Source organism: Gilliamella sp. B2772 (assembly GCF_026536985.1).
Lineage (GTDB): Bacteria > Pseudomonadota > Gammaproteobacteria > Enterobacterales > Orbaceae > Gilliamella > Gilliamella apicola_E.
In genome coordinates, this window is record NZ_JAFNNB010000004.1 from 57,672 (window position 1) to 115,342 (window position 57,671).

Sequence of the window (57,671 nt, forward strand, 5' to 3'; positions counted from 1 at the left end):
CCTATTCCTGGTGGTGGCGATGATGTCAGTAAAAGTTTGGGCGAAGAGCAACAGAGCATAATAAATGAACAACCAATAGATCCCAATGTAGTTGAAAGAAATCAATTGATCGAAACTGCTCGTAAAATTTATGAGGCGTTTGAACTTGATCCTCGACTGCAAAAATTAGCTGCTAATCTTATTGTTGAGCTAACTGAAATGGGGTTAAGAATTCAGATTTTAGCAACTGATGATAAACCAATGTTTGATGTTGGTAGTGCAGTTATTCATCCTAATATGCAAGAAATTCTTCACGCTCTAGCACCAATAATAAACGATTTACCCAATAAGATGACCTTATCTGGGCATACTGATGAGCGCCAGTATATAACAGGTGATAGAGGTTATAGTAACTGGGAATTATCTGCTGATAGAGCAAATTCATCAAGACGAGAACTTATCGCTGCTGGATTAGATTCAAGCAAAATTATTCGAATTATTGGTTTAGCTGATACGGTAGGTTTAAACAATCCTAATTATAGTAAAGATGCTAATCGCCGTATTAGTATTTTAATTTTGAATAAGTCAGCTCAAAAATATATTGAAGATGAAAATACAATGACGGGAATAGATTTTTTAAAACAAGCAACTAAATCTGAAAAATAGCATTGGAATTACACAGGTTAAGCCTGTTAAAAAATTAAATTTCAATTATTTTCTAAAAATAACTAAAGTTTTATCTTTTTTATCCGATATAAGAATAACCCTTTAAGTTAATAATTTGATTATTGACTAAATATATTTAGGAGCTTTTATGTCAAATTCATTGATGAATACCGGTATTAGTGGATTAAATGCTGCGCAAAATATGCTTAATGTTATAAGCAATAATATCAGTAATGCGCATACCGTTGGTTACAATCGTCAACAACAAATTTTGCAACAAGCAAATGGCACTAAATATAATTATGGTTTTGTTGGTAACGGTGTATCTGTATCATCAGTTAATCGGGCATATAATAGTTTTGTGGTTGGTCAATTACGTCAATCTCAATCACAAAATGGCTCTATAAAGGCTTATTACAATGAGTTGTCAAAAGTCGATAATTTATTAGCGGAGAATGATAATAGTATTTCCTCGCAACTAAATAGTCTGTTTGCAAGTTTAAATAAACTTTCTTCAAATGCGGGTGATGCTGCTTCCAAGCAAACAGTCATAAATGATCTTAGCTCGTTAGTCAGCCAGTTTAATAAAACGGAATTGAATTTAAAAAATCAGATTGCCAATATCAATACTGAAATTGTTAATAATGTTGATACTATTAACTCTTATACCCAACAAATTGCTGATCTTAACCAAAAAATAGCAAGATTACAGGCAGTAAGTGGTGGGCATGAGCCGAATGCATTGCTTGATGAGCGCGATCAACTGGTTAATGAATTAAGCGAGATGATAGGCATCACTGTTACTGAGCAAAATGGACAATACAATATTTCACTACCTAATGGTTTAAGTTTAGTGCAAGGGTCATCGGCAACTCAGTTATCTGTACAGCCTTCTAAAGATGATCCTGCTTTAAATACAATTATTTACACCCATAATTCTGGTGCGACTCAAGAACTATCAAGTCAAAATATCGCATCAGGCCGATTAAATGGATTATTAGCTTTTCGTGATGGACCACTCCTAGAAGCTCGCAATCAATTAGGTTTGATTGCGTTAAATCTAGCGGAACGATTTAATGAAGTACATATGTCAGGGGTTGATATTAATGGCGATCCAGGTCAGAAATTATTTGATTATCATAGCCCAACTAGTATTGCTAACGCCCAAAATCAAGGTAATGCCACTGCTAAAATTAACTATAACTCAGTGACAGACGTCAAAGCATCTGATTATAAAATTGAGTTTAATGGTAACGATTGGGTCGTAACCAGATTATCTGATAACAAGCAAATTACCCCTCAAGTTGAAGATGGTAAGTTGTTGTTTGATGGGTTATCTATTGAAATAAATGGTGATCCAGTAGCGGGTGATAGTATCTTACTTAAACCTGTTGCAGATGTAGCATCATCACTCCAGCTACTAGTTAAGGATGTCAACAAACTAGCAACAGGTATTAATGATGATGAAAATGGTAATGGCGATAATCGTAATGTAGCTAAATTGCTTGATATACAAAATGAAAAATTAATTAATGGCACTAAAACGTTAAATAGTGCTTATAACGCCTTAGTTAGTTATGTGGGAAGTGAAACACAGACAGCTAAAATTTCAGCGCAATCTAGTCATAATATTACTCAAGAAATTTATGAGCAAAATCAATCAATATCAGGCGTTAATATTGAAGAAGAATATATCTCTATGCAGGTTTATATGCAGTATTACCAAGCTAATGCAAAGATTATTGATGCGGCAACCACAATATTCGATACCATTTTAGGTTTAGCTAAATAATAGAAGGGTTTAAATATGCGTGTTAGTACTAATGCAATGTATCAAAAAAATTTAACGAGTATTTTAAATACCAACAGTAAATGGCAAAAATCAGGATTGCATTTAGCAACCGGTAAAAAAATCTTATCACCTTCTGATGATCCTATGGGGTCATCGCAAGCATTAATTTTAAAACAGGCTCAATCAAGAAATACTCAGTATCAATCAGCTCGTGAAAGTGTTAATAACTCGTTAAGTCGCCAAGATACAGTACTAAAAGAAGCTAATACTGTCATCCAATCAATTCAAGAGACACTAGTTTATGCGGGTAATGAGACGTTAAACGATGAAAATAGACGTGACTTAGCCAATAAATTACAAGGACTAAAAGATCAATTAATTTCGTTAGCTAATGCTAAAGACACTAATGGCAATTATATCTTTGCTGGAAATAAAAATGATACACCTCCTTTTGTTGTGGATGAATCAGGTAAAGTTAATTATGTCGGTGGTTCTACAACGATTAATATTTTTATTGATGATACGCGTGAAGTGTCATTAAGTTTTACTGGTGATCAGATTTTTATGTCAGGCGCCAATAGTTCTGTGGAAAGTGATGTTTTTGCTAGCATTGACTATGCATTAGAAGTACTGCAAATCGGTTTAGATGATAATGACCCTGATGCGATTACGCAATTCAGAGAAGGTTTATCGAAAGCTAGTCAAGGCGTTGATAATTCGTTTGAAAATATCTCAACAGTTAGGGCTGCAGGTGGTAATGTGTTGGCGGAAGTTGAACGATTAACTGCACTAGGTAAAACCTTGGACATTGATTTTCAAACACAAATTAGTCAAATCGAAGATGTTGATTGGTATGAAGCCATTGCAGATTATGTGATGTTACAGGCGAATTTACAAGCAGCTCAATATACTTTTATGAATATGCAAAATATGTCCTTATTTCAAATGAAATAACTTTCTGTCATCACTTAGTTAAATCGTTAATAAACAGGAGGCTTATGCCTCCTATTTATTAACTTCATTAAAATTTAGTTAATTTATTTAGTTATTATTTAAAGGCAATTTGTCTAAAACCTGATATTGATTTTTGCGGTGTATTTCTAGCAATTTCTTCAATTCGACTAATAATTTGAATTAACTTTTCGCTATAGTTAGGATCGGTTGCATAGTGTGCATCTTGCAGTGCTTTGGCTGCGGTTCTTGCATCAGGTGCGTTAACAACGGCACGATAACGTGGGCTTTTGGTAAGTAAATCAAGATAATCTGTTAATGCATGTTGTTTACTTTTATAAACTCTAAATTCATCTTGAATCTTAACCATATTGTTATTTAAAAATTCTCGTGTTGTTAACCGAGTTGAATTGCCTTTCCATGATGATGTCGCTTTTATGCCAAAATAGTTATGACTTGGTTGATTGTCGGCTGTTTTTATCTGCTTTTTACCCCAACCTGTTTCTAAGGCCGCTTGTGCAATGATAACCTCATAAGGAATACCTGACATTTTGGATGCCTTTTTAGCTGGTTCAAACCACTCGACTATAAATTGCGTGATATGGTCTTTATCAGAATCATTAACTGCTGGCGGTAATGGTTTGACGTTAGTATTCGTTAATTTATTCGTTTGCTGGTAAAGCATTTGACCTAATGCCGCAGGCGATGAATTTGAATCACTAAATAAAGATTGTGCTAATTCTATATTATTAGCCTGAGATTGTGGGGTAATAGATCTATTTGGCTGATTATTTAATTGTTTGGCAATAATATTGGCAAGACCTAATCCTTTACCGGCGGTCTGTTGAGCAATTTGCTGATCAAACATTGAGGTAAATAACTGCATTGCAGATTGATTAAATAATCCACCATTAGGAACGGCTTTTCGCATAGATTGCATCATCATATTGACGAATAGTGTTTCAAACTGATCGGCAACTTGCTTGACACTTTCACTTGATCCACTAACAGCGTTACGCCTTAATTGGCGAATGCTCGAAAAATCATAAGCAAAGCGATTAATAGACTGATTAACTAGGTTTTTCATAATAATTATGCTTTAAATCGTTTCTAATGCAGCGTGCAAACAACCTGCGGTTTTTAATGCCTCAAGTATCGACATTAATTCTGTTGGATTTGCGCCTAATAAATTAAGTGAGCTAATTACTCGGTTTAAATCAGCGCCAGAAGCTAAATTATGTAATGCTCCGCCATCTTGTTCGATGCTGACCTCATCATCAGGAACAACTACGGTTTGTCCTCCGGCTAACGGAGTGTTAGGCTGGCTAACTTTTAATTTGTTATTGACCACCACAGACAAATTACCATGAGCAACGGCACAATTGTCTAATTGAACTTTTTGATTCATCACCACCACGCCAGTGCGTGTATTAATGACTACTTTTGCTGAAATTGGTGAAGCACTAATTTGTAGGTTTTGAATCTTCGATAATAATTTAACTCTTGCCTGACTATCTTGTGGCATGTTCAATTTAACCGTCATACCATCTAAAGCAACTGCGATATTTTTTTGTAGCTTGTTAATTGCTTCAGCGATTTTTGATGCCATGGTAAAGTCAAAATGGTTAAGGTGTAAGTGAATGGAACTTTTTTCATCTAAGCGGGTTGTTAATTCCCTCTCAATTGTCGCTCCACTCGGGATAGTTGCACCAGCCATTTGATTAACTGTTACACTACTGCCTTTGCTGCTTGCGCCCATACCACCAACAAAAAGATTACCTTGAGCAATGGCATAAACTTGATTGTCGGCACCTTTCAATGGCGTCATAATCAATGTGCCACCGCGAAGGCTTTTGGCATTACCTAATGAAGAGACAACCACATCAATTTGTTGCCCAACTCGTGCATAAGATGGTAATTTAGCAGTAACCATTACCGCAGCAACATTCTTTAATTGCATGTTACTACCTGATGGTACGGTAATACCTAATTGCGAAAGCATGTTGGTTATACTTTGAATGGTAAATGGTGTTTGTGAAGTTTGGTCTCCAGTACCATCTAGCCCAACAACAATTCCATAGCCTACTAAGGCGTTTTCACGCACGCCTTGAATAGTTACTAAATCCCTTATTTGTTCGGCATAACTATAGGGCGTGCCCACTATCATTATTAAAATAATAAAAGTTCGTAATATATTAAGCATAATCAGATTCATTAAAATGGTGAAAGATTAAAAAACAGGCGTTGTAACCAACCCATAGTTTGAGCTTCATCAATGTAGCCATTACCTACATATTCAATGCGAGCATCGGCAACTTGAGTTGAAATAACGGTATTGTTACCACTTATTGTCCTTGGGTTAACAACGCCTGAAAATCGAATAAATTCTGTTCCCTGATTTATTGCAATTTGTTTTTCACCAATTACTTTTAAATTGCCATTAATCATGACATCTTGAACGGTGACGGTGATGGTTCCACTAAATGTATTTTTTGCATTAGCGCCACCAGAACCTTTAAAATCGTTACTGCCTGAGATATCAGTATCTACTTTGCCTCGACCAACTAATCCATCTAAAAAGTGAGGAACAGTTTTTACACCTAAATTTACCCCACCATTACGACCAGCATTAATAGATGAACTTTTACTCGCACTCACATTTTCTTGTAATACAATAGTTAATACATCACCAATATTGCGAGGTCTACGATCTTCAAACATTGGTTGATAGCCAAAACTACTTGGTTGTGATGCTTGATATATTGAGCCGCTTGAATTAACAATTTCTGGCATTTGAGGAACAATACTGGTTTGCCCTTCAACTAATGCCTTTTTAGGTAATTGGCTACAACCGACTAATAACATCATTACTAAAATATAAAGATATCTCATTATCATAGTTTTATAACTGATTTAAACGTTGCAACATTTGGTCAGACGCTGATATTGCTTTACTGTTAATTTCGTAAGCACGTTGTACTTGAATCATATTAACTAACTCTTCTGCAACATTTACGTTAGAGGTTTCGATATAACCTTGATACAGCAATCCAGCACCATTTAATCCCGGTGTATTTTCAGTTGGAGCACCGGAGCTTTCGGTTTCTAAATAGAGATTTTCACCAACACTTTCTAATCCAGTATCATTAATAAAAGTATGTAATGTTAATTGACCAACTTGCACTTGAGTTGATTGATTGGCTAAAGTCACACTAACAATACCATCCCGTGCCACGGTCATTTTTATCGCATTTGATGGAATGTTGATGGTTGGTTGAATTTCGTAACCAGCAGCAGTAACTAATTGACCATTTTGGTTAACTTGAAAAGCGCCACTTCGAGTATAAGCTAGCGTTCCATCAGGCATCAGAACTTGGAAAAAACCTTGTCCATTAATAGCGATATCACTGCTATTATCAGTTAATTCTAAATTTCCTTGGCTATGGATTCGTTCGGTAGCTACAGGCCTAACACCGGTACCAATTTGTAATCCAGAGGGTAGTGTTGTTTGTTCAGATGATTGAGCACCAGGTTGACGAATAGTTTGATATAACAGATCTTCAAAAACAGCACGTTGGCGTTTAAAGCCACCAGTACTAACGTTGGCTAAATTATTGGAAATTATATCCATATTCATTTGTTGTGCAGTTAGCCCAGTTTTTGCAATCCATAATGATTTAATCATTGCTTTTTCCTATTTTAATTATGTTAACGATAATATTTGATTGGCTCTTTGTGCATTTTCATCGGCAGTAGTAATTTGCTTCATCTGCATTTCAAATTGACGAGAATGGCTAATCAAATTCACCATTGCAGTAACAGGATTAACATTACTGCCTTCTAATACTCCAGACATTAGTTTTGCGTTAGGATTATCTTGTAATACTGCACCACGATTGTTAACAGTTGTTGCATGAAAAAAACCGTCATCGCCACGTACCAACTCATTAGGTTCAAGGTGAACTTTCTTTATTTTTCCAACTTGAGCAATGGTTGTGCGTTTATCACCTGCACCTAACGCTGATAAAGTTCCGTCGGCACTGATACTAACCTGTGAACGCTGAGGAACTGTTAATACGCCATTATCACCAAGCAATGGATGACCTTGGATATTAAGTGTGCCATTTTCATCAATTTGAATCGCACCGTTACGAGTATATGCTTCACTACCATCAGCTAACTGTACAGCTAGCCAATCATCTTCTGATAAAGCAACGTCTAAATCTCGCCCAGTGTAATTAAATGCACCCATTGTTGAATCATAGGTAGGCGTGGTTGCTGCAACCATGGTCCTTGTTGGCATACTATTACCCACAATAGGAACGGCTTTCATTGCCGCTAATTGAGCACGAAAGCCTACTGTTGATACATTAGCTAAGTTATGACTGGTTATGGATTGTTGATTTAATGTTTGGCTTGCACCAGACATGGCAGTATAAATAACGCGATCCATAAATATTCCTTAAATTATCTTAAATTAACTAATGTATTAAGAATTTGATCTTGTGTCTTAATGGTTTGAGAATTAGATTGATAATTACGTTGAGCAACAATCATATTGACTAATTCTTGGCTCATATCGACATTAGATGATTCAACGGCACCACTGGCTAATGATCCAAAAGTACCTGTATTGGCTGAGCCTAATACTTCACCACCAGAATTAAGTGTTGAACGCCAGTTATTATTCCCTGCTGACTCTAATCCATTAACATTGGCAAAATCAGCCATGGCAATTTGACCTAATAACATGGTTTGTTGGTTGGAATAAACACCATAAATAGTGCCATCATTGTTAATACTATAACCAACTAAATCACCTGCTGCATAACCATCTACGATAGGCGTTTTTATGCTACCGACTTCTTTACCCATATTTTGTTGCGTACTGTTTGCAAGTGATAATGTAAAGCTATTATCTTCTGATCCATTTATGCCATTAATATTGATAGTCATTTCTGGATCACTGATTAATTTGCCTGATGAATCAAATTCCATTTTTCCTAATGCTTGTAGAGTTGCATTAGGATCGCTACTATCAAGGTAATGAACATCCCATTGGTTATCTGCTGTTTTTACATAAAAAAGCTGAACATTACGTTGATTACCTAATGAATCATAAGTGGTGATAGTGGTTGAATAATTGAATGTGTCAGCATCTGTTGCATTAATGGGTTGTTTTTCAGGAACTTTACTATTTGAATTTAGATTTGTTTGCAAAGCAGCTTTATTGGTTGCTGATGCATTTAACATTTCTTGTGAAATTTTTAATGGGCCTGGTGCTGAACCTTGTTGAATTTGTGGTGGAGTACCTGTCGCAAGATAACCAGTCAAGTTGAAACCGTCAGCAGATACGATATTACGTTCAGCATCTAATTGAAACTGACCATTACGGGTATAGTAGATTTGTCCACTACTATCAACTAATCTGAAAAATCCATTACCTGAAATCGCTACATCTAAACTGTTGTTGGTTGAGGTTGTTGTGCCGTCATTAAAATTTTGCATAACAGCAGCAACTTTAACACCCATCCCTACTTTTGAACCGGCATAGATATCAGCAAATGAAATACTAGCACTTTTAAAGCCAACTGTTGCAGAATTGGCAATATTATTACCAATAACATCTAATTGTTTAGAAGCGGCATTCATACCACTGATTGCTTGAGAAAATCCCATATAAACTTATTCCCCTTTAAAGAATTTGACGCACTTCGTCAATACTAATTGAACCAAGTATCCCTAAATCAAGTAATACTTTATTATTAACTTTGCTATTAATTACTCCGTAAACAACAGAGTAAGCTAATGGTATTGATGTGACTTTTTGCCCTTCGTAAGTAGCATTCACTGAAAACGTGTAGCTACCATCTGGAGCTAAAGTTCCATCGTTAAGTTCTCCATCCCAAGTAAAAGAGCTAACACCAGCAGGGATGGAACCAAGATCAACTTCACGTACAACATTACCATTTTCATCTTTTATGGTGATGACCACCGAATCAGCATCACGCATAAGTTCAAAACCAAATGGTGTAGTAATGGTTTCTTTTTCACTTTCTGAACCTTCTACTTCTGATGTTGCGACTAATATTTTATTACCAGGAACCATAACGCCTTTACCAATCATATTGCTCGCATTGACTGATAAACTATCGTCAATCTGGCCTGAAACCATACCTAACGTTGTATTAAGTCGTTCAATGCCTGCTAATGTATTAATTTGCGCCAATTGCGAGGTTAACTGACTATTATCCATTGGATTAGTTGGATCTTGATTCTTCATTTGGGCAATAAGTAATGTTAAAAAGTTATCTTGTAATTCCTGACTAGAATTACCATCAGATGAACCTTTCCTCACTGCTTGTGGACTAGCCATATTTGACGATTCTGAAACTGGTACATTCGAAATACCCATGAATTAAGCCCCTTTATTGCCCTAAGGTAAGTGTTTTAAGCATTAAGCTTTTTACGGTATTAATGACTTCCACATTTGCTTGGTAGCTACGAGATGCTGAAATGGTATTGACCATCTCTGCCACTACATCTACATTAGGTTTTTGAATGTAACCTTTCTCATCAGCTAAAGGGTGCTTAGGGTCATAGACTAAATTCATTGGTGATGGGTCTTCGATGACCTCAGATACTTTTACTCCAGCTACGCTATTGGGATAATTATTATCATCGACTTGGAAAATAACTTGTTTAGCTCGATAAGCTTGACCTGAAGTACTTGTAACACTATCAGCATTTGCTAAATTACTCGCACTAACATTCATTCGTTGAGTTTGTGCCATTAAGGCAGAACCAGAGATAGAAAAAATAGAGAAGCTCATAATGGTTATCCTTGCTGTAATACGGATATTACATTTTTAAATTGTTCACCTAAAAATGTTAAATTACTTTGATAATGGATACTGTTATCCATAAAAGCTGTTCTTTCTTGATCCATTTCAACAGTATTACCATCAGCAGATGATTGATAAGGAATGCGATACAGAAGTTGATAATCTGCTGAGCCGATGGTTTGGATATGCTTTGCTGATGTTATATTAAGCTTTATATTATTAAGCGTATGTTGATTATTGATAGCTTTTTTTAATTCAATATTAAAATCAATATCTCTAGCTTGATAATTAGGTGTATCACTATTGGCAATATTGGTCGCAAGTATATTTTGTCGTTTTTCACGAACATTTAATGCTTGTTGATGAAAGTTAACAAAAGTATCTAATTTATTTAGCATAAAATCATCTCATCTTTTTTTATGTAGAGAATTTTAAGCAAATCAAAAAAAAATCATCGTATAAATAACGATAAAAATTGCCCTTATTTCAACATTCAATAAATAAGCTGATAAAGTAAAATTTAGTTATCAATAATGTTGTGAACAAATATGTCTCAGTTTATAAAATATCTAAGCCTTTTAGGTGTGTTGTGTAGCTCAAAAATAGCTTTGGCTAACTCAATGGAAAAACAGATTAGTGATCTAATCTATCAACAAATTAGCGAAGCTAATATTGATAATATTGCTATTGATTACCTCACTTTGAAACCTCAGTTAAATTGTGATTCACCAACATTTGCGATTTTAAATAAAAATAAGCATTGGGGTAATTTAACTATTACTGCTAAATGTGAAAACATTACTAAATATATTCAAGTTTATGTTGCTGTTACTGGGAGTTATGTTATGGCGAATCAGCCGATAAGTGCAGGAACATTAATGACAGAGCAGCAAGTGAAAATGCAATCTGGGCGGTTAGATAAATTACCACCTGCTGTAATTTTGAATAAATCAGAGGTTATCAATCATATTGCTTTAAGAAATATTAATAATGGTGAGCCTATTAAAAATTCAATGTTACAAAAAAATTGGCATGTTAAAGCAGGTCAAACAGTAAAAGTAATTGTTAATGGTGAGGGGTATTCAATTGCTGCTAATGGCAAAACACTAAGCAATGGTGCCTTGGGTGAATTAATAAATATCAAACTTAATACAGGTAATATTGTTCAGGGTGTTGTTACAGAAAAAGGTATCACAATTTTAAACAAATAAAATTAATGATTTTCTGATTTTTGCCGATAATTAGATTAAACCTCCCCTATAAACCTCAACGTTAATTGAAGGAATTTTATGAGTATAGATGCAACAAAAATGGTTACCGCCGTATCAGGGGTACTTAATCGTATAAATGAGCAAAATAAAAAAACTAATGCATCTGTGCAAAACTCAAGTAACTTAACGTTGAATGTTAAGTTAAGCCAAAATACTATAGCATTGTTGCATTCAACTGAAAATGATATCGATATTAGTAAAATTGAAAAGATAAAACAGGCCATTACTGAAGGTAAATTAGTGATCAATCCAAATAAAATTGCCGATGAAATTATTAAGCAAACTTTCGAAAATATTGAAATCTAATTGATTTTGAAGGAATGTCGTCATGTTAGAATTAGATAACATTTTTAATAATGTAACAGTTATGTTACAAGCCCTGTCAGATATTTTAGAAGCTGAACAACAAATATTATTTAAAAATAATTCAGTAAATCAATTGAGTGAAATTATAAACCAAAAAAGCCAATTACTTATTGAGTTAAAATTACTTGATGAAAAAAGACTAAAAGTTAGTCAGCAATGCAATATTCAATCACCTTATAGTGAAAAACAAGAGTTAGCATTAAAATGGCAAGCTATCACAAAAATGACTCAGCGATTAGCTCAAATCAATCGGGAAAACGGAGTGCTTATTCAAAATCGAATGAACGTAACGCAACATTCAATAGATTATTTGAAAAGCATGAATAATCCTGCTGTTTATACCCATAATGGTTATCAACAACCAGAAACTATTTCATCTAAACGCGCTAAAGTTTAATCATTTTGAAGTTGTTTTACGGTAAACGAGATAAATAACTATTAAATTAGGGTCTTATTAAGCCAATAACTTTATCAAGTTGCGTTCATACTGTGCTGTAAACGGTAATTAGGCAATAAAATTGATTTAATTAAGATATGGCTGATGATAGTGATCTAGATAAAAGCGAACAACCCACCGACAGCAAATTAAAAAAGGCCAAGGAAAAGGGACAAATCCCACGATCTCGCGAGTTAACATCGTTAATTATTTTGTTGGTTAGTATCCTATTATTTTGGATGATGGGCAGTCATTTTGTTGCTAATTTAAAAACAATTATTCAACACGCTATGTTGGTTGCATACCGAACAGATGATGATAAACAAATTATTTTCAATTTAATTAATTTATTAACCGCTGGATTTTGGTCGATTTTACCTATTTTTTTCGGATTAGTCATTATTGCCATCATTGCACCTATGGGAGTTGGTGGTTTACTTTTTAGTTTGCAATCAATTAAACCAAATTTTGGTAAATTGAATCCGATTAGCGGATTTAAAAGAATGTTTAGTATTCGAATTTTTTCAGAGTTATTTAAAAGCCTGCTTAAAGTTGTTTTAATCGGTTTTGCCGTTACATTGTTTCTAATCAATCAATTTCCAAATATGCTTTCGCTGCCAAATATGTATTTAAATAGTGCATTATCTAACGTTATGCAACTGCTTATTTATTCAGGAATATTAACTATTTTAGCTTTAATTCCTATGGTTGGATTTGATATTTTTTATCAAATCTGGAGTAATTTAAAAAAATTAAGAATGTCTAAACAAGAGATTAAAGACGAGTTCAAGGAGCAAGAAGGTAATCCACAAATTAAAGGCCGCATTCGCCAGATGCAACAAGCAATAGCAAGACGTCGAATGATGAAAGATGTACCAAAAGCCAATGTTATTATCACTAACCCAACTCATTATGCGGTTGCACTACAATATGATGATAAAACTATGTCTGCCCCTAAACTGATAGCTAAAGGTACCGACAATATCGCTATCAAAATTAAAGAAATTGCCCAAGAGCATCGCATTCCACAATTAGAGGCTCCTCCTCTCGCTCGGGCTTTATATCGCTATGGTGAAATAGGACAAACCATTCCAGCCGAACTCTATGCTGCCGTTGCGCAAATTTTAGCCTGGGTTTATCAATTAAAACGTTGGCATAAACATGGTGGTGATAAGCCTCAAAAACCAACGAATATACCGATCCCTGAATCTTTATCCGTGAATGAGTAAAAGTAAATCTCTATGATGAAATCAAAATTAGCTAATTTATTATCAGTAAATCTATCAAAAAGTGGTCATTATCGAATTTTAACAGGGCCAATGCTTATTTTATTGATTCTTTCAATGATGGTATTACCTTTACCTGCATTTATATTGGATCTGTTTTTTACTTTTAATATTGCATTATCAATTATAATTTTGATTGTTGCCTTGTTTACTAAGCGGGTTTTAGATTTTGCAGCGTTTCCTACCGTTCTGCTTTTTGCAACGTTATTACGACTATCTCTAAATGTTGCTTCAACTCGGGTTGTACTGTTAAAAGGTCATACTGGTAGTGATGCAGCAGGTAGAGTTATTGAGGCTTTTGGACATTTTTTAGTGGGCGGTAATTTCGCTATTGGCATTGTTGTCTTTATTATTTTAGTGATTATCAACTTCATGGTAATCACTAAAGGTGCTGGTAGGATAGCTGAAGTTGGTGCTCGCTTCGCATTGGATGGTATGCCGGGTAAGCAAATGGCAATTGATGCTGATCTCAATGCTGGATTAATTGGTGAAGATGAAGCCAAAGCACGGCGCGCGGAAGTTACTCAGGAAGCCGATTTTTATGGCTCAATGGATGGTGCGAGTAAGTTTGTACGTGGTGACGCCATCGCTGGATTACTAATTATGGCCATAACCATTGTTGGTGGATTATTAGTTGGGGTAATGCAGCATGGTATGACATTTTCTGATGCGAGTAAAACCTATGTATTATTGACTATTGGTGATGGTCTAGTTGCACAAATCCCTTCACTGATTATTTCTACCGCTGCGGGTGTAATTGTGACTCGGGTTACCTCACAAGAAAACATTAGCGATCAAATGCTCAAACAGTTATTTAATAATCCTCAAGTATTAATATTAACTGCGGTTGTTATTGGTTTGCTTGGACTTATTCCAGGGATGCCAAATTTAGTATTTTTAATGTTTACTGCGGTATTATCAGTAATTTCTTGGTGGTTAACCAAACAAAAGAAAGTTGAGAAATCAGTTGCCGCTCCACCCAAAAGTGTTGCAGCGCCAACAAATATTGACGCTTCATGGTCTGATGTCAATATTGAAGATATCTTAGCGATGGAAGTTGGATACGGGCTCATTCCTATGGTTGATCAAAACCAAAATGGTGAATTACTTGGTCGAATTCGTAGTTTGCGTAAAAAGTTTGCGCAAACATTAGGCTTTCTACCGCCTCAAGTTCATATTCGCGATAATCTCTCGTTATCACCTTATCAATATAAAATTTTTATAAAAGGTGGTGAAATTGGTCAAGGCCAAATTATGAATAATAAATGGTTAGCGATCAACCCCGGCACAGTAACCGAAACTATCGAAGGCATTGAAACTATTGAGCCGGCTTTTGGTTTACCTGCTGTTTGGATAGATGAAAATGACAAAGAAAATGCACAAATATTGGGTTACACTGTTGTTGATACTAGTACCATGATTGCCACCCATTTCAATCATTTGTTACATCAATTTGCCAGTGATTTATTGGGACGATTAGAGACACAAGAATTATTGGATCGAATAAAGCAGGATATTCCTAAATTAGTCGAAGATTTTATTCCTGACGTAGTGCCTTTAACTACTTTTCATAAAATTCTACAAAACTTACTTTCTGAAAAAGTGTCGATTCGTGATATGCGCACAATTATTGAGACGATTTGCGAACAGGCACCAAATCAAAATGATGCCTATCATTTACTCAGTATTGTTAGAATAGCGCTAGGGCGTGTGATTACCCAACAATGGTTTCCTGGGACGGAACCGATAAGAGTAATTGGATTAAATATTGATTTAGAAAGAATATTACTGCAAGCTTTGCAAAATACTAGTAATGTTGAACCGGGACTAGCAGAACATATTCTTCAACAACTCAAACAAGCATTAAATCAGCAAGATGCAATGGGAGCGCCGCCTGTTTTATTGGTTAATCACACATTAAGAGCTATGCTCTCTCAGTTTTTAAGACCTAATTTTCCTCAATTAGCCGTGTTATCTAATTTAGAAATACCTGATAACCGAAAGATCCAAGTGACATATCAAATTGGCAGTGAATTATGATAAATTTACTGCACAATATTGATCGTCATTTAATCTATTTTTTTTCAAATATTGTCCCTTTTTTGAAAGGTGAGTTTTTAAATGAGAATTTGGTGAGCAATATATAACTTATACCACCAACAACAAAGCCGACAATCCATGTTAAGCTCACTTCATAAAATGCAGCTGCTGATCCAATAAGCATCGCTAGAATAGCAGCGGGGTTAAATCCAGCAAATTGACCGTTGTTATCATATAGTGTATTTACATCAATTTTTTGGCGACGTAACAGATAGTATTCCACCAACAAAATTGCCACAATTGGTCCCAAAAATGCGGAGTAAATTAGAATAAACAAACCTAATCCTTTTGCTGAGGTATCCTGAACAAGAACCCAAGGAAAAGAAGCGATAGCTAATAATCCTGTAATGGTTACTGCTACTTTATATTTAGCTTTTGTTAATAACGTAATTACGTAAGCTGGTGGGATGATATTAGCAACGATATTTACAGCAATGGTGCCTAATACAATAAAGGATGATACCACGATGGTGATATATGGATTATTTACTACAATCGCAAATGCTTTAACTGGATTAGAGTTACCTGTGACTGAAGCTAACATCACACCAATAGTAATAATAAAACCGTAAGCAACAAAAATTGGTAGAAAATAGAGGAGCCCCCTTTTTTTATCGCTAAAACCAGCTTTTAGTTCTCGTGAGTAATCAGCTGCACTAAGAAAAATTGCAGCGTAATTACCTAAGAACATCATAATGAAGCCGCAGAATGGTAATCCCCAAGTCCCTTCGGTATTTACCCATTTGTCTATAATAATCTCTTGATGATTATTGAGTAATATAATAAAGACATAAATTAACGCACAAAGAATAACAATTGAAATTAACGTTTCTACCCATTTTATTGCATGGAATCCATAAAGCGACAAAGCGATTTGGAAAAATTGTAAAATAAGAAAGCAGATAAATATATTATTAAAATCACCATTAGATAATATTCTAATAATTTCATTGAGCGCAGTTGCACCTATCCAACTTTGAAATCCGTACCAAACAATAGCAGGAATACCGCGAAGTAATGAAGAAATAATAGCGCCTTTTATACCAAATGACATGCGAAGTTGTACCACATAAGGAATACCTGTGCGATATCCTAAGCGATCATTAAAAACAAAAATCGTCGTAATAATCAATATTGCAATTAACGTTGCGGCAAAAGTTTGGAAAATATTCATGGTGGCAACACCAGCTACAACTAAGCTTGCACCTAAGGTCATATTACCCAAATTCATGCCATCGCCAATCCACATAAAAGAATAGGCTAAAGGATTCATAGTTCGATCTTTGCTAGATTTGGGTAATAAAGAACTATCAATCTGCATAGATGTATTTGGTGATTGTGCTGTATTATTCTTCATGACTTTCCTTCCCTACTTATTTCTGTCGTTTCAATTCCATTATTAACGCCGAATAAATTCACCTCTTGGTGTTGAATTAATACCGGCATTAATTTGATAAATAGTTTTGCCTCGTAATAATGTTTGAACAACTTGTGCACCAATTTGTCGTCCTACATAAGGACTAAATTTATTACGATATTCGAGATCTTGTTCTTTTAATACATAGCTAGAATGAGGTTTAATAAAGATGATGTCAGCATCTTTACCTACTTGAATTGAACCTTTAGTTGGTAAGTTGTATCTTTCAGCTGGGTTTTTAGCGATGATATCGGCAAATTGTTTTAATGACATACCTCGTTTTTGTACGGCTTCATCAAACATAATATCCACATTATTTTGAACACCAGAAATTCCGCCCCAAGCATCAAAGGCATTGGCTTTGTCTTTTAAATCGTAAGTACATGGTGAATGGTCAGACACCGCAGTGATGATGTGGCCAGCAAATAGATATTTCCATAATCCTTCTTGAGCTTGCTGATCACGGATTGGTGGTGAACATTTTGCAATTGGTCCAATAGCATCCAATTGGTCTGTAGTAAAATAGAGGTAATGGATACAGGTTTCGCACGTCACATTAATGCCTTCTTGACGAGCTTTGATAACCTCTTCAACTCCTTCTGGACAAGCGACATGGCATATATGAATTGGGCACCCAGTTTGTTTAGCGAAAAAGATTGCTCGACGAATTGCTTCAACCTCAGTAAATGCCGGACGGGTTGCTACATATTGTGATAATTTACTTTCGCCTCGTGCTTTAGCTTGTTGTCCTAAAATATCAGTAATTGCAGCATTTTCTGCATGGATAGCTAGCACTTTACCGGTTTTAGCAATTTGGCGCATTCCTTCCCATAATGCGTAATCATTTACATTGGCAAAATCACCGTCAAGGTTTGGATCACCACAGGTTGCCATAAAACATTTAAATGCCGCGACACCTTCTTCGACTTGTTCTGCAATACCATTATTGGTCAGGTTATAAGGAACTAATCCACCATAAGAAGCTACATCGACATAAAGTTTTCCCTCACCAGCAGCATATTTGGTACGAAGAGTTTCGCCACTAGTAGTGGCAGGGAGTTGGTTAAGAGGCATTTCAACAAAGGTTGTTACGCCACCTTTTGCACATGCTTTTGTTCCTGTGATATAGCCTTCCCACTCATGACGAACACCACCAGGTTCACTAATATGAACATGAATATCAACCATTCCGGGACTAACAATTAAGCCATTAGCATCAATAATTTCATCGGCTTGCACTAAATTAGGGCCAATTGCTGCAATTTTGCCATTTTTTATTGCAATATCGGTATAAATTTCGCCAGATTCGAGAATGACAAGACCATTTTTAATAATGAGATCGTACTGCATAATAATTTTCCCAACTAAATTGATTACAAATTAGACACATAATCATTCATATTATCAGTATTATTTGTTTTATCAAATTTTCATAATAATCTTTATATTTATGCAATAAACGTGCCACTAAATCAAAAAGTAAGTCATAACTGACATGATTTGGTTTTCTGTAAGTGTAATTGCACTAAAATGATCCATTTAAATCAGTTTGGTTAATTTTTTTGCACCATTTTGGGTGATTAGATAGGAAAATCGAATAAAACATTGGAATGATTAGATTATGTGCCTTACATTAAAGTTAACCTTTGGGTTATCGCTACTAATGTAAGGCCTTGAAAATATTATTTAGTAGCTACAGTAAAACGTTGTTTAATGTGTTTTGCATTCTCCGCTTCATCGATCATCGCGATTGCATAGTCAGCATAGCTGATTTGACTTTTCCCTTGGCTATTAACCAAAATTTGCTCGCCACCAACAATATAATGACCAGTTCTTGGTCCGTCAGCAATAAACTCAATTGCTGGGCTTAGATAGGTCCAATTTACATCATTACAAGTTCTTAATTGATCTAAAGCTTTTGCCATGTTATTGGCTAATGGTTTAAATTCATCTGGGAAATCCGGAGAGTCAACTAAACGAATAGTATGCTCAGGATTGACATATAAACTACCTGCACCGCCAACAACTAATAAACGATTAGGTTTACCGCTTAAAATATCAGTTAAGTGTTTTAAGCTAGTTTGATGTTGTGGAAGGGTTTCTGGTGTCCATGCTGCAAAAGCATCAATAATGACATCAAAAGGTTTCAAATCTTCATAAGTTAGATCAAACAGATCTTTAACTAGAATTTTTGCCTTAGGGTCAACATGAGCGTTGGGATTACGAACAATCGCCGTTACATCATGTCCACGCGCAATTGCTTCTTTAACTATCAGACTACCTGACTTACCACTAGCACCAATAACCGCAATTTTCATTTTTTACTCCTTTATTAATTTATAAGTATTGTTTGATTCAGGTTTTAAATTGGAAAAATCTTTTAACAATTTGATATTTTTAGGTTAATATTCTAAGTATCTATTGTAAAGTAGGTACCAAGCAGTAATATAGTTACCGAAATGATACTGTTATTGAATTTAAAGGATTTTTAACTAATGTCACTCAACGGAATTTTACCTCCTTGCCCTGTCGAAATTACCCTTATGTTAATGGGTGATAAATGGAAAGTCTTAATCGTTCGTGATTTATTAACAGGTACAAAACGCTTTGGAGAATTAAAAAAATCACTAAACGGTATATCTCAAAAAGTCTTAACCCAACATCTAAGAACAATGGAAAAAAACGGCTTAGTCAGCCGCAAAGTTTATGCCCAAGTACCACCTAAAGTGGAATACACATTGACCGATGTCGGGCAAAGTTTAAAACAAGTGCATGATGCTATGTTAGCGTGGGGAAGTGCTTATAAATCAAAACAAAGTGCTAATAAATAGGTTTCATTTATAAAATAATTTTTCTATTTATACATAAGTAATGTTAGTAAACTAATAGCATGATTTTCATTAAGCAAAAAATTATGGCTAATTAGCCTCAAATTTAGAACATATGAAATAAAATTCATCCGGCTTTGAATCTTTATCCTGACCAATAACGATTGTATCTGGGTAAAGATTATTGTCAGTAATAGGGGTAATTTCCTTTCGGAATATATCGGTATCATCCAAAGGAATGGGTTCTTCACAGCTGCGTAATATAGGGTTAACCTCAATCAATTTAGCGAACTTGTACATATCACCTTTGGCTTTAGCATAAAAAGATGTGACAAAATTATCGCTTTCATAACGAATCATATTAACCCATACATTCTTAACTTTGATAGGTTGCTCAAAATAGTATTCGATTTCATTTATACTATCTTGTTTTTTTATAGTAATTTTTTGTTTTGCAAGTTCAGCAATGATCTTTTTATCTTCTATGGCAAAAGGCTTTGACTGACATAATAAAGCTGATCTAAATTGTTCTGTTATATTCTTCGTGTCATCACTAGACGCATAGCCAGATAAACTCAAAAAAAATAGCGTGTAACCTAAAAGTAAATATGATTTTTTCATAATTCATTGTCTATATAAGGTTATTAATGCTTTGTTGATTCATTTAAGTTTTATTTCTCTATAAAATCTCAATCCAATTATAAATGAAGAATAAGTAATAGTTAATAATTTTGATATTAACTTACTAGCCACCCTATCGCCATTTTGTTAAAACTATATTACTATGATTTAATTGATTTTCATTCTAAAAATTGATTATGAATAAGCCATCACCGAATTTAACCATTAAAGATATTGCCAAATTGAGCGGGGTAAGTAAATCCACTGTTTCGCGAGTTATTAATCACGACCCAATGGTGAAGGAATCGACACGTAACAAAGTGATGGCAATTGTTGAACAATATCAATTTACCCCATCCAAATCAGCTAGAGCAATGCGTGGTTATGGTAATAAAGTGATTGGTATAATTGTTACTCGCCTAGATTCCATATCCGAAAATCATGCAGTTCGAAACATGTTGCCTGTTTTTTATGCAAATGGGTATGATCCGATTATCATTGAGAGCCAATTTAGCCCGCAAAAAGTCGAAGAACACCTGACAATGTTAAAAGAAAAGCAAGCTGACGGTGTAGTGATTTTTGCTTTTACAGGATTGAATAGCTCTCGACTGGCATTTTGGCAAGATAAATGTGTGGTTATTGCTAGGCCTTTTTCTGATTATACTTGCATTTGTTATGATGATGTAGGGGCGGTAAACAAAGCATTAACCTATTTATATCAAAAGCATAAAAAAATTGGCTATATTGGTATTACTAAACAAGATCAGACTACTGGTGAATTACGCTACCAAGCGTACACTAATTTTTGTCATACTCATAAACTTAAGCCAAATGCGGTGCTTGGCAAATTAAGCTATTATTCTGGTTATGAGCTTGCCGAGTCAGTATTGGTTGATTCACCAACAGCAATCATTTGTGCTACCGATTCAATTGCTTTAGGTCTAAATAAGTTCTTATCTGAAAAAAATATCAATAATATTGTTGTTATTAGCATTGGTAGTAGTGAGCTGCTTAAATTCTTGTTTACCAAAACGATTACTGTCGATCTTGGTTTTGATAAAGCTGGTACTTATGCTGCAAACGAGTTATTGCAAATACTACAAAGTGGAGCAAAACCTAAAATTATTACGGTTCCTTCCCAAATACTCATTTAATTATTTTTGAGTGATATATTGCCTAAAATTGTGAGGTTTATCACAAAAAGGGAACGTTCCCATTTATTTAAATAATAATTCAATTTATGCTTAATTGTTACCAAATTAGGGTCGAAATAATTAAAAAATTTTGGCTTAAATTGAAAATAAGGAGACTTAACAATGGCAAAAGCACCTAAAGTTTCAACAAAATCAATTATGCAATTGATTGAACTTGTTGGAGGAAAAGAAAACATTGCTAGTGTTACCCATTGTTTGACAAGATTAAGGTTTGCGCTTGCTAATCCCAAATTAGCCAATGTTGAAGCGATTGAAGGATTGTCTTTTGTCAAAGGATGCTTTAATAATGCCGGGCAGTTTCAGGTTATTATTGGAACGGATGTGGATAGTTATTACAAATTATTGATTGAGCAATTAAATATTGACGAAGCGACCAAAGAGCAAACAAAAGCCGCAGCTAAACAAAATATGTCATGGTTTGAACGGTTAATCTCAAATTTAGCTGAAATTTTTGTACCATTATTACCTGCACTGATTGCGGGTGGTTTATTACTCGGCTTGCGTAATGTAATTGGTGAAATGCCAACTATTAACGATAAACCGCTTACTGACACGTATACTTGGTTGGTACCTATTCATAGTTTTCTTTGGTTACCGTGTGAAGCGATTTTCCACTTTTTACCGGTGGCTATTTGCTGGTCTACAGTCAAAAAAATGGGCGGTTCTCCTGTGTTAGGGATTGTTTTAGGCATAACACTGGTTTCTCCACAACTGATGAATGCTTATAATCTAGGGAAAATCGTTCCTGAAGTGTGGGATTTTGGTTGGTTTACGATTCAAAAAGTCGGCTATCAAGCACAAGTGATTCCATCTATTTTTGCCGGTTTGGCATTGGGATGGATCGAAACTCGATTACGTAGAATTGTCCCTAATTACCTAACTTTAGTGATTGTCCCAATCGTATCACTACTATTAGCCGTCGTCCTTGCACATTTTCTTTTAGGGCCAATCGGACGAATGTTAGGCAATGGTATTGCTTATGTGGTTAAATACTTAATGACTGGTGATTATGCCTTCATTGGTTCGGCAATTTTTGGATTCTTTTATGCACCGTTGGTTATTACTGGAATTCACCATACTACATTAGCTATCGATATGCAGATGACAGAAAGTATGGGCGGTACACCAATTTGGCCAATCATTGCTTTATCCAATATTGCTCAAGCTTCAGCCGTTGTTGGCATCATTTTGATCAGTCGAAAACATAATGAGCGCGAAGTTTCCATTCCTGCTGCTATATCCGGCTATCTAGGTGTTACTGAGCCAGCTATGTACGGTATAAACTTACGCTATAAATTCCCAATGTTTTGTGCCATGGTCGGTGCGGCTAGTGCTGGATTAATCTGTGGTTTATATGGTGTATTATCTAATGGTATCGGTGTGGGAGGATTGCCTGGTATCTTATCAATAAAACCTGTTTATTGGTCAATTTATGCCTTAGCAATGCTAGTAGCGATTATTGTTCCAATCGCATTAACCATCATTGTTTATAAAATAAAACAGAAAAAAGGCACACTAAATATTCAATAATGATAATAAATAGTAATTCACCCGTTTTATGTGAATTTAATTTTACTGATTAAAAATAAAGAGCAAACAATGAATACGAACGAAATCCCTTGGTGGCAAAATGGTACTATTTATCAAATCTATCCCAAAAGTTTTCAAGCCAGTGGTGCGAGTTCAACGGGGGATTTATTAGGTATCATAAGTCGATTAGATTATCTGAAAAATCTGGGAATTAGTGCGATTTGGTTAACGCCAATTTATCCCTCTCCGCAAGTTGATAATGGTTATGATGTATCGGATTATTATGATATTGATCCGGCTTATGGCACGATGGACGACTTTGAATTATTGGTTAAGCAGGCGCATGAACGTGATATCCGTATTATGATGGATATGGTATTTAACCACACTTCAACAGAGCATCCATGGTTTAAATCCGCCTTAGATAAAACCAGCCCATTTCGATCGTTTTATATTTGGAAAGATGCCAAAGCTAACGGCTCAGAACCCAACAATTGGCGGTCAAAATTTGGCGGTAATGCTTGGCAGTGGCATGAGCAATCAGGACAATACTATTTACACCTGTTCGCAAAACAGCAAGCCGATCTCAATTGGGAAAATCCAACCGTTCGCCAAGAGATTAAAAACGTCTGTCAATTTTGGGCGGATAAAGGCGTCGATGCATTAAGGCTTGATGTGATTAATTTGGTCTCTAAACAGCAAGACTTTCCGGATGACGTGAATGGTGACGGACGAAGATATTATACAGACGGCCCGAAAATACACGAATTTTTGCAAGAGATAAGCCAAGATGTTTTTCAACCTAATGGTTTAAAAACAGTGGGTGAAATGTCGTCTACTACGCTTGAAAACTGCCAAAAATATGCCGCATTGGATGGCAAAGAGTTGACCATGACGTTTAATTTTCATCATTTAAAGATTGATTATCCAAATGGGGAAAAATGGACGCAGGCTAAGCCTGATTTACTTGAACTCAAAAAGATACTTGGCTATTGGCAAAAGGGTATGCACGGTAAAGCGTGGAATGCGATTTTCTGGTGTAATCACGATCAACCTCGCATTGTGTCACGTTTAGGTAATGAAGACCAATACCACAGCGAATCGGCCAAAATGCTGGCAATGATTCTTTATGGACTACAAGGCACGCCATATCTTTATCAAGGTGAAGAGATCGGGATGACCAATCCCCATTTTACCGATATTTCGCAATATAAAGATGTGGAAAGTCTTAACATCTATCAAGAAAAAATTGCCGAAGGGATGTCAGAGTCTGATATGTTAGCGATTCTTGCCAGTAAATCACGAGACAATAGCCGAACGCCAATGCAATGGGACAACACCGCCAACGCCGGATTTAGCCAAGGTAAACCTTGGATTGAGGTGGCAAACAATTACCCGAAAATTAATGTTAAAGCAGCGCTTGACGATCCTAATTCCATTTTTTATTGCTATCAAACTTTAATCACATTACGAAAAACATACCCGATCTTTATTTTCGGTGACTATCAAGATCTAACGCCTGATAATGCTGATTGTTGGTGCTATATCAGACATTGGAATAATCAAACGTTACTTGTGATAGCCAATCTGACCGAAAATACGGTTAAATGGCAATTGCCTAAAGCGTTAGAAAATAGTCATTGGCAAAGATTGCTAGGTAATTATGAAAACCAAACTGTATTAAAGCCAGAAATGGAGTTGCAACCTTATGAGGCTATGTATTGGTTGCATCTATTATAATTTATACATCGAAAAAGAGGGAATGATTCAAAATAAATCTCTTGAATTAAATGGTTTGGTAGATAAATAGTGTAGTGTTTGTTATAAAAATAAACACTTATACTCTTATTGCTTAGAGATTGATAATAATGATTACAATCTACTTATAAGCTGATTATTTTTTAATATTTAATGTCAATTATAAAAAATACCCCTGCATATTAATTAAAATTTGTAATAATTTAGATCAACTACTTTTGATACAGCTTACTTATTAGCAAAATAAATTAATCAGTGTAAATATTAAAACGGTATAGACTCCACAATATTTTTTACAAATAGAACAGTTTTGGTTAGTTGTGTTTTTTCTTATTTCTATCATCTTGGTGATTGTTTCTAAGACAAAACAACATATAAAGAATAATTGCGCCAATAAAGTTTAAAAGATAACCCCAACAAACAATAATAAACCATTCTATACCAAGCAATGGCAAAGCAATGGGTAATACAGTTGTAGCTATTAATAAATAAAAAATTGAAAAAAATGTTATATAATTAAGCAGTTTATTGAAATAACAGAATTTTTTACTCATTAAAAAATGAGTGAACATAAATTTGCGTTCATTTGATTTATCTTCTTTATCAATAAAAAACAGAATGATTTTTTTAATTATTTTTAATATAAAAATAAATACAGCACCAATTAAATTGATAAATGAATAAAACAATATTGGTAAAGTAACAACCAAGCAAAATAAGAAATCAGTATCTCCTGTACAAAAAATACAAAGGTACAAAAGAAATAAATGACCTAGTGCATATAAAAATAAACTAAAAAAAGTTATCGAAGTATGATCATTTTGATTCATATCACTTTGGGGAATAAATATTTGCACAATAACACGAAAAAAAACGTATAACGATATAACTATACAAACAATATTTAGAACTAAAATCAGTAAGGTACCACAAAATAACAATACTCCTTTATTAAATACTAGCAAAGCATATGGGGCTTCTATTAATATTCGAATAGTGTGCATTACTGTAAAACAAATTAGTGATAACTTCAGTAAATCATTTGAATTGAAGATTAAATAATTTTGTCTATCCCTTTCCATTTCCATTATTCCTTAATTTTATGAAGTACTTTATGCATATTACTCATTATCATTGATAATGTGTTACTTAAGTATGATTATTTACATTAAAGTAGCATACACATCTCAATAATTTTAACATTAGAATCATTGATGCCAATGTTAAAATTTAATTCACTAATCTGTAAAAAAATCACATCAGTTTATATGCTTAACCAAATTTGCCGATAACGTTGGCGTCGCTTTACTCGGCAATAATTCGCCAATATGGAAAACCCTTGCTTTTCCATTATCCACAGAAAACAGGACTTCCATTTAGCGGCGGTATTGGAGTTAATCCCTAATTGCTGATTAGCGGTTTTAAGGGTTTCACCTTGTAGCAATAAGTCAACAAAAGGCAACCACAGTTCGCAATGAGATAAATGATTTAATTGATATTTTTTGAGCGGATTAAACGTACGTCGACAGCTTCGGCAACGAAAATTAAGGCGGTGACCAATACGAACCGTCAGAGGTGATTCGCAATAATCGCAAGGCATGACGGTTGTACTGAGCAAATCTTTAAGCCATGATTTAAATGCTTGCGCTTGCTGACTGACCTGGTCAGGGGTGGTTTGCTCAAGGTCTAATACCGCTTGATAAAGGTCAGGCTCATGCTGTTCCAGCAATTGTCGAATAACATTATCCCGCCTACGAGCTGCTCGTGGTGACAGGTTGAATTGAGCAGCAATAAAACTGTGGGGCTGAGCCGTTAAGGTATACGCAGCAATATCAATCAGCAATGATGTAGGTTTAAGGCACTGGCATAAAGGACTTGCTGCAACTAACTTGGGCAACTGATGCAAAAATCGCTCTGCAGCAGGCTGTTGCTTACTCGGTAAAATTGCATGATACATTATTACGCTCCTTATAACGGTATAGACTCCTCAATAATTTTCACAAACACTATAACCTAAAAAATAAACAGTTGGAATTGTTTAATTAACGACTGCCCAGCCTAAACAGAATATGCTATATTATTTTTTAACTGATTTTACAAGGTGATACGATGGATATAAAACTCACCAAGCATGATGAAGGCACGGACGATGTGTACAGCATTATGCAACGTGTGTTATTGCGTGATAACCAAATCGACCAAGAAAAAGAACATCTTTGTATGATTGGGATGAATCAAGCTGGTTATATCCTGTATATTGAACTGATTGCACTTGGCAGTTATAAATCGGTCGACGTTGAACCGATGAATGTATTTCGTGTTGCGGTAATGAAAAACGCCTCACGGGTGATATTAGTTCACAACCATCCGTCAGGATCGCTGACGCCGTCGGATGCCGATAAAGATATCACCGATCGCCTCATTCAAGTTGGACGTATTCTAAATATCGATCTAATCGACCATCTAATCATCACCCCAAAATCCTATATCAGCTTCCGCAGTACCAAACTTATGGACGAGTTAGAACAAAGCCTAAAATACGTCCCAACTTATCAAGTGGTTGAACGCATCCGTAAGGAAGAAAAGTTGATTGCTAAAGAGAAGTTGGCGGTTGAAAGGGATAAAACAAAAACAGCTCAACAGAAAGCGAAAGAAATAAAAGTAAAAGCTGAGACTGAAAAGAAAATATTGATTACTGCTTTGTTGTAAAAAGGTGTTTCGGTTGAAGATATTGCTAAGATTTTGGGGATAACGGTGAAGGGGGGAGAGGGTTGTTAGTAAAAACGCTTAAATTTTGTTTAGTAAATATTCAAAATTTTTATTTTTTTGAAGTATTATAATCACTAAGTTATCTATTTTATATGAATAATGGTATCCATATGGATTCAATAAAAAATGAACTTTTACTTGCGCAACAAGATAATTGTTTATTAGTTACAATTGCAGATCTATTGATTAAAAAACTTTCAGATGAGTCAAAACTGATATTAATTATTAAAGATCTACATAGTTCAGGAAAAATCAATATTATTGATGCAATATTAAACTACAATAAAGACAGTTTTACCAATAAACGTCATCAATTATATTGTTTAAATATTTGGTTAGATAATTTATTAATGGAGTTAGATATTGATCTCCTTACATTAATGAAATGCTCACTAATTATTGAACAAACTATGGCTATTCGGCGATTATGTAGTGAAGATCAAAATAAGGCTGAACAATTTTTTAATTTAGTCTTAGCCAATTTGGATGAATTTGGTAGTTTACTCTCAACATCTGTAAGCACATTTGATATAAATACCTTTAATTATCGAATTACTAATTTAATAAATATTATTACAGATCCTAAAATAGATATTTCAATAAAACAGCAACTATTGTTTACATTATCCCAATTATCTTTCATTGGTAATATTGAAGATAAAGATATTAATCAGATTCTAAAAAAAGTAGAACAGATAATTGATCAAAATGATAACAGTTCAATACATGGTAATATTCTTTATTTGCTTGTAATAATAAGTGTTCATTTCCTAAATAAAGAAAAAATAATAACTAATTTAGCGGATAAAATTTGGTTAAAACAAGATGATAATGTAATACAAATAACAGCAGGCCTTATTTTTAATATCAAAAATATTCCCAACTATTTAACCAATAAAATTGTAGATCAGATCATTAAGCTAGATCTTTTAAATTTAGAGAAGTGTCTCACAAGAATTGATCTAAGCATAAAAAAACTTTTTGAATCTAATGTCATCAAAGCATGTTTTTTACTAGAAAATTTGTTAATAAAAGATCGAAATAAATTCTTGTTAACATCTTTTGAATCAACTTTGTATTCAATTTCAGAATCAGAAAAGCTTTCTAATTATCTAATCACAAAATGGTTACTATCATCTGAATATATATTACAAAGAAATTGTTCTGATATTATTAATCATCGGCATAAAGATGATAAAACAATAACTGTCGATACCTTTTTTTTGGATTTGAACAAAAAAAACATTTGTTTATTCCTTGCTCAGAAAGTTTGTGGTTGGTTATTTTTTTCTCCAACATCAATAATCAGTTTTATATTGACATTATTAGACATTGTTCAAAATAAAAAAGAAAAAGATAAAATTATTAACTTGCTTTTTAGCACTGTAGTTCTTAACTATCCAAATACTTTCCAAGATTTCATTGATGAACATAGAAAATCATTTACACCCAAAATAAAAAAAATCACCTCTAATTTAGTAGAAAAATATAAAGATTTTTTAAAAATTAATGAGATTGAAGAAACTATTTCTGAACTTCATCCAAGTTTGCCCCAAAAAGAGAAATACCATAAATATCGATGTGATATAAATGATCAAATAAATGAGAATGTTCGTAAAAACTCATTGTTTGGAGAAGCAATACCAACAGTTATAAATTTGTATGGAAATAATTCTCTTTATTATTGTGGTGGTATAAATGGTGGAAGCAAAGCTCTTCAAAAAACACCTATGCAAAAATATAGCTACTCATCCGAATTACCATTACAAAGTGTTGTTGATAATAGTAGTTTAGAGTATCTTTTGTTTACCTTTCGAGTACAGGAATATATCTTATGAAATTAATTATTCGAGAATATTTAAAAACCTTAAACGAAAGAGATGAACTTGATGTTTTAGTCCCAAATCTATTATCTCAAATGGGCTTAACTGTTTTTTCCAAGCCCGGAAGAGGGAATAAACAATATGGCGTTGATGTTGCTGCATACGGTAAAATAGGAAAGGAAAAGCCAAAAGTCTATTTATTTTCCATTAAAGCAGGAAATCTAAGCAATCAGGACTGGAATAGTGGAAATAAAAATGATTTAAGACCCTCCCTAGATCAAATTCGCGAGACTTATATTCGTTGTCATCTCCCTCCTAAATATAAGGATAAACAGATTGAAATTTGTTTATGTTTTGGTGGTGATTTGCAAGAGGATGTTAGGGTTGATGTCACAAGCTACGAAGATAAATATCAAGAAGAAAATATCACTTTTTCTGAATGGAATGGTGAAGTTTTATCTTCATTAATTGAAAAGCACTTCTTAAGAGAGCAATTGCTTCCAAATGAATGTCAAAGCCTTTTGAGAAAGTCTCTAGCAATGATCGATATACCCGAATCTTCCCAACAATATTTTTCTCGTCTAACTCATTTATTAATTAATAAAAAGTTCAAAAATGATGACGAATGTCTAAAAGCAGTCAGGCAGTTATATCTTTGTTTAGGTATTTTAATATCTTGGTCTAAAAGTGAAAATAATCTTGAAAGTGCATGCCTAAGTAGTGAACAGTCTTTACTTATTCTATGGGATAAAATAAAAAAATATTACAATATAAAGAAAAAAAATAAGAAAGTTAGTGGTATTTTAGAGTTATTTCAGTTCTATTGGATGTTAACCTTAAATATCAATAATACTTTTTTAGATACAAAAATTCTTCCTCACGTTAATAAATATTATGGGTTATCAAAAGCAATAAAATCAATTTGCCCAATAGATATAAACCTAAAATTATTTGATATATTAGGAAGATTAGCATTATACGGCTTTTGGAATAGTTTTATATTTACTAAATTATCTTTAGAGGAACGTGATGGTGATTTTGGACAAAGTTTAATTCAAAAACTACATTACTATAGAGATGCAATTATTCTTTTTATCAGCAACAATCAAATATTGTACTCACCATGTTTAGATGAGCAAGCCATTGATATTTCATTAGCGGTGCTTTTTCTTGTAAGTTTGCCTGACACAAAACAATTTATTCACACTTGGTTATCTGGAATGACAAAATCCATTGGATTTCAACTAGGTCAACATCTTATATACCCTTGTATATTTAAAGATTATGAAAAACTCATCAGACACCCTAAAAATATGAGTGATGAATATAGAAAAGAAGCAACAGCTAGCAGTATTTTATATCCCTATATTGCTTTATTTGCTTCTTTATTTGATCTAAAAGACGTATATAAAGATATTCAGGACATCAAAAACTTGATAATACAACATTGTAATTTTCAACTATGGTATCCTGATTCAACATCTGAAGATTTATTTTATACTAATGAAGATCTTCATGGTAGTTCTTTAAGCTCTTTAAACATTAAACAAGATCCTGAGCAATTTTTGGCGGATGTTTTGAATGTTTGCGATAGTGAACCTTATTTTAAAGAGCTTAGTGCTATAAAATATGGAATTAACCCGATAATACTAACCGCTTGTCGGCATTATCGCTTACCTATTCCAATAGATTACTTTAAATTTTTAATCAAAACTGAAACCAATTAAATATGTCCAAGCACAAAGAACTTATTGATGTAATACGAGGAATAACGAGTAGCTTTAATAGCCGGAATAATGACTTTCAAGGTTACTGGGCTTTAGGTATATTGTATCAATTTGCAAAAACAAACCATATTTTCTCATTAAAGTTCGATTTACTAAATCAGGTTGTTAAACCAGACACGGCATATTTTCAACCAATCGTATCTAAATATAATTCTAAACTTTACCGCTTATTGAATGCTAAAGATATCAATTCGCAATGCTTGAAAAGCGCGATCATTACAATCGATTTTGACCATTACACTAAACATCACGATCACATCAAATATCCAGTTGGTGCACCCTATGTTATGATTGGCGAACTCATTGATAATCGTGGAAAAATATTTAAATCAACAGTATATGGAAAATGCCAACCTCATGATCCAACTAAAGAACAACAAAGTAGTCGAATTAATAAACATTAGACTAAACTTTTGCCCTTACACCCCACGCGCAGTGGAACGGGGAGCCGGAGGGGTTCGTTGGAAACCTTCGTTCGCCTGAACACCTGAACTTCAATATTGCACGGCGGCTTTCAAGGCGAACCCCATTGCAATAACCTAAAGGGAGGATCTGTAAGAATCTTATTGAAGAGAAAACTAATGCAATTACGACGCTTAGTAAGTTTGGCAATTTAAAGTTGATAGTAGTAAAGATTAAATAAAAATCGAGGATTTCATTAATCACATTAGCATCTTTTCGACATTCGACATGTGCCGTTGCTTTGATTTGATCTTTAATGGTAAATCTGTTTCTCGTCGCTGTTGGGTTTATCATTCACAACACAATGTGAACAGGAGCAGAAACTATCTGCTTTGACCAGTTATTGTAAAATAGAGCTTTTTGCAGTTTCGAGAACGAAAAAACAGAAGAGTAATGATGCCGACAGGCTGAAAAAATATTTGGTGGGCTGAGTTGGGATGAGATTAACAGCCCCTAGAGCAAATTAGAGATCATGCATTAAAGACCAAATAATTGCTTCACCATTTGTTGATTGTATTTATCCTGACCACGCCAATAAGTGGCATATACCCAATCGTGTTTTCCCCTTGTTGGGCGTTCATAAGAAGCGGGTTGTAAAATCCCCACACAAGCCAAAATTTCAATAACGGTGTTACGTTCATCCTGATTGGATTTAAAGTTAGGCACATCCGTCAGTTTATCACTTAGTGAACCCGGGTAATCATCTTGCTGACAGGATGCAATAATGGCTAATATCCCTTTTAAAATAGCTATATCATCTTTGGTCGGTTCAGAGATTGCCTGTTTAGTGAATTGCATGAGATCAAAGTAGGTATAAAGTAAATCACCATGACGCACTCCCCCCCACTTTATTCGTTCAAAGTTTAAGATATTTAAATCTGCTTTGACGTAGTTTTCATTACCAATCATGCCATATTTGAGATCACGGCAGACCTGACACGTATGGGATGAATGAATCATTTGGCCATCTTGATAAGATTGACCAGACACGACTGGCGTATATTGATGCGCTGTCATTAATTTGGCGATAAAGTATGATGCAATACCTGAGCGCCAATCAAGTCGCCGCGTTGATAAGCTGCTCAAAAAGGCCTTGGCAACGTGTTCAAGAGTGATTGTGGAGACGATGTCTATGATTTTATTGACACAATCATCGTGTGATATGGTAATGGGATCAAACATTAATCCTTTTTCTTTCGCATACGCGAAGTCGCTCGGCTCTGTTTTTATCTCCTTTCTGTCTTTCCAGCCATTTTTCCAATAGGTTTGAAACAGAATCTTTTTTGCTTTTTTGTCCATTTAATCACCGTATTTGTCTATTTTACTTTGAATTAGAACGAGTGAGCGCCCTAGCCATTGAATTTAACTTATTGCGATAAATGATCAGATTCAGCAGTGATGTGATGTTTTTTTACTGCAATTAGCTTCGAACCGTCATTCAAAGTCACGTGCTAATCTTTAGCAAGCAAATAGTGTGTTAACACTTGCCTAAGCCCAAAGCCAAATTTCGAAAGCATAGGAAAACCTTCCCAATATTTGGATTGAAAAATACAAATCATCACCCAAAATGATCTGCTGTTTTTTGCATATCAATCTGCCAAGGTTGACCATCAATAACACCTTTTAAGATTTAAATAAACTTCATCAATTTATCGGTGAGTTTGCTATTTTAAAGCAAATGAGCAAGTCATAAAAATAAATTTATCAGACTTACTATATCAATTTTGTCCTTTACAAATAAATAATCAGCGTATAGAATTCACCCGCTTTCCTGAATAGTGCTGCTGCAGGAAAACAGTAATTATCTTCTCAATTTGAGGAAACGCTTTTTTATTGTTTTCTAGGTGGCTATTATGTCTACATTTTCCCGTTTACAAAAACGTTTGTCCCGTCTTGGGATTGAAAGTCATTTTAATAATGATATTTATACTTTAAATAAAGAAAATACTTCTGCTCAGATTTTGTTACCGAGTCCATTGCCATTAGAGCAAAAAGCGGTAGAACAGCTACTGAACTTTGTATCTGTGAGCGTTCCTAATAGTGTAGGGAAAGTTTGCATGGCTCGTGCTACACCTGATTTTCATCCGGGTGCGGTTGCGCCTGTTGGTAGTATTGTTGCAACTACACAGGATTTAGTTATTCCGGCAGCAATTGGTACCGATATTAATTGCGGTATGCGGCTTTTTACCACGGGTTTAAGCTTTGATCAGGTGTGTGAACAAAAATCGACAATTATTGCACAATTAAAACGTGTGTTATTGCAAGATGAGCGTGATGTACCTGTTACGCCGCAATCTTTTCAGGCATTATTCGATCAAGGTCTTGCAGCATGGTTATCGGCATTACCGCAGCAAGGTTTGTGGAATTCAGTTAATTATGAACGATTACACGCAGAGCTTAATAAAATATCGGGTAATCACTTAATTAAGGCAGATAGTCAGTATGCACCTGAAGCCTTTTTTGAAAAGCGCGATATTATTCGCCCTGCGAGTTTAGGTACAGTCGGATCTGGCAACCATTTTGTCGAGTTACAAATTGTTGATGATATTATCGATCGACATTTAGCTTATCAATTAGGTCTTGAAAAAAATAGTGTTGTCGTCATGATTCACACTGGATCGCGTGATGTCGGTTTTTACATTGGTCAGCGTTGGCAAGATAAAGCAAAAGCTTTATGGCCGACTAATGAAAAGCAACCAAAATCAGGATTGTTTGGTTTAACAGATAGTCACGCACAAGCCTATTTACAAGCTATGGGCGTTGCTGCGCGTTATGCTTGGATTAATCGAATTGTGATTACCGAATTGATACGTAAATCACTTGCAACTATTTTTCATCAAGATGATAGTCAACTCGTGGTCGACATTTCGCACAATATCATTTTGCCTGAACATGAGATGAATATTCATCGTAAAGGGGCAACGCCGGCTTATGCTGGTCAGATAGCTTTAATCCCTGGCTCAATGGGTGCTCACTCTTATGTGGTAGTAGGTAAAGGTAATGCAGATTGGTTATGGTCTTGTTCACACGGTGCAGGTCGAGCAGAAAGACGACAAGCTATGCGTAGCAAAAAAGTCGAATATGATAAGGTTAATTTGCCATGGCAATGTATTACCTTAAAAGAAGAACGGCTACGTGAAGAGGCGCCCACAGCCTACAAACCGATCACACCAGTGATTGACGCACAACAAAACGCCGGTTTGATTCAAACAGTGGTTAAACTTAAACCGTGGGTTACGTTTAAGGTGTAATTTTTATACAACAACCGCATTGACTTGGCTTGATGCGGTTTTAAAAATTACTTTGTTTGCGCAAGCATTGGCTAAATCAGCAAAAAAACTCACAACAACTTGTTTATAGCAAACAATACCAAGCCAATAGTTATTGCTTATTAAAATTTGTAAAAAATATTGAGGAGTCTATACCGTTATCTGGTTTAAGGTTTCCAACATTTAACGGTGGAAACCTTAACAAGATTATATATAGTTTAAAAGGGATTTTTCTGCATTGAGCAACTTTATTCAACCGCTATCAATTCATTACCCAAATAGTATCAATACCCAGCCGCTAAACCATCCCCTCTCGGGTCGGTTGCGCCCATTAGTAGATGATGATTGGTATCGATAAGAATGGCACCAGCATGACCCATGGTATCGGTGTAATCATCAACAATTTGCACATCATGCCCACGTAATTTGAGGGAATGAATTACATCGTTAGGTATGCGCCCTTCAACTTTAAGATTATTGGAAGATGCACCCCATGTGCGGCCATATAACCATCTCGGTGCATTAATGGCATCTTGTGGTGTCATATCAAAATCAACAATTCGTGTCACAATTGCCGCTTGCGTTTGTGGTTGTCCTTCTCCGCCCATGGTGCCATAAACCAGATAAGGTTTATTATCTTTTAAAAGCATGGCTGGATTTAATGTATGAAAGGTGCGTTTATTTGGCTCTAAACGATTAATATGGTTAGGATCTAACGAGAAAAAACTACCACGATTTTGCAATAAAATTCCTGTATCTTTAGCAACAATGCCAGAACCAAAATCATGATAAATACTTTGAATAATAGATACCGCATTTCCTTCTGCATCAACAACACCAAACCAAACGGTATCGCCTTTAGGATCTAATGGCTTTGTTTCTACACAGCCCTTTTGCATATCAATCTGTTTTGCTTGTTGTTGACCATGTTGGGTAGATAATAAGAGATTAAGCGGGATCTGATTAAAATCGGGATCAGTAAGGTATTTATCTCGATCAGCAAATGCTTGTTTTGTTGCTTCAATTATTAAATGGTAATAATCCGCACTGCCTTCCCCCAAAGATTTTATATCAAAATTATTGAGTATATTTAGAATCTCTAACGATGCCATACCTTGTGTATTGGGTGGTAGATTATAGGCAGTATATTGTCGATAATTAACATGGATCGGGGCTACCCATGTAGCACGATGCTTAGCAAAATCATCTAAAGTCAATACACCACCATGGCTTTGCAGATCGTTGACAATATTTTTGGCAATATCACCCTGATAAAATTCCTTAGCGCCTTTATTTGCAATAATTTTTAATGTGTTAGCTAAATCGGGTTGTTTAAGGATTTCGCCAATTTGGTAAGCTTGCCCATCGTCTTTTAAGAATACTTTTTTAAACTCCGAAAAACGCTGTAAATTCCGAAACTCTTTGTCTTTTGGATCAATATTGATTGTTGTCCAATAATTTAGGCTAGGTGAAACCGAAAATCCATTTTCGGCATAATCAATTGCTGATGCAAATAACGTGTTCCACGGTAGTGCAGTTTTCATATTTTTAGAGGCATATTGGTATGCTTCATCCCAACCGGAAACCACCCCAGGAACGGTATTGGCTGCCAGATAGCCTCGCGACGGAATTTTATGGAAACCTTTATTTTTATAATAGTCTATCGTGGCCAAACTACCAGAACGACCGCTGGCATTTAGTCCTTTTAGTTCTTTGGTTTTAGCGTTGTAGATTAACCAAAAGTTATCGCCACCAATGGTATTCATTTGAGGATAAACAACAGCAAGCGTTGAGGCTACGGCAATCGCTGCATCAACCGCATTGCCTCCTTTGTGTAATACATCAATTCCAGCTTGAGTCGCTAAATAATTGGGGGACGTTACCATAACATTGGTCGTTATCGGGTTAAGACAACGGGAAGGGGTATCACAGTACTTTCCTGTCTCTGATAGCGGTATATCAGCAGCACCAGATAAAGGATTAATAAGCAATAAACTTAATAATATTGGGTGTCTTTTCCACATTTTAGTCGTTCCTCAATTGTTAACAGTAACATTTTGAGGAATGCATTTTCTATGCCAAGAATAAACTAATTAAATTTTGCAGCTAAAATGATTATGACCAATGACAATAATACCGATCTTAATTGCCTTATAATGCAAGCGGTGTTCCGCGATACTGCAAATCCGGCTGTTTAATCCATTGTTGAGCATCAATAATCGCGAGCTCTCGGGCATTTTGTTGTTTGGTGATATCAAGCACGTGATTGGCGGCATTGGCGGCGAGTTCAAAGGCGGTTAGTTGGGATTGTCCATTGACTAAATGGGCAGTAAACAGACTACAGATTAAATCCCCAACGCCTAATGGACGGTGTGGAAAATCATATAATGGTCGAGCCAGATGATAGCTTTGTGATGGTGTGGCTAAAATCATTTCAAATAATTCAGTCGTTTTACCGGCATGCAGCAGATTTTTAACCAATATGGCTTGAATCGGCTTATTTTGCAGTGTTTTTATCGCGTTAAGCACATCGTTAAAGGTTTTGATTTCCAGATTCGATAATATCTGTAACTCCAATAAATTTGGCGTGATATAGTCAGCGTATTTGATTGCTTGCTTAGTGAAGAAATCAATAATATTTTGTGGTAAGGAACTGCCTTTATTGATGTCGCCCCCCATCACCGGATCGCAAACATAAATCGCATTAGGATTATAAAATTTTATCTTTTTTACGGCCTCAAGGATCTCTTCACCTTGTTCGGCAAGTCCAATATAGCCCGAAATAATGGCGTCAATGGATGACAATACGCCAATTTTTTCCAAACTATTGACGATTCGAGTAATTTGCTGAGCGCCCAGCACAATGCCGTCATAATGTGGATAAACCGTATTACTCGATAACTGAACGGTGTGAATTGGCATCACTTCGACACCTTGCAATTGCATCGCTAGTGTCGCCACTTTATTACCGGCATAACCATAAACAACATTGGACTGAATTGATAAAACAGTTTTCATATATAGACCTTATTATTCATCATAATAACGATATTTGCTTAACAAGTAGATGCAGATAATGGATATCAGTGCTAAACCGCAATAAAATAAGGCTAAGGGTAACCAAAAACTTTTGAAGGTATAAATAACATAACCACCTATCATTGGAATTAAGCTACCAAAAATAGCCGCACATCCTTGATAACTCATTGATAACCCAGTATAGCGCATTCTGGCAGGGAAAATACGGCTCAAATACCCAGCTATTACACCATAAAAGCCGCTGTAGCAAATCACATTTAGCGAAATCCCAATAATAAAACTGGTTTTTGTGCCTGAATTTATAATCGGGAATAACAAGAATACCGATGCCATTGCCAATATTGCTGTACAAATCAAAAAGCGTGTTGCCGAGAATTTTTCTGACCAATAAGAGATAAACGGTTGAGCAACAAAATGGACAATAGCGATCCAAAACAGTGCATCAACTATCACTGATTTTTCGACACCAAGTACCAAAGTAGTATAACCAATCATTAAGGTATTGGAAAAGATACCGCTAAATGACAGCACATTAGCACCAATCGCTAATATTAATAATGGCAATGCTTTTTTAAATACTTCAATAATCGGTGCTGACTCTTGCTTTAAGTCCGCTTGTTTTTTAGATGCTTCAACAAAAACCGGCGATTCGGTTAACGTCACTCTAGCAATAATGCCAATAATTAACAAAATCGCACTGGCTAAAAAAGGAATACGCCAATAACCGCTATCAATCAGTTCATTAACAGGTAAACGAATAATATAAGAAAAAACCAGTAATGCTAAAATATTGCCTGCTGGGCTTCCCCACTGAGCAAAGGATGAAAAGAAGTTTTTCAATCCTTTCGGCGCATGTTCATTAGTCATCAATACGGCACCACCCCACTCACCACCAACAGCAACACCTTGTAAAACTCGCAACGCAACCAATAACGTTGGTGCCAAAATACCTGCTTGTTGATAAGACGGTAATAACCCAACAAAAGTGGTCGCCGTCCCCATTAAAAGCAAAGTGATAATAAGTGATTTTTTACGCCCTAAACGGTCACCAATATGCCCAAATAACATAGCACCTAAAGGACGGGATAAAAAACCTACTGCAAAGGTAGCAAACGCCCCTAAAATTTGTACAAACTCGTTATCAGACGGAAAAAATAGCTGACCAAAAATCAATACCGATGCTAACGCATAGATATAAAAATCATACCATTCAATAGTAGTACCAATAAAAGCAGCAAAAGCCACTTTTTTTGCAGATGAATTTGACATAAGTAAACCTTGGGTAGAGGAATGTATGACCAATAATGAATAATAAAACTAGCACAAAGCTATCAACATCACAATTCGTTATCTGAAAAGAGATTAAAAATTATATATAGAAATTTAATAATATTTCTATTTTATTAAATACGTTCAACTTGATGTATGCGAATTAATTATAACACTTTAGCTTTGGGCTTCCGATAACTTTTATCTTATTGTAGTGATAACATCTTCCATCAACTTTGAATATGCACAAATCGCATAATGGTATATAAAATTGATATTTCCTTATTTATCGATAATCGCTTTTAATTAGATTTAATAAAAATATCGGTAAGGAATCATTATGGGATTGATCGCACCTCATGCTAGTGACAGTTTACAACCTTTACAGGTTGATGACGATGAACGTCTAGTCCTGCAACAATATGCAAAAAATTTACCAGCAATTACCTTATCCAGTCGTGAAACTGGAGATTTAGTCATGTTAGGCATCGGGGGTTTTACACCTCTGTATGGCTTTATGCGAGAAGAGGACTGGCGTAGCGTTTGCGATAATATGCATTTAGCGAACGGGGTTTTTTGGCCAATTCCCATAACCGTATCGGTGACCGATGCTCAAGCTGAAACCCTAAAATTAGGTGATGAAATCGCCTTAAAAACACCAGATGGACAGATAATCGGTATTTTGAATGTGGATAGCATTTATCGTCCAGATAAACAATATGAAGCTAATCAGGTGTTTACAACGACAGATCCAAGCCATCCTGGTGTTGCAATGCTGATGGCTCAACCACCGGTTAATTTAGGTGGTAAAGTCCGAGTTTTGCACGATAATGGCTTTAAAGCACAGTTTGGTCAATATGCTTTAACTCCACAACAGACACGGGAACGCTTTACTCAATTAGGTTGGAAAAAAATAGCGGCCTTTCAAACTCGTAATCCAATGCATCGTTCACACGAATATTTAGTTAAAACCGTGTTAGAACTTTTTGATGGTGTGCTTATCCATTCATTATTTGGTAACTTAAAACCGGGCGATGTACCGGCCAACATTCGTCTTAAAGCAATTAACAGTTTAATTCACAATTACTTTGTGCCAGATTCCGTTATTCATTCCGGTTACCCTTTAGATATGCGCTATGCTGGGCCGAAAGAGGCGTTACTACATGCCCTTTTTAGACAAAATTATGGTTGTAGTCATCTTATCGTCGGCCGCGATCATGCTGGGGTTGGGGATTTTTACTCACCGTTTGCTGCACAAGAGATCTTTAGCCATTTGCAAGACAACGATTTACTCATTAAGCCAATTAAGATTGACTGGACATTTTATTGCCACAAATGTGACGGTATGGCATCAACGAAAACCTGTCCCCACGATAGTGCTGATCGCGTTCTTATTTCAGGTACGGAGGTCAGACGGCGTTTACAAGCCAAAGAGCCGATACCAGAAACATTTAGTCGGCCAGAAGTCGTTGCTGAGTTATATCAATGGGTAAATCAGTAATCAGCTAAATAGTTAATCATCCATAAATCAATAAAGGGAAAAGCCATGCTAGATTTAACTAAAGTTAACCAAAAATTGCAAAATCAGTCACCGTTAACCATTATTGAATGGGCACTGAAAAAACAACAAGATATTCCCGTTAAAAGTATTATCAGTACCCATTTTGGCCCTTATGAGGCAGTACTTTTGCACCTTGTTACCCAAATCGATCCGAATATTAAGGTTGTTTGGGTTGATAACGGCTATGCAACCAATGCAACCTATCGTGTAGCCAATGAAATTACTAAGCAACTTAATCTTAATCTACATATTTTTGTCCCACAAAGGACGACTGCTTATTTAAATGTGCGATATGGCGGGCTACCTGAACTTGATACTCCGGAACACACCGAGTTTACACAAATTGTTAAAATTGAACCGTTTAACCGTGCTTTGTCTACGCTTAAACCCACATTGTGGTTTACTGCACTACGCCGTGAACAATCTGCGCTAAGGCAAGAACTCAATATTGTAACAAAAGCAGGGGACAATTTATTTAAGATCGCCCCAATACTCGATTGGACGAGTCAAGATATGCAGAATTATATCGAAAAACATAATTTGCCTAACGAAATGGACTACGTCGATCCAACTAAAGGACCACAAGGTAGAGAGTGCGGTTTACATAAAATAACTTTTTGATTTTTTATAAATAAACAACATTAGACTTTACTGGCAAAAGGTAAGTGAATCTAAGTTGGTTGGATTTACCATAGCACGTTAAGGTTACGAGCCAATAGCAATTTAACGATAGCTAAACGCTATCAGATAAGGTCATCGTATGAGTACACAACAATTTCCTTTTAATTGTGATGAATTAAAAAAAATTATTGAAAATTACAACGATAAGCAGCTAGCTTGGTTATCGGGTTATTTATGGGGACGGGCGGAAAAAAGTTCCGTCGAACAAGTTTTACCGAGTACCACTCCCCCCTCCAATATGACTCAAGCGGAGCAAAAAGTCACAATCATATCGGCATCACAAACCGGTAATGCCCGCCGAGTAGCTAACGAGTTAAGTCAGGATATTGAACGTTTGGGTATTGCGGTGACTCATCTGCCGGCAGGAGAATATAAAGCTAAAAAACTCAGTCAGGAAGAGATTTTAATATTGGTGACCTCAACCCAAGGTGAGGGCGAGCCACCGGAAGAGGCGTTGTCACTCTATAAATATCTGTTTGCCGCTAAAGCGCCTAAATTAACTCATTTACAGTTTGCGGTTTTTGGCTTAGGTGACGCTTCTTATCCAAAATTTTGTCAAGCCGCTAAAGACTTTGATCAACGATTCGCTGAATTAGATGCTCAGCGCCTGCTAGTACGTGTAGATGCTGATACAGATTTTCAAACCATAAGTACCTCTTGGCGACAGGCAGTGATTGATAAACTTAGTCAATTACAACTATCAAACACACAATCGCCAACAGAAAATTCAACCAGTATAGCCGTTAACAGTAGCCTTTATCACCGCGATAATCCATTTATTGCCGCAGTTAACGTTAATCAAAAAATCACCTCACGCGATTCAGATCGTGATATTCGTCATATTGAGCTTGACCTGTCCGATTCGGATCTTCATTATCAGCCTGGTGATGCGGTAGGTGTTTGGTATCAAAATAGTAATGAACTTGTGGAGGAGATACTAAGTATCACCCAGCTTGCAGGTGAAACGCCAGTTGAACATCATGGACAACAGATCGCTTTAAAAACGGTTCTGACTGAATATGTTGAATTGACTCAAAATACGCCGATCATTATTGAAAAATACGCTCAAGCCGTTCAACATCCCGAACTTCTTACCTTAATGGGGGATCGAGAAGCCTTATTGGAAATGAGTCAAACATTACCACTGGTTGATATGCTTAACCGCTATCGTGGCAAGATAGCGGCACAGACCTTTGTTGAATTGCTTCGACCTCTTACTCCGCGTTTCTATTCCATTGCTTCTGCGCAAGATGAAGTTGGCTCAGAAGTTCATCTTACCGTAAATGTAGTACGTTATCAGGTCGACGATAAGATCCGTATGGGCGGCGCATCTGGATTCTTAGCAAATCAAATTGCTGATCAAGATCAAGTCAAAATTTTTATTGAGCATAATGATAATTTCCGATTACCTGATGATACTCATGCAGCAATCATTATGATTGCTGCCGGTACGGGCATTGCCCCCTTTCGGGCGTTCTTACAACAGCGTGCGAGTCAAGGTGCTACCGGTAAGAATTGGTTATTCTTTGGCAATCCACATTTTATATCCGATTTTCTCTATCAAGTGGAATGGCAGAGCTATGTTAAAGAAGGTCTGTTAACTCGCATCGATCTTGCTTGGTCACGAGATCAAGCTGAGAAAATCTATGTACAAGATAAATTAATTGCTCAAGCCAGTGATATTTGGCAATGGCTACAAGAAGGTGCCTTTATCTATGTTTGTGGGGATGCTAAACGTATGGCAAAAGCGGTTGATTTAGCGCTTCAACAAATTTTGATGACTCAAGCACAATATAGTCAAGAACAAGCTATCAGTTATTTGGATGAATTAAGAAGTCAAAAGCGCTATCAACGAGATGTTTACTAATGATAAACAGATACAACAACTAATATTAATTTATCGAGTGATGTAATATGAGCAAATCTAAAACAGTTACCCTGACTCAAACAGTCAATTTAACACCGCCACAAAATGATGTCTCTGATCTGCCTTTATCGGATTCTGAACGATTTAAGCGAGAAAGTAATTATTTGCGAGGCACTATCGTTGATGATCTTAATAACGGTTTAACGGGTGGCTTTAACAGCGATAATTCTCAGCTAATTCGCTTACATGGCATGTATCAGCAAGATGATCGCGATATTCGTAAAGAACGCACAGAACAAAAACTGGAGCCACTGATCTCCATGATGTTACGTTGCCGCCTGCCTGGTGGTATCATCACCCCGAAACAGTGGCTGACTATCGATAAATTTGCTACTGAAGCAACAAAATATGGCAGTATTCGACTCACGACTCGACAAACTTTCCAATTTCACGGACTGTTTAAACGCAGCCTTAAGTCTGCTCATCAGCTGTTGCATAAGATAGGGCTAGATTCGATTGCCACTGCCGGTGATGTGAATCGTAACGTTTTATGTACTTCAAATCCTGTGGAATCAAAAGTTCATCAACAAGCTTATCATTGGGCAAGCAAAATCTCAGAACACCTTTTACCTAAAACCCGTGCTTACGTTGAAATATGGCTGGATGGTGAAAAGCTTTCTACACCCGATAGTGAGCCAATTTTAAGTTCGACTTATTTACCGCGTAAATTTAAAACTGCCGTTGTCATCCCCCCGATTAATGATGTGGATGTTCATGCTAATGATCTTAGCTTTGTGGCAATAGCAGAAAAAGGCGAACTAATTGGTTTTAATGTATTAGTTGGTGGTGGTTTGGCAATGACGCATGGTGATAAAACAACTTACCCACGCAAAGCCGACGATTTTGGTTTTATTCCTGTCGAAAAAGTGCTGACTTTTGCTGAGGCCGTTGTGACCACCCAACGTGATTGGGGTAACCGCAATAATCGAAAAAATGCCAAAACTAAATATACGCTTGAACGTGTTGGCGTGGAAAACTTCAAAAAAGAGGTTGAACTACGTGCCGGAAGTAAATTTCTAAGTAGTAAACCTTATAAATTTAGTCGACGAGGTGATCAATTTGGTTGGTATAAAGGTATTGATGATAACTGGCATTTAACGCTATTTATTGAAAATGGTCGGTTACTTGATTATCCCAATAAACCATTAAAAACCGGCGTTGCAGAAATTGCCAAAATTCATCAAGGTGATCTGCGTATAACCGCCAATCAAAACTTAATTATAGCTAACGTGCCAGAGGAACAAAAAGCAGCCATTGAACAAATTGCACGTCAATATGGTTTGCTTGACGATACTGTCACATTACAACGTAAATATTCCATGGCCTGTGTGTCTTTCCCAACTTGCCCACTTGCTATGGCTGAAGCCGAGCGGTTTTTACCGACGTTTGTAACTAAAATAGAACAGATGTTAAGTCAGCATCACTTATCCGATGATTATATTATTTTGCGTGTAACCGGTTGCCCTAACGGTTGCGCTAGAGCCATGTTGGCGGAAGTGGGCATGGTGGGTAAAGCACCTGGTCGCTACAATTTATATCTTGGCGGTAATCGAGAAGGCACACGAATTCCTCGCTTATATAAAGAAAACGTGAATGTTGAGGAGATTTTATTAGCACTCGAACCACTTATTGCCGCATGGTCCATTCATCGCAATAAAGAAGAAGGATTTGGTGATTTTGTTATTCGTCATGAGATTGTAAAACCGGTACTCAATTCAGCGATCGATTTTTATCAAGAGGCGAATTGAGATGAGTATAAAAGTTGTTGATTGATAATTTTAAACTATGTTTATTGACTGTAGGCATATATAGCCATAATTCATATGGTTATTACTTTATCATATTTGTCTTTTTTATACGTTCTTTTATACTGAAATTACTTATCAAAGTACATAATTTTACTAATAAAATTACGAATAAGCATAATTTATAAATTAGACAAAATGCTTATAACCAGTTTCATCATATTGCTTATGCTTGCTGGCGGTCTGAAATTTTTTAAATAATTCACTTTTTAGTTATCAATTATATACAGCAACTTACACATAAATAATACAACTATCTAACGGGAATAAAGTAATTTTTACTAGGAAGATCGTCATGAATATACAACAATTAAGGATTATTCACGAAGCTGCGCGTTGTAATTATAATTTAACCGAAGTCGCAAATTCTTTATACACATCTCAGTCAGGTGTAAGCCGACATATCAAAGAGCTAGAAGAAGAGCTGAATATTGATCTTTTTATTCGTCAAGGTAAGCGCTTGATTAACATGACTGAACCCGGTTTAGAATTGGTGGTTATTGCCGAACGAATTTTAAATGAAATTAATAATATTAAGCGGTTATCAACCATTTTTTCTAATACTGATGAAGGTTCATTAGTGATAGCGACCACCCACTCTCAGGCCCGTTATATTCTCCCAAATATTATAAAATCTTTTAGAACGCTTTTTCCTAAAGTTCATATCATTATCAATCAGGGATCATCTAGTGAAATTATCTCTCAGCTTCTTTCTGGCGAAGCGGATATTGGTATTGATAATGAAAGAGTGGATAATAGTTCGCTTGCTATTTACCCTTTTTATCGTTGGCATTACTCTATAGTTACTCCTAAAGATCATCCTTTGACTAAAGTCGATAAAGTGACGTTAGATATGTTACAAACATTACCTATCATTACTTATCGTCAAGGAATATTTCCTCGTAAAAGTATTGATAAAGCCTTTTCAGCTATCGGATTGACACCCAATATCTCGCTCAATGTTCAGGAGCCTGATGTTATTAAAACCTATGTTGAGTTAGGTTTAGGGATTGGTATTTTAGGTAATAAAATGTACAACCCTGATCATGATATCAATTTAGTTGAATTGGATGCGAAACATCTGTTTGAGTCACATGTTACATGGCTAGGATTAAAACGACATAAATTACAACGTAATTATATTTGGCGCTTTATTCAATTATGCAATCAAGAGTTGTCACTGGAAGATATCAAAAGTCATGCATTAATTGAGCAAACTCATTCCAAAATACTTGATTATCAGATTTAATTTATAGGAATCATTCTCCTTAAATCATAAACTCTAATAGTTCATCTTGCATAAAAATATTAACGAGTGCAGGTTGCCAGTAGACAGTATCACCAATTTCAACTTGCTGTTGTTCATATTGTCGATAGCTAATAGATACATCAATATGCTTTGGTTGTCCGGCTACAGCAATTTCCAGAAAGACGGTTGGACCAGCAGTATGTATACGTACAACTTCTCCTTGGATATCATTTTTTCGGGCAATTTTAGCAATACTGATTTCGTGAGGTCGAACATAAGCGATAGCAGACTGATCAGGCCAGGTACCTTGTTCCTTCATATCTTTGTGAAAATCACCAATGATTAATGTATTATTTTCAATATAACCATATAAAAGGTTAACATCCCCTAGAAAATGCGCAACAAAGGCGGTTTTTGGTTGCTTATAGACTTCGGCAGGGGTACCTATTTGCTCTATGTGACCTTGATTCATTAAAATTATTCTATCAGCAACTTCCAGTGCTTCTTCTTGATCATGGGTAACAAAGATGCTGGTAACATTGAGTTCATGATGAAAATCACGCAACCAACGCCTTAAATCTTTACGGACTTTAGCATCTAAAGCACTAAATGGTTCATCAAGCAACAACACATTAGGTTTCGAAGCCAACGCACGCGCTAACGCAACTCGCTGACGCTGACCACCTGACAGTTGGTCTGGATAACGTTTGGCAAAATGGTCAAGTTGCACTAATTCGAGTAATTGATTAACGCGTTCATCAATTGCTGTTTTATTTAATCGTACAGATCTTGGTTTCATTTTTAGTCCAAATGCCACATTTTCAGCTACATTCATATGCCGAAATAACGCATAATTTTGAAAGACAAAACCAATTTCTCGTTGCTTGGCGCTCAGCTTAGTTACTTCCCTATCAGCAAAATAGATTTGCCCTGAACTGGCAGTTTCTAAACCGGCTATAATGCGCAGTAAAGTTGTTTTTCCACAACCAGATGGGCCTAATAGTGCAACTAATTCACCTTGTTTTATGCTGAAATTGATATTTTCTAAGACATTAACGTGTTCAAAACTTTTATTGATATTGTGTAGTGTAATACTCATATCTACCTCTTAGTTCCCGTAATGACATTCATTGGCTAAGCGCCTTTCAATCCATTGACGAATCAAGAGTAACGCAAGCGACATAATTAATAGCAAAATAGCGACACTAAATGCGGCAACAATATTGTATTCATTGTATAAAATCTCAACATGAAGCGGTAAGGTATTGGTGTAACCACGAATATGCCCAGAAACAACCGATACCGCGCCAAATTCACCGAGTGAGCGAGCGGTGCAAAGAACAACACCATGCATTAAGGCCCATTTAATATTGGGTAAAGTAATGTGGAAAAAAATTTGCCAGCCATTCGCACCAAGGACGCTGGCGGCCTCTTCTTCATGAGTACCTTGTAGCGCCATTATCGGAATGAGTTCTCTTGCCACAAAAGGAACGGATACAAAAATCGTTGCTAAAATAATTCCTGGAATTGCATAGACAATTTGAATATTCCACGCCTGCAAAAAAGGATATAACGTACTTTGCGCGCCAAATAGCAATACATAGATTAAACCTGCCACGATGGGTGAAATCGAGAACGGCAAATCAATTAATGTGACTAATATTTGTTTGCCTTTGAACTGATATTTAGTTATGACCCAAGCTGCACATACACCAAATATCACATTTAATGGCACCGCTACACCAACGGCAATCAGTGTTAATTTAAAAGCGGATAAGGTATCTGGCTCAATAATCACTTGCCAAAATGCATTTACACCATTAGCTAGCCCCTGCGCGAGCACCACAACTAGCGGCAACAATAAAAGTCCGAAAAACAGTAATACCGCCAACAAGATTAGCAATAGCTGTAAGCGGGTTACTCTCTTTTTTTCTGTTATTGATTGTAATATCTGCATAATCTTATATTAATGGTTTTTATTAATCTTACGGTTAAGTTTTCGCTGTAAACTGTTCATAATTAATAACAATACAAAAGCAATCAGTAACATCGTTACGCCAATCGCGGCAGCGGCATCATAAGCATATTGGTCAAGTTTTGAGACGATTAATAACGGTAATATTTCGGTCTTAAATGGAATATTACCGGCAATAAAGACCACTGAACCATATTCGCCAATAGCACGAGCAAAAGCGAGGGTAAACCCCGTTAGCCAAGCAGGTAAAATGGCAGGTAAAATAATATGCATAAAAATTTGCCTAGGCGATGCACCAAGTAAACTCGCCGCTTCTTCTTGTTCACGTGGTAAATCAGCCATCACCGGTTGTAAAGTGCGCACAACAAACGGCAATGTAACAAATAACAGCGCTAAGGTAATGCCAATGGGGGTATAAGCAATTTTAAAACTGAACCATTGCCCAATTGGCCCGTTTTTGGCATAAATTGCGGTTAACGCAATGCCAGCAACGGCTGTTGGTAAAGCAAACGGGATATCAATACAGATATCCATTATCTTACGTCCTGGAAATCGATAACGCACCAGTACCCAAGCCAATAATAAACCAATAAAGCTGTTTAAACCGGCGCTGATAAATGCGGTACTTAATGAAAGCGTTAATGCCAATAAAAACTGTTTGCTGACTAATAACCGATGCCACTCCTCAAAAGACAGCTTTGTTGAATAAAGAAACAAACCTAATAACGGAATAAGCACAATCAAACTAAGAAAGGTTAAAGTATAAGCTAACGTTAAGCTAAAACCTGGGATGATCCGTTGTTGTTTAATGCTTGCAACTTTCATAACATTCACCTTTATACCGCAAAGCTAAGTGAGTACACACATAACATCGCCAGAATAAGTAGTAATTAGTTTATCTCAGCATAAATTGCATCAAAGATGGCCCCATCACTAAAAAATTTTTTTTGCACTGTTTGCCATCCACCAAAATCGTTATCAACCGTAACTAACTTAATAGTAGGAAACTGATCAGCATATTGTTTAAGGACATCAGGATTAACAGGACGGTAAAAATGCTTGGCTATAATATGTTGTGCCGGATCGCTATATAAGTATTCCAAATAAGCTTGCGCTTGCTTACGTGTACCTTTGCTATCAACAACTTTATCGACTAAAGCCACAGTCGGCTCAGCTAAAATGGATAATGAGGGCATAATAATTTCTAATTGATCGCCACCTTGCTCTCTTAACGCCAAATAAGCCTCATTTTCCCAAGAAATTAAAACATCACCTAAGCCTCGCTGTACAAAGCTAATGGTTGCGCCTCTGGCACCAGTGTCTAAAACCGGAACATGTTGATATAATTTGGTGACAAAGTCTTGAGCTTGTTCATCGTTACCATAGGTACTTTTAGCATAAGCCCAAGCCGCCAAAAAATTCCAACGAGCCCCACCCGAGGTTTTGGGATTGGGTGTTATTACCTCAACATCATCTTTTATGAGATCACCCCAATCATAAATCTGTTTTGGATTACCTTTACGCACTAAAAAGACAATAGTTGAATGGTAAGGCGCACTATTATTTGGCAACCTAGCTTGCCAATCAGGTGATATGTTAGTTTGATAACGGTTTAACGCATCAATATCACTCGCTAAAGCAAGCGTAACCACATCGGCCTGCAAACCATCAATGACTGAACGTGCCTGTTTACCAGACCCACCATGCGAATTATTTATCGTCAACCGTTCACCGGTTTGCTGCTGCCAATGCTCGATAAAAGCCTGATTATATGCTTTATAAAGCTCTCGCGTGGGATCATAAGAAACATTGAGTAATTCAATTGCTTGCGCTTGATGCATAAAAGTGCAAATTGCCAATAAGATTAAGCTGATCCCATGCCTATATAATTTTTGAAAAAGAGGTAAATTTTTCACTCGACACCTCACGCTACGCTACTAATGTATTGGATTAGTAATGATAAAAATATGAAATAATTAGACCAAATTATGGTGAGATGCGAAAACGATTATTTTGCATTTAGTTATAACAAAAATAGATATATAGGTGTGGAGGGAGATGAGGAGAGGTGAATATAAAAATTAATATATTTATAAGATTTAAAGAATCGGCCTAATTTTCAATATATAATAGTAATGTCTGTTTAATCTATTTTTCACATTCTCAAATAATTTTATAAAATTCTTATAATTATGAGAAATATTTTCTAATTAATGATGTTGCTTCAATAAATGGCAAGGAAATGTATCTTTCTTTATATCCCCAGTTTTTGTATGGCTTATTATATGCCGATTATATCATGCCTTATACCAACATTGTTTTTTTACTAAATCTTATGATCCTAAAGTAAGTTAACATCAATATTGTTGAAAAAGTTTTTCACCTATTTCATTTTAGTATAAAACACTATTATTCCTGATATTCAGCATAATCATCTAATACGTCATCAGTCATCCGATCTAAGTGTTTTTGTTTACTAAGCTCCTTTAGACTACTGTATGGGATATAACTACAACTTTCTGATAAAGGGCCTTTTTCAAGAAGAGAAAATACTGGTCGTCGGATTTCTTGAAAGACTTTTTCTTGTCGATTATCGGGCGCCACGATATGTAAATTAATATTCATATTCGGTTGTAATGCTAATAAGTCAGCCATACGTAATAAACCCGAATAAACAGATGTAGTATGTTCTACTTCAAAAGCTCGAACAATTGAGCGACCTTTTAACCAAATTACGTCAATTTGTTCAATCGTACTTAATGTTGCCTCATCGTAATTAAGCGGCAATCTATCTAATAGAACTTCGGTGTTATTTTTCCATTCTTTTAAAACTCTACTGCGATCTGCTTTAGGCAGCCAAATTTTAAGTCCCATACAAGCCCCAATTTGAGCAATTAATGCCTGCATTTTTATTGATTCACGCACGTCCTGATTTTGTGTCTGCGCTTCATCATCAAATGATTGATCATCATTAGGTACAGAAACCTCAATCACTTTATCCGCTCGGTTAACTGTATGTGTTTTTAATTTTTTCTTATCTAATTCATCTAAAGGATAGGGTATCGCATCATTTGATTGCTTTAATAATGTAATTGCTAATAATTTACCATCTTTATCATTAAGTTTATTTAAACTGTTTCGTAGTAAGCCTGTCCATGCACTGCTTTTTTTATCATGTGATTTGGTAAACGAAAGTTGTTGCCAAAGTTCATCAACATGAATAGGAATTGTTTCAGCCAACGGTAACCAAACTTTAGTACTAACATGAAAACGAACTGTAAAAGGATCATCTTCATCTAAAAAGATAGGTGTAGAATCGTGAAACGGACCATCGATCACCTCAAGCAAACCACACCAACGAGATAATCGTGTTATATAACAAATTAAAATATCACCAGGCTTAAGCTTATTAGCGAGCCCTTCTTGCCGAATACGAAAACCGGATATTGATTTATCGGAATACGTGAAAGCATGATAGGTTTCGGGTGAAAATATATTGGTATAGTAAGTCATAAATTACCTATGCTAATTTGAAGATAGTATTTATTAAAAATAGTGTTTATATATTATTTTAGCGCTTTACTCGCTCATATATTTGTTTGGCAAGTCGTTTAACTACTCTTTTTTTCAATTCTAAATTACTCATAACCTTATTACATACTTCTTCATTACCGCTTAATCGTTCTAAAAATAGATCCAGAAGTTTTGTTGATAAAAATTCAGTAAAACTTTCTAAAGAATTAGCTTTAACCGCGTCTTTAATTGATTCATCCGAAAGTGCGGCTTCTTCGATTTGATCAAAAAATAATTGGTCTGCAACAGTAAAATCGGTACCAAATGCTTCATTTAATTCACTAACTAAATGTGAAAGATTTTCAGTAGAATCAGCTCGACCAGTACCAACATCAGTTGAACCTTTTAACTCATTCGCCTCACCTTTTCCTAAATCTATACCTTGTTCACTTAATTTCTGTAAACGATAGAATTGTAATACGACAATTTTTGATAAATCAATTTCAATTTCTTTCGTACCTTTAGGTAATTTCTGGAGTAATACCTTTAAATAAGCATAACGTTTTTCATGTTCTGAGTCGGTAAAATCCATAATTTGAGAAACAAATAAATATAAATTTAAGTAACTTTGTAATTGACTCTTAAATAGTTTTTGTTGTTCTTGTTGGTGAATAGGATCATCTATATGTATCGCTTTATATTTTTCTACTGCACGGTCAATAATACTATTCAATTGGCGATGTTCCTGACCTGTTAATCGACTTCTATCTTTAAACCAAATATTAGCAAATTCATTAATATCGTTTTCAAAATATAATTTCCAACTGTCAAGATCAAATCCTAATTCATTTAATTTTTGTGCATTAGGAATATCGCCAAGTTGTGTTACTTCATAGAAAGGTTTAAAGGCCTTATAAATATCATCATGAGTATTAACAAAATCTAATACAAAGGTATCTTCTTTACCATAAATACAACGATTTAATCGAGATAGCGTTTGCACCGCATGAATACCAGAAAGCTTTTTATCAACAAACATGGTATGCAATAATGGTTGGTCAAAGCCAGTTTGATATTTTTCAGCAACTAATAATACTTGATAATTATCAGTATCAAATTGCTCAGGTAATTCGGTTTCTTTAAAACCATTCATGCTAGATTCGGTATATTCAACAGCATCAACTTCTAATTTTCCTGAAAAAGCAACTAATGATTTAATGCCCCTGTAGCCTTTCTCTTTGATATATTCATCAAAAGCTAATTTATAGCGCACTGCGTGTTCCCGAGAACTAGTTACCACCATTGCCTTTGCTCGACCACCTATTTTATGGATTGTGACCGTTCGGAAATGCTCAACTATTATTTCGACTTTTTGTTGAATAACACTTGGATGCATGGAAACAAAACGCATCATTAATGCTTTGGTTTTGTTTTTTGCGAGTTCTTTATCTTCACTAGCAATTTTTAATAATTTAAAATATTGTTTATAGGTAGTATAGTTAGCCAGTACATTAAGAATAAAACCTTCTTCAATGGCTTGTTTCATACTGTAATAGTGAAAAGGAGCAAATCCATTTTCCGAAGGCTCATCAAAACAAGCTAACGTTTTCCATTTTGGCGTAGCAGTGAAAGCAAAAAAACTTAAATTAGGTTGTCGGCTGCGTTTAGCTGCCTCAATAAACAATCTCGTTCTAGCCTCATCACTTAAATTATCATCGTCTTCGTCATCTAAAAATTCTTGAGCAATTGCTGCTTCGATGCCATCTTTGTTCAAAATTTTACGCAGTTCCATTGCTGTTTCACCACCTTGCGAACTATGTGCTTCATCCACTATTATGGCAAAACGCTTATCGGTTGTTGATAATTTAATATCAATACCTTTTTTAGCTTGAGTACGAATTGATTTCATGACATAGGGAAATTTTTGAATCGTAGTAATAATGATAGGCACATTTGCCGCCAACGCATGGGTTAACTGCAAAGTATTTTCATCTATTTTCTGGACTACACCATCTTTATGTTCAAATTGCACAATCGTTTCTTGTAACTGACGATCTAACACCACTCTATCAGTAATTACAATAATGGAATGAAATACTTTTTCATCGCTGTCGTTGTGCATAGAAGCTAAATGATGAGCTAACCAAGCAATTGTATTGGATTTTCCTGAACCTGCTGAATGTTGAATAAGATAATTATGTCCCGCACCATGTTCTTTACTGTGTTTGATTAGTTTTCGTACGGCATCAAGTTGATGATAACGTGGGAAAATCATCGTTTCCTTGGTTTGATTAATAAAGCCAGCATCTGTGCGCACTTTTTTTAATTCAGTACTTAAATGTAAAAAACGCCCAATAATATCCATTAAACTATCTTTCACTAAGATTTCTTGCCAAAGGAAACAAGTACGTACATTATCCTTAACGGGGGGATTGCCCGCTCCATTGTGAAAACCTTTGTTAAAAGGAAGAAAATGTGTTTTTTCACCATCAAGCTTGGTTGTCATATATATTTCGCAGGTGTCTACCGCAAAATGAACCAAGGTACGCTTTTTGAACTCATATAATCGCCCTTGAGGATTGCGCTGATATTTATATTGATTTATCGCATCATGGACATTCCAGCCTGTTGCCGATAGCTCATTTTTCAGCTCTATAGTAATAATTGGAATGCCATTTAATGACAAAACAATATCAGGAATTTGTTTATCTTCGGTGTTAATTTGACGAGTACAAGTTAAAATATTGGCATTATATTGTTGTTGCGTAGTTTTATTAATATTGGTATTCGGTGCAAAGTAAGCCATTTTAATTTTTTTACCAAAACTTTTAAAACCTTGCCGTAATACAGCTAAAGATCCAAAACTATCAAGTGCGTGAGTAAGATCATTAAGAATATATTCAGCTGCATCACCCTTATAAGCGGAAGTAATCCTTTCATAAATTTTAGGTTGTGTGGCTTGAATAAAGTTAATCACATCTTGCGGGATTAAAGCTCGTTGAATATCATAGGTTTTCGGTGAGCCTTTTACATAACCACCATCTGTAATTAGGCTTCGCTCCACTTCCTGTTCAAAATAGTATTCGCTATGCATACCAACCACTCCTTAAAATATTTTTTATAGTTATTAATTCAAATTCCTAACATCAATTTTACCGGTTACCGCTTGAGTAATAAGAGCTGAGCGGTATTCTTTTAATTTAGTTATACACTCATAGAGTGATAATTCAGTAGATTTAATTCTATCTATTTTTTTATCTAAAAAGCTAACGATTACTTTTTGTTCTTCTAATGGAGGAAGCCAAATAATACAATTTTTAAGCATAAACTGAGTTACGCTAAAAACTTTAATCCCTTTCACCTGTGCTCTGATTTGATTTCGATAATTTCCACAATCGAAAAGATATGCAAGATATCTCGGATAATTAACTTTATTTATTTTGGCAATAATTGTGTGATATCCAGCAAAAGTTGGAATTTCGCTATTAAGATAAGTAAAATTACCTGAACCTTTTATGTCCTCAGATGTATCAGCAAAAATAAAATCACCTTTTTTTAGTACAGCATTAGGAAAATTCTCTAAATATATTTCAGGAACACATTTTAAATCATGTTTATTTGGATCGACTTCAAATCCAAACTTAGAATGGATTTCACCGTAATTAACACAAGGGATACCTTCATCCACTAAATTTTCTTTAGTAATTGTTAGCCCTTTTAAAAAATTTAAAATAAATTTGTTTTTTATTAGTTGCCAATGATCTGGTATCTTCCCCAACCACTCAACACCACTCTCTTTCATCTCAACATCAGGATTAATTCCCTTCGTTACGGCATGCGAAATTAATGCAATACGCTGTTCTGCTAGTTTTTCAAGTAACATTTCTTGTTTAGAGATTAGCGTATCTATTTGGGCGATTTTTTTATCTAAAAAACTAACGATTGCTTTTTGTTCTTCTTTTTTAGGAAAACACATTTTAAAAGAAGAAATACTATCCCAGCTTGCTCTTGGCATTTTTGAACCAAAAGTTGTTCCATTGACTTCATTAATAAAATCTTGCGATAAACAATAATATAGTAAGAATTTTGGTAATATTTGTTCAGAGGCTCTAAAGATTAGAGCTTCTGTTGATGATAACCCTATCTTATCAGCCAAATAAACTTTTGCTAAATATGGTCTTAATTTTCCAAATAATACATCATTTTTTTGAAACTTATGAGCAACACCTTCACTTTCTAACTCTACTGAATAAACAAGTTTTCCTGTAAAAGACTCAATATTTTCTAATCCTAGATATTTTAGTTCAGATTCTTTAGCGTTAACTTTATCACTTATATTTTGGATTACATATTTTAGACGTCTTATCATCCAATGATCTGGTATTTTACCTAACCACTCAACCCCACTTTCTTTATAATGTGTATACTTTGGTAAATCACTCATGCAGATAACTCCCCAAGCAATCGCATAATTTCTTGTTCCAGTTGCTCAATATCAGCTTTAATTTCTGCTAATGGTCTTGGCGGTTGATAGACATAAAAATGACGATTAATCGGAATTTCATAGCCAACTTTAGTTTTGCTATAATCGACCCATGCATCGGGCACATGTGGTAAAACTTCTGCTTGCATATATGTTTCGCAATGTGAATGGACTAATTTTAGTAATAAATCTAAACCCGATTCATTATCATATTGCAATGGCAATGGTAACGAAATATCAGACGGAAGTGGAACTAATTCAGTATCTCTTAGCTGTGGATCGGGTTCCGGACAACCTTTACTATCTAAGCAAATATCAGCATCGGGATCGCGTTCAGATAATGCCTCTACTATCGCTTTTTTTACTGAGGCGGAGATTTTAAAGGTTAATTTTTTTAGTTGAGCATCAAGAATTTTTAAAAATGACTTCCGATTTTTCCAAATGGTATGGCTGTCTATTTTTGCAAGAGCATTTTTAATCTCCTGCTGCTGATCCATACCAATTTGTTCTTCTTCGGCAATGCGTTTTTCATCCTTAACCTTTTTACTTACCGCTAAATTGATAAATGCGCTTTGATTATCTAAACGGGCAATACGTTCCGGGGATGCTTGAAAATTTAAACGTAAAGGTCTTTCAACTACCAATTTGAGATAGCCAAATTCTTGATTAGTGAATATTTTACTACAAACTTTAAAATCACCTGATTGGTTTTTTATGGTTGGACTTTCTTCCTGATCAATAAAGTTTGAATAAAATTGGGTTAACTCAGCAATATGGTCGGCAGAAAGTTCATTGCGTTTATTACCTAAACTTTTAACCATTTTCTGATAATGTGTGGTACCATCAATTAGTTGAATTTTACCTTGGCGTTTTGTTGATTTCTTATTCGATACAATCCAGATATAAGTATAAATACCCGTGTTATAAAACATTTGGTCAGGTAATGCGATAATAGCTTCTAGCCAGTCATTTTCAATAATCCACCGACGAATATTACTT

Annotated in this window: 49 protein-coding genes (2 of these 49 cut by a window edge); 22 read left to right on the top strand and 27 right to left on the bottom strand. The window is 35.4% G+C overall.

Annotation, left to right across the window (positions count from 1 at the left end; all coding sequences use genetic code 11):
* The 3 genes from motB to flgL form a co-directional block, all read left to right on the top strand.
* On the top strand, window positions 1-645 hold the 3' portion of the coding sequence (gene motB / locus J3T98_RS09235) for a flagellar motor protein MotB (RefSeq protein ID WP_267332179.1). It extends 243 nt beyond the left edge of the window; the window shows 645 of its 888 coding nt (coding positions 244-888); its start codon lies off the left edge, out of view; its stop codon occupies window positions 643-645.
* A gap of 148 nt (window positions 646-793) precedes the next feature.
* The gene (flgK, locus tag J3T98_RS09240) at window positions 794-2,437 is read left to right on the top strand and encodes a flagellar hook-associated protein FlgK (RefSeq protein ID WP_267362681.1); all 1,644 of its coding nucleotides are present in this window, start codon (window positions 794-796) and stop codon (window positions 2,435-2,437) included.
* A 15-nt stretch (window positions 2,438-2,452) separates the two neighbouring features.
* The gene (gene flgL, locus J3T98_RS09245) at window positions 2,453-3,391 is read left to right on the top strand and encodes a flagellar hook-associated protein FlgL (RefSeq protein WP_220225467.1); all 939 of its coding nucleotides are present in this window, start codon (window positions 2,453-2,455) and stop codon (window positions 3,389-3,391) included.
* Window positions 3,392-3,485: 94 nt separating this feature from the next.
* Here flgL and flgJ read toward each other — a convergent pair whose 3' ends face one another.
* The 9 genes from flgJ to flgB are packed head-to-tail and all read right to left on the bottom strand — an operon-like array spanning window position 3,486 to window position 10,631.
* Entirely contained in the window at window positions 3,486-4,475 is a 990-nt protein-coding gene (gene flgJ, locus J3T98_RS09250; protein WP_267362682.1) for a flagellar assembly peptidoglycan hydrolase FlgJ, read from the bottom strand.
* 12 nt (window positions 4,476-4,487) lie between these two features.
* A complete protein-coding gene (locus J3T98_RS09255) occupies window positions 4,488-5,591 on the bottom strand; it encodes a flagellar basal body P-ring protein FlgI (RefSeq protein ID WP_267362683.1) in 1,104 nt (367 codons plus the stop codon).
* An 11-nt stretch (window positions 5,592-5,602) separates the two neighbouring features.
* The gene (locus J3T98_RS09260) at window positions 5,603-6,280 is read right to left on the bottom strand and encodes a flagellar basal body L-ring protein FlgH (RefSeq protein ID WP_081299484.1); all 678 of its coding nucleotides are present in this window, start codon (window positions 6,278-6,280) and stop codon (window positions 5,603-5,605) included.
* A 10-nt stretch (window positions 6,281-6,290) separates the two neighbouring features.
* On the bottom strand, window positions 6,291-7,073 hold the full coding sequence (gene flgG, locus J3T98_RS09265; protein WP_065562527.1) for a flagellar basal-body rod protein FlgG: 783 nt from the start codon (window positions 7,071-7,073) through the stop codon (window positions 6,291-6,293).
* 18 nt (window positions 7,074-7,091) lie between these two features.
* Window positions 7,092-7,841 carry a flagellar basal body rod protein FlgF gene (locus J3T98_RS09270; RefSeq protein ID WP_267362684.1) on the bottom strand — a complete coding sequence of 250 codons (750 nt, stop codon included), beginning with the start codon at window positions 7,839-7,841 and terminating at the stop codon, window positions 7,092-7,094.
* Window positions 7,842-7,855: 14 nt separating this feature from the next.
* The gene (gene flgE, locus J3T98_RS09275) at window positions 7,856-9,067 is read right to left on the bottom strand and encodes a flagellar hook protein FlgE (RefSeq protein ID WP_065562525.1); all 1,212 of its coding nucleotides are present in this window, start codon (window positions 9,065-9,067) and stop codon (window positions 7,856-7,858) included.
* 16 nt (window positions 9,068-9,083) lie between these two features.
* A complete protein-coding gene (flgD, locus tag J3T98_RS09280) occupies window positions 9,084-9,803 on the bottom strand; it encodes a flagellar hook assembly protein FlgD (protein ID WP_267362685.1) in 720 nt (239 codons plus the stop codon).
* Window positions 9,804-9,816: 13 nt separating this feature from the next.
* Window positions 9,817-10,224, bottom strand: a complete 408-nt coding sequence (gene flgC / locus J3T98_RS09285; RefSeq protein ID WP_370632647.1) for a flagellar basal body rod protein FlgC — start codon at window positions 10,222-10,224, stop codon at window positions 9,817-9,819.
* A 2-nt stretch (window positions 10,225-10,226) separates the two neighbouring features.
* Window positions 10,227-10,631, bottom strand: coding sequence for a flagellar basal body rod protein FlgB (gene flgB, locus J3T98_RS09290; RefSeq protein WP_267337178.1), 405 nt, complete (start codon window positions 10,629-10,631; stop codon window positions 10,227-10,229).
* A 150-nt stretch (window positions 10,632-10,781) separates the two neighbouring features.
* On the opposite strand from flgB, the gene flgA reads away from it, so the two are divergent.
* From flgA to flhA, 5 genes are all read left to right on the top strand, one after another.
* Window positions 10,782-11,444 (top strand): flagellar basal body P-ring formation chaperone FlgA, encoded by a 663-nt coding sequence (flgA, locus tag J3T98_RS09295; RefSeq protein ID WP_267357884.1) that lies wholly within the window; start codon window positions 10,782-10,784, stop codon window positions 11,442-11,444.
* Window positions 11,445-11,522: 78 nt separating this feature from the next.
* The gene (gene flgM / locus J3T98_RS09300; protein ID WP_267362686.1) at window positions 11,523-11,810 is read left to right on the top strand and encodes a flagellar biosynthesis anti-sigma factor FlgM; all 288 of its coding nucleotides are present in this window, start codon (window positions 11,523-11,525) and stop codon (window positions 11,808-11,810) included.
* A 22-nt stretch (window positions 11,811-11,832) separates the two neighbouring features.
* On the top strand, window positions 11,833-12,267 hold the full coding sequence (locus J3T98_RS09305; RefSeq protein ID WP_065562519.1) for a flagella synthesis protein FlgN: 435 nt from the start codon (window positions 11,833-11,835) through the stop codon (window positions 12,265-12,267).
* A 137-nt stretch (window positions 12,268-12,404) separates the two neighbouring features.
* Window positions 12,405-13,535, top strand: coding sequence for a flagellar biosynthesis protein FlhB (flhB, locus tag J3T98_RS09310; RefSeq protein ID WP_267330837.1), 1,131 nt, complete (start codon window positions 12,405-12,407; stop codon window positions 13,533-13,535).
* 15 nt (window positions 13,536-13,550) lie between these two features.
* A complete protein-coding gene (gene flhA / locus J3T98_RS09315) occupies window positions 13,551-15,632 on the top strand; it encodes a flagellar biosynthesis protein FlhA (protein ID WP_416380649.1) in 2,082 nt (693 codons plus the stop codon).
* A gap of 34 nt (window positions 15,633-15,666) precedes the next feature.
* Here the strand turns inward: flhA and J3T98_RS09320 are convergent, their stop codons facing one another.
* From J3T98_RS09320 to J3T98_RS09330, 3 genes are all read right to left on the bottom strand, one after another.
* The gene (locus J3T98_RS09320) at window positions 15,667-17,049 is read right to left on the bottom strand and encodes an NCS1 family transporter (RefSeq protein WP_065733626.1); all 1,383 of its coding nucleotides are present in this window, start codon (window positions 17,047-17,049) and stop codon (window positions 15,667-15,669) included.
* Window positions 17,050-17,091: 42 nt separating this feature from the next.
* A complete protein-coding gene (gene allB, locus J3T98_RS09325) occupies window positions 17,092-18,459 on the bottom strand; it encodes an allantoinase AllB (protein WP_267330835.1) in 1,368 nt (455 codons plus the stop codon).
* 332 nt (window positions 18,460-18,791) lie between these two features.
* Window positions 18,792-19,427 carry an NAD(P)-dependent oxidoreductase gene (locus J3T98_RS09330; protein WP_065562515.1) on the bottom strand — a complete coding sequence of 212 codons (636 nt, stop codon included), beginning with the start codon at window positions 19,425-19,427 and terminating at the stop codon, window positions 18,792-18,794.
* Window positions 19,428-19,604: 177 nt separating this feature from the next.
* Between J3T98_RS09330 and J3T98_RS09335 the strand changes: the two genes are divergently transcribed.
* Window positions 19,605-19,940 (top strand): winged helix-turn-helix transcriptional regulator, encoded by a 336-nt coding sequence (locus J3T98_RS09335; RefSeq protein WP_065562514.1) that lies wholly within the window; start codon window positions 19,605-19,607, stop codon window positions 19,938-19,940.
* A gap of 87 nt (window positions 19,941-20,027) precedes the next feature.
* Here the strand turns inward: J3T98_RS09335 and J3T98_RS09340 are convergent, their stop codons facing one another.
* Entirely contained in the window at window positions 20,028-20,558 is a 531-nt protein-coding gene (locus J3T98_RS09340; RefSeq protein ID WP_267362688.1) for a hypothetical protein, read from the bottom strand.
* Window positions 20,559-20,755: 197 nt separating this feature from the next.
* On the opposite strand from J3T98_RS09340, the gene treR reads away from it, so the two are divergent.
* From treR to treC, 3 genes are all read left to right on the top strand, one after another.
* Entirely contained in the window at window positions 20,756-21,712 is a 957-nt protein-coding gene (treR, locus tag J3T98_RS09345) for a trehalose operon repressor TreR (RefSeq protein WP_267362689.1), read from the top strand.
* A 162-nt stretch (window positions 21,713-21,874) separates the two neighbouring features.
* Window positions 21,875-23,302, top strand: coding sequence for a PTS trehalose transporter subunit IIBC (gene treB / locus J3T98_RS09350; protein WP_267353744.1), 1,428 nt, complete (start codon window positions 21,875-21,877; stop codon window positions 23,300-23,302).
* A gap of 69 nt (window positions 23,303-23,371) precedes the next feature.
* On the top strand, window positions 23,372-25,042 hold the full coding sequence (gene treC / locus J3T98_RS09355) for an alpha,alpha-phosphotrehalase (RefSeq protein WP_267362691.1): 1,671 nt from the start codon (window positions 23,372-23,374) through the stop codon (window positions 25,040-25,042).
* Window positions 25,043-25,374: 332 nt separating this feature from the next.
* Here treC and J3T98_RS09360 read toward each other — a convergent pair whose 3' ends face one another.
* Both J3T98_RS09360 and J3T98_RS09365 read right to left on the bottom strand, forming a co-directional pair.
* Window positions 25,375-26,142, bottom strand: a complete 768-nt coding sequence (locus J3T98_RS09360; protein ID WP_267362693.1) for a hypothetical protein — start codon at window positions 26,140-26,142, stop codon at window positions 25,375-25,377.
* Between the two features lie 182 nt (window positions 26,143-26,324).
* Window positions 26,325-27,017 carry a hypothetical protein gene (locus tag J3T98_RS09365; RefSeq protein ID WP_267362694.1) on the bottom strand — a complete coding sequence of 231 codons (693 nt, stop codon included), beginning with the start codon at window positions 27,015-27,017 and terminating at the stop codon, window positions 26,325-26,327.
* Between the two features lie 194 nt (window positions 27,018-27,211).
* On the opposite strand from J3T98_RS09365, the gene J3T98_RS09370 reads away from it, so the two are divergent.
* From J3T98_RS09370 to J3T98_RS09385, 4 genes are all read left to right on the top strand, one after another.
* Window positions 27,212-27,769, top strand: coding sequence for a JAB domain-containing protein (locus J3T98_RS09370; protein ID WP_267362695.1), 558 nt, complete (start codon window positions 27,212-27,214; stop codon window positions 27,767-27,769).
* Window positions 27,770-27,921: 152 nt separating this feature from the next.
* Window positions 27,922-29,667, top strand: coding sequence for a hypothetical protein (locus J3T98_RS09375; protein WP_267362696.1), 1,746 nt, complete (start codon window positions 27,922-27,924; stop codon window positions 29,665-29,667).
* Entirely contained in the window at window positions 29,664-31,379 is a 1,716-nt protein-coding gene (locus J3T98_RS09380) for a hypothetical protein (protein ID WP_267362697.1), read from the top strand. The genes J3T98_RS09375 and J3T98_RS09380 overlap by 4 nt, the downstream gene beginning before the upstream one ends.
* A 2-nt stretch (window positions 31,380-31,381) precedes the next feature.
* Window positions 31,382-31,843, top strand: coding sequence for a hypothetical protein (locus J3T98_RS09385; RefSeq protein WP_267362698.1), 462 nt, complete (start codon window positions 31,382-31,384; stop codon window positions 31,841-31,843).
* Window positions 31,844-32,378: 535 nt separating this feature from the next.
* On the opposite strand, the gene J3T98_RS09390 is transcribed toward J3T98_RS09385, so the two are convergent.
* Window positions 32,379-33,200, bottom strand: a complete 822-nt coding sequence (locus J3T98_RS09390; protein WP_267362699.1) for a hypothetical protein — start codon at window positions 33,198-33,200, stop codon at window positions 32,379-32,381.
* A gap of 554 nt (window positions 33,201-33,754) precedes the next feature.
* Here J3T98_RS09390 and J3T98_RS09395 point away from each other — a divergent pair.
* Window positions 33,755-35,152, top strand: coding sequence for an RtcB family protein (locus tag J3T98_RS09395; RefSeq protein WP_267362700.1), 1,398 nt, complete (start codon window positions 33,755-33,757; stop codon window positions 35,150-35,152).
* A 302-nt stretch (window positions 35,153-35,454) separates the two neighbouring features.
* Here the strand turns inward: J3T98_RS09395 and ggt are convergent, their stop codons facing one another.
* The 3 genes from ggt to J3T98_RS09410 form a co-directional block, all read right to left on the bottom strand.
* The gene (gene ggt, locus J3T98_RS09400; RefSeq protein ID WP_416380650.1) at window positions 35,455-37,056 is read right to left on the bottom strand and encodes a gamma-glutamyltransferase; all 1,602 of its coding nucleotides are present in this window, start codon (window positions 37,054-37,056) and stop codon (window positions 35,455-35,457) included.
* A 265-nt stretch (window positions 37,057-37,321) separates the two neighbouring features.
* Complete coding sequence (pdxY, locus tag J3T98_RS09405; RefSeq protein ID WP_267362702.1) at window positions 37,322-38,188, bottom strand: pyridoxal kinase PdxY; 867 nt, start codon at window positions 38,186-38,188, stop codon at window positions 37,322-37,324.
* 12 nt (window positions 38,189-38,200) lie between these two features.
* Window positions 38,201-39,478 carry an MFS transporter gene (locus tag J3T98_RS09410; protein WP_267329325.1) on the bottom strand — a complete coding sequence of 426 codons (1,278 nt, stop codon included), beginning with the start codon at window positions 39,476-39,478 and terminating at the stop codon, window positions 38,201-38,203.
* Between the two features lie 340 nt (window positions 39,479-39,818).
* Here J3T98_RS09410 and sat point away from each other — a divergent pair, with 340 nt between their 5' ends.
* The 5 genes from sat (at window position 39,819) to J3T98_RS09435 (ending at window position 46,701) form a co-directional block, all read left to right on the top strand.
* Window positions 39,819-40,979: a sulfate adenylyltransferase gene (gene sat, locus J3T98_RS09415; RefSeq protein WP_267362703.1), complete on the top strand. Its 1,161-nt coding sequence runs from the start codon at window positions 39,819-39,821 to the stop codon at window positions 40,977-40,979.
* A gap of 45 nt (window positions 40,980-41,024) precedes the next feature.
* The gene (locus tag J3T98_RS09420; protein WP_065562758.1) at window positions 41,025-41,660 is read left to right on the top strand and encodes a phosphoadenosine phosphosulfate reductase family protein; all 636 of its coding nucleotides are present in this window, start codon (window positions 41,025-41,027) and stop codon (window positions 41,658-41,660) included.
* A 139-nt stretch (window positions 41,661-41,799) separates the two neighbouring features.
* Complete coding sequence (locus tag J3T98_RS09425; protein WP_267362704.1) at window positions 41,800-43,587, top strand: assimilatory sulfite reductase (NADPH) flavoprotein subunit; 1,788 nt, start codon at window positions 41,800-41,802, stop codon at window positions 43,585-43,587.
* A gap of 47 nt (window positions 43,588-43,634) precedes the next feature.
* Window positions 43,635-45,395 carry an assimilatory sulfite reductase (NADPH) hemoprotein subunit gene (gene cysI / locus J3T98_RS09430; protein ID WP_267353764.1) on the top strand — a complete coding sequence of 587 codons (1,761 nt, stop codon included), beginning with the start codon at window positions 43,635-43,637 and terminating at the stop codon, window positions 45,393-45,395.
* A gap of 352 nt (window positions 45,396-45,747) precedes the next feature.
* Entirely contained in the window at window positions 45,748-46,701 is a 954-nt protein-coding gene (locus J3T98_RS09435; RefSeq protein ID WP_267362705.1) for a LysR substrate-binding domain-containing protein, read from the top strand.
* Window positions 46,702-46,720: 19 nt separating this feature from the next.
* Here the strand turns inward: J3T98_RS09435 and J3T98_RS09440 are convergent, their stop codons facing one another.
* The 8 genes from J3T98_RS09440 to J3T98_RS09475 all read right to left on the bottom strand — a co-directional run.
* On the bottom strand, window positions 46,721-47,800 hold the full coding sequence (locus tag J3T98_RS09440) for a sulfate/molybdate ABC transporter ATP-binding protein (protein WP_267362706.1): 1,080 nt from the start codon (window positions 47,798-47,800) through the stop codon (window positions 46,721-46,723).
* A gap of 9 nt (window positions 47,801-47,809) precedes the next feature.
* The gene (cysW, locus tag J3T98_RS09445) at window positions 47,810-48,658 is read right to left on the bottom strand and encodes a sulfate ABC transporter permease subunit CysW (protein ID WP_267362707.1); all 849 of its coding nucleotides are present in this window, start codon (window positions 48,656-48,658) and stop codon (window positions 47,810-47,812) included.
* A gap of 9 nt (window positions 48,659-48,667) precedes the next feature.
* On the bottom strand, window positions 48,668-49,486 hold the full coding sequence (gene cysT / locus J3T98_RS09450; RefSeq protein ID WP_416380651.1) for a sulfate ABC transporter permease subunit CysT: 819 nt from the start codon (window positions 49,484-49,486) through the stop codon (window positions 48,668-48,670).
* An 80-nt stretch (window positions 49,487-49,566) separates the two neighbouring features.
* Entirely contained in the window at window positions 49,567-50,550 is a 984-nt protein-coding gene (locus J3T98_RS09455) for a sulfate ABC transporter substrate-binding protein (RefSeq protein ID WP_255561418.1), read from the bottom strand.
* Between the two features lie 535 nt (window positions 50,551-51,085).
* Window positions 51,086-52,189 carry a hypothetical protein gene (locus J3T98_RS09460; RefSeq protein WP_267362709.1) on the bottom strand — a complete coding sequence of 368 codons (1,104 nt, stop codon included), beginning with the start codon at window positions 52,187-52,189 and terminating at the stop codon, window positions 51,086-51,088.
* Between the two features lie 58 nt (window positions 52,190-52,247).
* On the bottom strand, window positions 52,248-55,283 hold the full coding sequence (locus J3T98_RS09465) for a type I restriction endonuclease subunit R (protein WP_267362711.1): 3,036 nt from the start codon (window positions 55,281-55,283) through the stop codon (window positions 52,248-52,250).
* A gap of 33 nt (window positions 55,284-55,316) precedes the next feature.
* Window positions 55,317-56,633, bottom strand: coding sequence for a restriction endonuclease subunit S (locus tag J3T98_RS09470; protein WP_267362712.1), 1,317 nt, complete (start codon window positions 56,631-56,633; stop codon window positions 55,317-55,319).
* A protein-coding gene (locus tag J3T98_RS09475; protein WP_267362713.1) for a type I restriction-modification system subunit M crosses the window boundary here: on the bottom strand, window positions 56,630-57,671 show its end. Its footprint extends 1,199 nt past the window's final position; the window shows 1,042 of its 2,241 coding nt (coding positions 1,200-2,241); the start codon falls outside the window, past its right edge; it ends in the stop codon at window positions 56,630-56,632. The genes J3T98_RS09470 and J3T98_RS09475 overlap by 4 nt, the downstream gene beginning before the upstream one ends.

Coding starts and splice junctions, on each gene's coding strand:
- flgK (WP_267362681.1), top strand. CDS start 794: ATGTCAAATTCATTGATGAATACCGGTATTAGTGGATTAAATGCTGCG.
- flgL (WP_220225467.1), top strand. CDS start 2,453: ATGCGTGTTAGTACTAATGCAATGTATCAAAAAAATTTAACGAGTATT.
- flgJ (WP_267362682.1), bottom strand. CDS start 4,475: ATGAAAAACCTAGTTAATCAGTCTATTAATCGCTTTGCTTATGATTTT.
- J3T98_RS09255 (WP_267362683.1), bottom strand. CDS start 5,591: ATGCTTAATATATTACGAACTTTTATTATTTTAATAATGATAGTGGGC.
- J3T98_RS09260 (WP_081299484.1), bottom strand. CDS start 6,280: ATGAGATATCTTTATATTTTAGTAATGATGTTATTAGTCGGTTGTAGC.
- flgG (WP_065562527.1), bottom strand. CDS start 7,073: ATGATTAAATCATTATGGATTGCAAAAACTGGGCTAACTGCACAACAA.
- J3T98_RS09270 (WP_267362684.1), bottom strand. CDS start 7,841: ATGGATCGCGTTATTTATACTGCCATGTCTGGTGCAAGCCAAACATTA.
- flgE (WP_065562525.1), bottom strand. CDS start 9,067: ATGGGATTTTCTCAAGCAATCAGTGGTATGAATGCCGCTTCTAAACAA.
- flgD (WP_267362685.1), bottom strand. CDS start 9,803: ATGGGTATTTCGAATGTACCAGTTTCAGAATCGTCAAATATGGCTAGT.
- flgB (WP_267337178.1), bottom strand. CDS start 10,631: ATGCTAAATAAATTAGATACTTTTGTTAACTTTCATCAACAAGCATTA.
- flgA (WP_267357884.1), top strand. CDS start 10,782: ATGTCTCAGTTTATAAAATATCTAAGCCTTTTAGGTGTGTTGTGTAGC.
- flgM (WP_267362686.1), top strand. CDS start 11,523: ATGAGTATAGATGCAACAAAAATGGTTACCGCCGTATCAGGGGTACTT.
- J3T98_RS09305 (WP_065562519.1), top strand. CDS start 11,833: ATGTTAGAATTAGATAACATTTTTAATAATGTAACAGTTATGTTACAA.
- flhB (WP_267330837.1), top strand. CDS start 12,405: ATGGCTGATGATAGTGATCTAGATAAAAGCGAACAACCCACCGACAGC.
- flhA (WP_416380649.1), top strand. CDS start 13,551: ATGAAATCAAAATTAGCTAATTTATTATCAGTAAATCTATCAAAAAGT.
- J3T98_RS09320 (WP_065733626.1), bottom strand. CDS start 17,049: ATGAAGAATAATACAGCACAATCACCAAATACATCTATGCAGATTGAT.
- allB (WP_267330835.1), bottom strand. CDS start 18,459: ATGCAGTACGATCTCATTATTAAAAATGGTCTTGTCATTCTCGAATCT.
- J3T98_RS09330 (WP_065562515.1), bottom strand. CDS start 19,427: ATGAAAATTGCGGTTATTGGTGCTAGTGGTAAGTCAGGTAGTCTGATA.
- J3T98_RS09335 (WP_065562514.1), top strand. CDS start 19,605: ATGTCACTCAACGGAATTTTACCTCCTTGCCCTGTCGAAATTACCCTT.
- J3T98_RS09340 (WP_267362688.1), bottom strand. CDS start 20,558: ATGAAAAAATCATATTTACTTTTAGGTTACACGCTATTTTTTTTGAGT.
- treR (WP_267362689.1), top strand. CDS start 20,756: ATGAATAAGCCATCACCGAATTTAACCATTAAAGATATTGCCAAATTG.
- treB (WP_267353744.1), top strand. CDS start 21,875: ATGGCAAAAGCACCTAAAGTTTCAACAAAATCAATTATGCAATTGATT.
- treC (WP_267362691.1), top strand. CDS start 23,372: ATGAATACGAACGAAATCCCTTGGTGGCAAAATGGTACTATTTATCAA.
- J3T98_RS09360 (WP_267362693.1), bottom strand. CDS start 26,142: ATGGAAAGGGATAGACAAAATTATTTAATCTTCAATTCAAATGATTTA.
- J3T98_RS09365 (WP_267362694.1), bottom strand. CDS start 27,017: ATGTATCATGCAATTTTACCGAGTAAGCAACAGCCTGCTGCAGAGCGA.
- J3T98_RS09375 (WP_267362696.1), top strand. CDS start 27,922: ATGAATAATGGTATCCATATGGATTCAATAAAAAATGAACTTTTACTT.
- J3T98_RS09380 (WP_267362697.1), top strand. CDS start 29,664: ATGAAATTAATTATTCGAGAATATTTAAAAACCTTAAACGAAAGAGAT.
- J3T98_RS09385 (WP_267362698.1), top strand. CDS start 31,382: ATGTCCAAGCACAAAGAACTTATTGATGTAATACGAGGAATAACGAGT.
- J3T98_RS09390 (WP_267362699.1), bottom strand. CDS start 33,200: ATGGACAAAAAAGCAAAAAAGATTCTGTTTCAAACCTATTGGAAAAAT.
- J3T98_RS09395 (WP_267362700.1), top strand. CDS start 33,755: ATGTCTACATTTTCCCGTTTACAAAAACGTTTGTCCCGTCTTGGGATT.
- ggt (WP_416380650.1), bottom strand. CDS start 37,056: ATGGTAACGTCCCCCAATTATTTAGCGACTCAAGCTGGAATTGATGTA.
- pdxY (WP_267362702.1), bottom strand. CDS start 38,188: ATGAAAACTGTTTTATCAATTCAGTCCAATGTTGTTTATGGTTATGCC.
- J3T98_RS09410 (WP_267329325.1), bottom strand. CDS start 39,478: ATGTCAAATTCATCTGCAAAAAAAGTGGCTTTTGCTGCTTTTATTGGT.
- sat (WP_267362703.1), top strand. CDS start 39,819: ATGGGATTGATCGCACCTCATGCTAGTGACAGTTTACAACCTTTACAG.
- J3T98_RS09420 (WP_065562758.1), top strand. CDS start 41,025: ATGCTAGATTTAACTAAAGTTAACCAAAAATTGCAAAATCAGTCACCG.
- J3T98_RS09425 (WP_267362704.1), top strand. CDS start 41,800: ATGAGTACACAACAATTTCCTTTTAATTGTGATGAATTAAAAAAAATT.
- cysI (WP_267353764.1), top strand. CDS start 43,635: ATGAGCAAATCTAAAACAGTTACCCTGACTCAAACAGTCAATTTAACA.
- J3T98_RS09435 (WP_267362705.1), top strand. CDS start 45,748: ATGAATATACAACAATTAAGGATTATTCACGAAGCTGCGCGTTGTAAT.
- J3T98_RS09440 (WP_267362706.1), bottom strand. CDS start 47,800: ATGAGTATTACACTACACAATATCAATAAAAGTTTTGAACACGTTAAT.
- cysW (WP_267362707.1), bottom strand. CDS start 48,658: ATGCAGATATTACAATCAATAACAGAAAAAAAGAGAGTAACCCGCTTA.
- J3T98_RS09460 (WP_267362709.1), bottom strand. CDS start 52,189: ATGACTTACTATACCAATATATTTTCACCCGAAACCTATCATGCTTTC.
- J3T98_RS09465 (WP_267362711.1), bottom strand. CDS start 55,283: ATGCATAGCGAATACTATTTTGAACAGGAAGTGGAGCGAAGCCTAATT.
- J3T98_RS09470 (WP_267362712.1), bottom strand. CDS start 56,633: ATGAGTGATTTACCAAAGTATACACATTATAAAGAAAGTGGGGTTGAG.